The organism is Blastococcus sp. SYSU DS1021 (assembly GCF_054050995.1).
On record NZ_JBJHAL010000028.1, the window covers coordinates 1 to 57577 of the forward strand.

Annotated in this window: 50 protein-coding genes and 1 riboswitch; of the genes, 22 read left to right on the plus strand and 28 right to left on the minus strand. The window is 75.1% G+C overall.

The window, feature by feature from the left end; genetic code table 11:
- Positions 1-172: 172 nt before the first annotated feature.
- The 3 genes from ACI8AP_RS17765 (at position 173) to ACI8AP_RS17775 (ending at position 2805) form a co-directional block, all read left to right on the plus strand.
- Positions 173-1159, plus strand: coding sequence for an anti-sigma factor RsbA family regulatory protein (locus ACI8AP_RS17765; RefSeq protein ID WP_456590688.1), 987 nt, complete (start codon positions 173-175; stop codon positions 1157-1159).
- 168 nt (positions 1160-1327) lie between these two features.
- Positions 1328-2137, plus strand: a complete 810-nt coding sequence (locus ACI8AP_RS17770; RefSeq protein WP_456590689.1) for a CoA transferase subunit A — start codon at positions 1328-1330, stop codon at positions 2135-2137.
- Positions 2137-2805, plus strand: coding sequence for a CoA transferase subunit B (locus tag ACI8AP_RS17775; protein WP_456590690.1), 669 nt, complete (start codon positions 2137-2139; stop codon positions 2803-2805). The genes ACI8AP_RS17770 and ACI8AP_RS17775 overlap by 1 nt, the downstream gene beginning before the upstream one ends.
- Before the next feature lie 65 nt (positions 2806-2870).
- On the opposite strand, the gene ACI8AP_RS17780 is transcribed toward ACI8AP_RS17775, so the two are convergent.
- The 6 genes from ACI8AP_RS17780 to pcaH form a co-directional block, all read right to left on the minus strand.
- Positions 2871-3746, minus strand: a complete 876-nt coding sequence (locus tag ACI8AP_RS17780) for a hypothetical protein (protein ID WP_456590691.1) — start codon at positions 3744-3746, stop codon at positions 2871-2873.
- Between the two features lie 116 nt (positions 3747-3862).
- Positions 3863-4267 (minus strand): 4-carboxymuconolactone decarboxylase, encoded by a 405-nt coding sequence (pcaC, locus tag ACI8AP_RS17785; protein WP_456590692.1) that lies wholly within the window; start codon positions 4265-4267, stop codon positions 3863-3865.
- The gene (gene pcaD, locus ACI8AP_RS17790; protein ID WP_456590693.1) at positions 4264-5043 is read right to left on the minus strand and encodes a 3-oxoadipate enol-lactonase; all 780 of its coding nucleotides are present in this window, start codon (positions 5041-5043) and stop codon (positions 4264-4266) included. The genes pcaC and pcaD overlap by 4 nt, the downstream gene beginning before the upstream one ends.
- Entirely contained in the window at positions 5040-6365 is a 1326-nt protein-coding gene (pcaB, locus tag ACI8AP_RS17795) for a 3-carboxy-cis,cis-muconate cycloisomerase (protein WP_456590694.1), read from the minus strand. The genes pcaD and pcaB overlap by 4 nt, the downstream gene beginning before the upstream one ends.
- Before the next feature lie 37 nt (positions 6366-6402).
- Complete coding sequence (gene pcaG / locus ACI8AP_RS17800; RefSeq protein ID WP_456590695.1) at positions 6403-7056, minus strand: protocatechuate 3,4-dioxygenase subunit alpha; 654 nt, start codon at positions 7054-7056, stop codon at positions 6403-6405.
- A complete protein-coding gene (gene pcaH / locus ACI8AP_RS17805; protein WP_456590696.1) occupies positions 7053-7799 on the minus strand; it encodes a protocatechuate 3,4-dioxygenase subunit beta in 747 nt (248 codons plus the stop codon). The genes pcaG and pcaH overlap by 4 nt, the downstream gene beginning before the upstream one ends.
- A 68-nt stretch (positions 7800-7867) precedes the next feature.
- Between pcaH and ACI8AP_RS17810 the strand changes: the two genes are divergently transcribed.
- Positions 7868-8644, plus strand: coding sequence for an IclR family transcriptional regulator (locus tag ACI8AP_RS17810; protein WP_456590697.1), 777 nt, complete (start codon positions 7868-7870; stop codon positions 8642-8644).
- 50 nt (positions 8645-8694) lie between these two features.
- The gene (locus ACI8AP_RS17815) at positions 8695-9867 is read left to right on the plus strand and encodes a 4-hydroxybenzoate 3-monooxygenase (protein ID WP_456590698.1); all 1173 of its coding nucleotides are present in this window, start codon (positions 8695-8697) and stop codon (positions 9865-9867) included.
- A 41-nt stretch (positions 9868-9908) separates the two neighbouring features.
- On the opposite strand, the gene ACI8AP_RS17820 is transcribed toward ACI8AP_RS17815, so the two are convergent.
- Complete coding sequence (locus ACI8AP_RS17820; protein WP_456590699.1) at positions 9909-11375, minus strand: mannitol dehydrogenase family protein; 1467 nt, start codon at positions 11373-11375, stop codon at positions 9909-9911.
- Positions 11376-11516: 141 nt separating this feature from the next.
- Here ACI8AP_RS17820 and ACI8AP_RS17825 point away from each other — a divergent pair, with 141 nt between their 5' ends.
- The 3 genes from ACI8AP_RS17825 (at position 11517) to ACI8AP_RS17835 (ending at position 15653) form a co-directional block, all read left to right on the plus strand.
- Positions 11517-13145, plus strand: coding sequence for a carboxylesterase/lipase family protein (locus ACI8AP_RS17825; RefSeq protein ID WP_456590700.1), 1629 nt, complete (start codon positions 11517-11519; stop codon positions 13143-13145).
- A 177-nt stretch (positions 13146-13322) separates the two neighbouring features.
- Positions 13323-14498, plus strand: a complete 1176-nt coding sequence (locus ACI8AP_RS17830; protein ID WP_456590701.1) for an acyl-CoA dehydrogenase family protein — start codon at positions 13323-13325, stop codon at positions 14496-14498.
- Positions 14499-14504: 6 nt separating this feature from the next.
- Positions 14505-15653 carry an acyl-CoA dehydrogenase family protein gene (locus ACI8AP_RS17835; protein ID WP_456590702.1) on the plus strand — a complete coding sequence of 383 codons (1149 nt, stop codon included), beginning with the start codon at positions 14505-14507 and terminating at the stop codon, positions 15651-15653.
- Positions 15654-15815: 162 nt separating this feature from the next.
- Here the strand turns inward: ACI8AP_RS17835 and ACI8AP_RS17840 are convergent, their stop codons facing one another.
- Positions 15816-16652: an HDOD domain-containing protein gene (locus tag ACI8AP_RS17840; protein ID WP_456590703.1), complete on the minus strand. Its 837-nt coding sequence runs from the start codon at positions 16650-16652 to the stop codon at positions 15816-15818.
- Positions 16649-18724, minus strand: a complete 2076-nt coding sequence (locus tag ACI8AP_RS17845; RefSeq protein ID WP_456590704.1) for a putative bifunctional diguanylate cyclase/phosphodiesterase — start codon at positions 18722-18724, stop codon at positions 16649-16651. The genes ACI8AP_RS17840 and ACI8AP_RS17845 overlap by 4 nt, the downstream gene beginning before the upstream one ends.
- Before the next feature lie 294 nt (positions 18725-19018).
- Here ACI8AP_RS17845 and ACI8AP_RS17850 point away from each other — a divergent pair, with 294 nt between their 5' ends.
- The 5 genes from ACI8AP_RS17850 (at position 19019) to ACI8AP_RS17870 (ending at position 23736) form a co-directional block, all read left to right on the plus strand.
- A complete protein-coding gene (locus ACI8AP_RS17850) occupies positions 19019-20605 on the plus strand; it encodes a Re/Si-specific NAD(P)(+) transhydrogenase subunit alpha (RefSeq protein ID WP_456590705.1) in 1587 nt (528 codons plus the stop codon).
- Entirely contained in the window at positions 20602-22017 is a 1416-nt protein-coding gene (pntB, locus tag ACI8AP_RS17855) for a Re/Si-specific NAD(P)(+) transhydrogenase subunit beta (RefSeq protein ID WP_456590706.1), read from the plus strand. Before ACI8AP_RS17850 ends, pntB begins: the two co-directional genes overlap by 4 nt.
- Before the next feature lie 46 nt (positions 22018-22063).
- Positions 22064-22465, plus strand: a complete 402-nt coding sequence (locus ACI8AP_RS17860; RefSeq protein WP_456590707.1) for an STAS domain-containing protein — start codon at positions 22064-22066, stop codon at positions 22463-22465.
- 102 nt (positions 22466-22567) lie between these two features.
- A complete protein-coding gene (locus ACI8AP_RS17865; RefSeq protein WP_456590708.1) occupies positions 22568-23002 on the plus strand; it encodes a hypothetical protein in 435 nt (144 codons plus the stop codon).
- Between the two features lie 2 nt (positions 23003-23004).
- A complete protein-coding gene (locus ACI8AP_RS17870) occupies positions 23005-23736 on the plus strand; it encodes a TSUP family transporter (protein ID WP_456590709.1) in 732 nt (243 codons plus the stop codon).
- Between the two features lie 3 nt (positions 23737-23739).
- Here ACI8AP_RS17870 and ACI8AP_RS17875 read toward each other — a convergent pair whose 3' ends face one another.
- The 6 genes from ACI8AP_RS17875 to ACI8AP_RS17900 all read right to left on the minus strand — a co-directional run bounded on the left by ACI8AP_RS17875 (position 23740) and on the right by ACI8AP_RS17900 (position 29751).
- A complete protein-coding gene (locus ACI8AP_RS17875; protein ID WP_456590710.1) occupies positions 23740-24123 on the minus strand; it encodes a hypothetical protein in 384 nt (127 codons plus the stop codon).
- 241 nt (positions 24124-24364) lie between these two features.
- Positions 24365-25228, minus strand: a complete 864-nt coding sequence (locus tag ACI8AP_RS17880; RefSeq protein ID WP_456590711.1) for an aggregation-promoting factor C-terminal-like domain-containing protein — start codon at positions 25226-25228, stop codon at positions 24365-24367.
- Between the two features lie 210 nt (positions 25229-25438).
- Positions 25439-25565, minus strand: a riboswitch (cyclic di-AMP (ydaO/yuaA leader).
- Positions 25566-25682: 117 nt separating this feature from the next.
- Positions 25683-26339, minus strand: a complete 657-nt coding sequence (locus ACI8AP_RS17885) for a class I SAM-dependent methyltransferase (protein ID WP_456590712.1) — start codon at positions 26337-26339, stop codon at positions 25683-25685.
- A 46-nt stretch (positions 26340-26385) separates the two neighbouring features.
- The gene (locus ACI8AP_RS17890; RefSeq protein ID WP_456590713.1) at positions 26386-27387 is read right to left on the minus strand and encodes a GNAT family N-acetyltransferase; all 1002 of its coding nucleotides are present in this window, start codon (positions 27385-27387) and stop codon (positions 26386-26388) included.
- Positions 27388-27427: 40 nt separating this feature from the next.
- Positions 27428-28264: an SDR family NAD(P)-dependent oxidoreductase gene (locus ACI8AP_RS17895; protein WP_456590714.1), complete on the minus strand. Its 837-nt coding sequence runs from the start codon at positions 28262-28264 to the stop codon at positions 27428-27430.
- The gene (locus ACI8AP_RS17900; protein WP_456590715.1) at positions 28264-29751 is read right to left on the minus strand and encodes a flavin-containing monooxygenase; all 1488 of its coding nucleotides are present in this window, start codon (positions 29749-29751) and stop codon (positions 28264-28266) included. Before ACI8AP_RS17900 ends, ACI8AP_RS17895 begins: the two co-directional genes overlap by 1 nt.
- 138 nt (positions 29752-29889) lie before the next feature.
- On the opposite strand from ACI8AP_RS17900, the gene ACI8AP_RS17905 reads away from it, so the two are divergent.
- A complete protein-coding gene (locus ACI8AP_RS17905) occupies positions 29890-30543 on the plus strand; it encodes a TetR/AcrR family transcriptional regulator (RefSeq protein ID WP_456590716.1) in 654 nt (217 codons plus the stop codon).
- A gap of 9 nt (positions 30544-30552) precedes the next feature.
- Here ACI8AP_RS17905 and ACI8AP_RS17910 read toward each other — a convergent pair whose 3' ends face one another.
- The 3 genes from ACI8AP_RS17910 to ACI8AP_RS17920 form a co-directional block, all read right to left on the minus strand.
- The gene (locus tag ACI8AP_RS17910) at positions 30553-31473 is read right to left on the minus strand and encodes an SMP-30/gluconolactonase/LRE family protein (protein WP_456590717.1); all 921 of its coding nucleotides are present in this window, start codon (positions 31471-31473) and stop codon (positions 30553-30555) included.
- An 82-nt stretch (positions 31474-31555) separates the two neighbouring features.
- The gene (locus ACI8AP_RS17915) at positions 31556-32065 is read right to left on the minus strand and encodes a universal stress protein (protein ID WP_456590718.1); all 510 of its coding nucleotides are present in this window, start codon (positions 32063-32065) and stop codon (positions 31556-31558) included.
- A 100-nt stretch (positions 32066-32165) separates the two neighbouring features.
- Entirely contained in the window at positions 32166-33089 is a 924-nt protein-coding gene (locus ACI8AP_RS17920) for a DivIVA domain-containing protein (protein WP_456590719.1), read from the minus strand.
- Between the two features lie 216 nt (positions 33090-33305).
- Between ACI8AP_RS17920 and ACI8AP_RS17925 the strand changes: the two genes are divergently transcribed.
- On the plus strand, positions 33306-34487 hold the full coding sequence (locus ACI8AP_RS17925) for an LLM class flavin-dependent oxidoreductase (protein WP_456590720.1): 1182 nt from the start codon (positions 33306-33308) through the stop codon (positions 34485-34487).
- Positions 34484-35104: an FMN reductase gene (locus tag ACI8AP_RS17930; RefSeq protein ID WP_456590721.1), complete on the plus strand. Its 621-nt coding sequence runs from the start codon at positions 34484-34486 to the stop codon at positions 35102-35104. The genes ACI8AP_RS17925 and ACI8AP_RS17930 overlap by 4 nt, the downstream gene beginning before the upstream one ends.
- A gap of 31 nt (positions 35105-35135) precedes the next feature.
- Here ACI8AP_RS17930 and ACI8AP_RS17935 read toward each other — a convergent pair whose 3' ends face one another.
- The 6 genes from ACI8AP_RS17935 to ACI8AP_RS17960 form a co-directional block, all read right to left on the minus strand.
- Positions 35136-35321, minus strand: coding sequence for a hypothetical protein (locus ACI8AP_RS17935; RefSeq protein ID WP_456590722.1), 186 nt, complete (start codon positions 35319-35321; stop codon positions 35136-35138).
- A gap of 134 nt (positions 35322-35455) precedes the next feature.
- Positions 35456-37030, minus strand: coding sequence for an FMN-binding glutamate synthase family protein (locus ACI8AP_RS17940; protein ID WP_456590723.1), 1575 nt, complete (start codon positions 37028-37030; stop codon positions 35456-35458).
- Positions 37031-37088: 58 nt separating this feature from the next.
- Positions 37089-38549 (minus strand): GntP family permease, encoded by a 1461-nt coding sequence (locus ACI8AP_RS17945; RefSeq protein ID WP_456590724.1) that lies wholly within the window; start codon positions 38547-38549, stop codon positions 37089-37091.
- A gap of 16 nt (positions 38550-38565) precedes the next feature.
- Complete coding sequence (locus ACI8AP_RS17950) at positions 38566-40119, minus strand: gluconokinase (RefSeq protein ID WP_456590725.1); 1554 nt, start codon at positions 40117-40119, stop codon at positions 38566-38568.
- A 93-nt stretch (positions 40120-40212) separates the two neighbouring features.
- Positions 40213-40971 (minus strand): class I SAM-dependent methyltransferase, encoded by a 759-nt coding sequence (locus ACI8AP_RS17955; RefSeq protein WP_456590726.1) that lies wholly within the window; start codon positions 40969-40971, stop codon positions 40213-40215.
- A 35-nt stretch (positions 40972-41006) separates the two neighbouring features.
- Positions 41007-42386: an MFS transporter gene (locus tag ACI8AP_RS17960; protein ID WP_456590727.1), complete on the minus strand. Its 1380-nt coding sequence runs from the start codon at positions 42384-42386 to the stop codon at positions 41007-41009.
- Between the two features lie 128 nt (positions 42387-42514).
- Here ACI8AP_RS17960 and ACI8AP_RS17965 point away from each other — a divergent pair, with 128 nt between their 5' ends.
- The 3 genes from ACI8AP_RS17965 to ACI8AP_RS17975 all read left to right on the plus strand — a co-directional run bounded on the left by ACI8AP_RS17965 (position 42515) and on the right by ACI8AP_RS17975 (position 46276).
- On the plus strand, positions 42515-43111 hold the full coding sequence (locus ACI8AP_RS17965; RefSeq protein ID WP_456590728.1) for a TetR/AcrR family transcriptional regulator: 597 nt from the start codon (positions 42515-42517) through the stop codon (positions 43109-43111).
- 91 nt (positions 43112-43202) lie between these two features.
- Complete coding sequence (locus ACI8AP_RS17970; RefSeq protein ID WP_456590729.1) at positions 43203-45068, plus strand: hypothetical protein; 1866 nt, start codon at positions 43203-43205, stop codon at positions 45066-45068.
- A 2-nt stretch (positions 45069-45070) separates the two neighbouring features.
- On the plus strand, positions 45071-46276 hold the full coding sequence (locus ACI8AP_RS17975) for an acyltransferase family protein (RefSeq protein ID WP_456590730.1): 1206 nt from the start codon (positions 45071-45073) through the stop codon (positions 46274-46276).
- Between the two features lie 7 nt (positions 46277-46283).
- Here the strand turns inward: ACI8AP_RS17975 and ACI8AP_RS17980 are convergent, their stop codons facing one another.
- The 3 genes from ACI8AP_RS17980 to ACI8AP_RS17990 all read right to left on the minus strand — a co-directional run bounded on the left by ACI8AP_RS17980 (position 46284) and on the right by ACI8AP_RS17990 (position 52468).
- On the minus strand, positions 46284-50480 hold the full coding sequence (locus tag ACI8AP_RS17980; protein ID WP_456590731.1) for an alpha-(1->3)-arabinofuranosyltransferase domain-containing protein: 4197 nt from the start codon (positions 50478-50480) through the stop codon (positions 46284-46286).
- A 38-nt stretch (positions 50481-50518) separates the two neighbouring features.
- Positions 50519-51490 carry a DUF3068 domain-containing protein gene (locus tag ACI8AP_RS17985; RefSeq protein ID WP_456590732.1) on the minus strand — a complete coding sequence of 324 codons (972 nt, stop codon included), beginning with the start codon at positions 51488-51490 and terminating at the stop codon, positions 50519-50521.
- A gap of 252 nt (positions 51491-51742) precedes the next feature.
- Positions 51743-52468 carry a class I SAM-dependent methyltransferase gene (locus ACI8AP_RS17990; protein ID WP_456590733.1) on the minus strand — a complete coding sequence of 242 codons (726 nt, stop codon included), beginning with the start codon at positions 52466-52468 and terminating at the stop codon, positions 51743-51745.
- Between the two features lie 76 nt (positions 52469-52544).
- On the opposite strand from ACI8AP_RS17990, the gene ACI8AP_RS17995 reads away from it, so the two are divergent.
- Complete coding sequence (locus tag ACI8AP_RS17995; protein ID WP_456590737.1) at positions 52545-53909, plus strand: glycosyltransferase family 4 protein; 1365 nt, start codon at positions 52545-52547, stop codon at positions 53907-53909.
- On the opposite strand, the gene ACI8AP_RS18000 is transcribed toward ACI8AP_RS17995, so the two are convergent.
- Entirely contained in the window at positions 53801-55540 is a 1740-nt protein-coding gene (locus ACI8AP_RS18000) for a hypothetical protein (protein WP_456590734.1), read from the minus strand. The two genes, ACI8AP_RS17995 and ACI8AP_RS18000, sit on opposite strands and share 109 nt — an antisense overlap.
- Before the next feature lie 68 nt (positions 55541-55608).
- On the opposite strand from ACI8AP_RS18000, the gene ACI8AP_RS18005 reads away from it, so the two are divergent.
- The gene (locus ACI8AP_RS18005; RefSeq protein WP_456590735.1) at positions 55609-56898 is read left to right on the plus strand and encodes a hypothetical protein; all 1290 of its coding nucleotides are present in this window, start codon (positions 55609-55611) and stop codon (positions 56896-56898) included.
- A gap of 127 nt (positions 56899-57025) precedes the next feature.
- A complete protein-coding gene (locus ACI8AP_RS18010) occupies positions 57026-57427 on the plus strand; it encodes a cupin domain-containing protein (protein ID WP_456590736.1) in 402 nt (133 codons plus the stop codon).
- Positions 57428-57577: the final 150 nt, after the last annotated feature.

Here is a 57577-nt window from a genome sequence, read left to right on the forward strand (position 1 = left end):
CCGCCCCCCCCCCCCCCCCCCCCCCCCCGCCCCCCCCCCCCCCCCCCCCCCCGCCCCCCCCCCCCCCCCCCCCCCCCCCCCCCCCCCCCGGGGTGCGGGCGCGCCGCGACCGCGTACTGGCCTACCGTGGAGTACGGACCCGGGGCGACGGACGCGACGAGCAGGGGCACAGGTGGACTGGACGGCAGCGGGTGGCCACGGCCACCCCGCGGCGGAGGGCTTCGCCCACGACGCGCTGCTCTACGACTCCCTGGAGGAGCTCGTCGCCACGGCGGGCCCGTTCCTCCGCGCGGGCCTGGCCGCCGGCGACGCCGCGGTGGTCGCCGCCTCGCCCCCGGCCGCCGCCGCGCTGCGCGAGGCGCTGGACGACGAGCGGGTACTGGTCCTCGACCGCGGCGACGCCTACGGGCCGCGGACGCCGGCCGCCATCACCGCTTTCCGCCGGCTGGCCGAGGGCCAGCGGGCCGCCGGGGCGGCGCGGGTCCGGGTGCTCGGCGAGCTGGACTTCGGGACCACGCCGCGCCAGTGGCTCGAGTGGGAGCGCTACGACGCCGTCATCAACGAGGCGCTGCGCGGCTGGGACCTCTGGGGCGTCTGCGCGTTCGACACCCAGCGCCTCCCCGAGCCGGTGCTCGCCACCGCGACCCGCACCCACACGCACCTGGTGACGCCCGCGAGCCGCACCCTCAACCCCGCGTACACCGAGCCGGCCAGCTACCTGCGCACGCTGCCGGTGCCCGACGAGCCGCTCGAGGCGACGCCGCCGCGGTTCGCGGCCGCCGACGTCGCCGACTTCATCGGCCTGCGGCACGCCGTCGCCGCCCAGCTCGCCGGGGTCGCGGCGCCCGCCGACCTGGTCGAGGACTTCCTGCTCGCCGTGGACGAGATGACCTCCAACGCCGTCCGGCACGGGCTGCCGCCGGTGAGCCTCCGCCTCTGGACCACCGCGGACCGGATCGTGTGCACCATCGCCGACGGTGGGCCGGGCTGGGACGACCCGTTCGCCGGGTACGGGCCGGCGCACGGGTCGGACCTCTCCCGGGGAGGCATGGGGCTGTGGCTGGCCCGGCAGCTCTGCGACCACGTGGACATCTCCGGTGGCGCGCACCACCCCGGCGACGGCGGGGTGCGCGTCCGGCTCACCACCGTCCTGCGCTGAGCCGTCACACCGTTCCCCGTTTCCGTCCAGTGGGGACGGTGGCCGCGCGGCGCACCCGCGGGCCGCGATACTGGGGACCTCGACCGGGCGACGATGGGAGCAGCGTGGTGGATCGGGCGCGCACGGACCACGGACGGATCACCGTCCTCGTGGAACGGGAGGGCTGACGTGGACAAGGTGCTTCCCTCCGCCGCGGAGGCGGTGGCCGACATCCCCGCGGGTGCGACGCTCGCGGTGGGCGGGTTCGGGCTGTGCGGGGTGCCGTACGCGCTGATCGACGCGATCCTCGAGCAGGGCACGGATCAGCTGACGACCATCTCCAACAACTGCGGGGTCGACGACCAGGCCCTCGGCGTGCTGCTCTACGCGGGGCGGATCCGCAAGACGATCAGCTCCTTCGTCGGCGGCAACAAGGAGCTGGCCCGGCTGTACCTGTCCGGCGAGCTGGAGGTCGAGCTGACCCCGCAGGGCACGCTGGCCGAGCGGCTGCGCGCCGGCGGCGCCGGCATCCCCGCCTTCTACACCCCCACCGGCGTCGGCACGCTGGTCGCCGAGGGCGGCATCCCCCTCCGCTACGACGCCGAGGGCACCGTCGTGGAGGTGAGCCGGCCGAAGGAGGTGCGGGAGTTCGACGGGCGGCAGTACGTGCTGGAGACCGCCCTGACCGCCGACTTCGGGCTGGTGCACGCCGCCGTGGGCGACCGGCACGGCAACCTGGTGTTCCACGAGTCGGCGCGCAACTTCAACCCGCTCGCCGGGATGGCCGGGCGGATCACGATCGCCGAGGTCGAGGAGCTCGTCGAGCCGGGCGAGATCACGCCCGAGGACGTGCACCTGCCCGGCGTCTACGTCGACCGCGTGGTGGTCGTCGGCGGCGACCGCAAGCCGATCGAGCGGCGAACGACCCGGCCCCGCACCGACCGCGCGCAGACCCCGGCCGCCGCCGGCGAGGAAGCCACCACCGAGGGAGCACGCTGATGGCCCTGACCCGTGAGCAGCTGGCCGCCCGTGTAGCGCTGGAGCTGGAGGACGGCCAGTACGTCAACCTGGGCATCGGGATGCCCACCCTGGTGCCGAACTACGTGCCCGAGGGCGTGCACGTGGTCCTGCACTCGGAGAACGGCGTCCTCGGCGTCGGCCCCTACCCCTTCGAGGGCGAGGAGGACCCGGACCTGATCAACGCCGGCAAGGAGACCGTCACGCTCCTGCCCGGCGCCAGCTTCTTCGACTCGGCGATGTCCTTCGGCATGATCCGGGGCCAGCACCTGGACGTCGCGGTGCTGGGCGCCATGCAGGTCAACCCCCGCGGCGACCTGGCCAACTGGCTCATCCCCGGCAAGATGGTCAACGGGATGGGCGGGGCGATGGACCTCGTCCACGGCGCCCGCCGTGTGATCATCATGATGGAGCACGTGGCCCGCGACGGCTCACCGAAGATCGTGCAGGAGTGCACCCTGCCGCTGACCGGCAAGGCCTGCGTCGACCGCGTCGTCACCGACCTCGCCGTCATCGACGTCACCCCGGACGGCCTGGTCCTGCGCGAGACGGCGCCCGGGGTCTCCGCCGACGACGTGGTCGCCGCGACCGGCGCCCCGCTCACCGTCGCCGACGACGTCCGCGAGATGCCGCTGCCCGCCTCCGTCTGAGCCGCGCCGAGTGTCGGCCGGCTGTCGTCTCCCCGGCCGGGAAGCGACAGCGGGCCGACACCCGCTCAGCGGAGCAGGGCCGCGAGGCGGGTCAGGAGACGGTCGGGGTCGTGCAGGTCGGCGGCGGTCACGAACACCACCGTCCACCCGGCCGCGGTGAGCCGGTTGAGCCGGCGGCGGTCCGCGGCGACCTGCTGCCGCGTCTCCCCGTGCCAGGCGCCCTCGTACTCCACGGCCACCTTCCGGTCCGGCCAGGCGAAGTCGACGCGCGCGACGAACCCCTCGGCGTCCCGGATGCTGAACTGGGCGACGGGGCGGGGCAGGCCCGACCGGTGCAGGAGCAGCCGCAGCCGGGTCTCCTGCGGCGACGCGGCCAGCCCGTCGGCGAGTTCAGCGGCGGCTCGCGCCTCGCGGCAGCCCCTCCCGCGCGTGGCGGCCGCGGTCTCGCGCACCCACGCCAACCGGGTCACCCCGAGGTCGACGAACCGGTCGACCAGCACGACGGCCTCGTCCAGCGGGCCCCTCCCGGCCAGGTCGACGACGGTGAGCTCGGCGCTCGTCAGCGGGATGCCCGCCCGGTGCGCGACGTGTTCTGCCGCGAGGTGACGACGCCGCACCCGCACACCCGGTTCGCGGCACACGGTCGACCCCGCTGGGACGGTGAGCTCGACGTCGTCGAGGGGTCCGGCGAGGGGCAACCCCCACAGGACCGCCGCGCTCTTCCCGCTCACCACCGCGCCGGGTACCAGCAGCTGAGCCGCCGCGCCGGCTCGGAGGGCGTGCGTGACCGGAAGCGCGGCGCAGGCGTAGACGTCACGGAACAAGCGCTGCCACGCGGGACCACGCAGCTGGCCGCGGCTGAGCGTGCCGGCCGCGACCGCGCTGGAGCCACGGAAGACACGTCCGCGCAGCTCGACCGGGCGATGGGGCGGGACGGGCACGCGCAGAAGCGTGGCCGATCCGCGCGGCAGCGCGCTGACGCCGTCCACAGCCGGGCTGCGGGTGTCGGCCGGTGGTCGTGTCCGGGGCGCGGAGACCACCACCGGCCGACGGTCGATCAGGCGGACGTGCCGCGGAGCTCGGCGAGGATGGGGCCGGCGACCTTGAAGGCGTGGTTGGCCGCGGGCACCCCGGCGTAGACGGCGGCGTGCTGGATGACCTCGGCGATCTCCTCGTCGGAGAGCCCGTTGTTCACGGCCGCGCGCACGTGCAGGGCGAACTCCTCCCAGTGCCGCAGCGCGATGGTGATCGACAGCGTCATCAGGCTGCGGTCCCGGCGGGCCAGCCCGGGGCGCTGCCAGAGGTCGCCCCACGCGGTGCGGGTGATGAAGTCCTGGAAGTCCGCGGTGAACGGGGTGGTGGCGGCGACGGCGCGGTCCACGTGCGCGTCGCCCAGCACCTCGCGGCGGGTGCGCATGCCGGCCTCGCGGCGGGCGGCGTCGGTGTCGGGCAGCTCGCTCATCGGGCGCCTCCGGCGGCGTCGAAGTGGCGGAGCAGCGCGCCGGTGACCTCCGCCGCGCGCTCCAGGTTGCCCAGGTGGGCGGCCGGGCTGAGCGTGAGCAGCTCCGCCCCGGCGATGCCCGCGGTGATCGCCTCCTGGTGCGGGGGCGGCAGCGCCGGGTCCTCGGCGCCGGAGACGACGAGCGTCGGGGCGGAGATGCGCCGCAGGTCCTCGCGCAGGTCGATGCCGCCGACCACCTCGCAGCACGCGGCGTAGCCCTCGTCGTCGGCGCCGGCCACCATCGCCTCGAGCCGGGCCACGAGGTCGGGGTGCTGCGCGGCGAAGCCAGGGGTCAGCCAGCGGGAGACCACCGTCGGGGCGAAGCCGGCGGTGCCTTCGGCGCGGGCCTGCGCGGCCCGGTCGAGGAAGCCCTGGGGCTCGGTCCTCGCCGAGCTGAACAGCACGGCGAGTCCCTGCACGCGGGAGGGCTCGCGGGCCGCCATCCGCATGCCGACCATGCCGCCGAGCGAGACCCCGGCGACGTGCGCCCGCTGCGCCCCGAGCCGGTCGAGCAGCGCCAGGACGTCGTCGACCAGGTCGTCGAGGGAGTACGGCCCGGCCGGCGCGGGTGACTCGCCGTGGCCGCGGCCGTCGTAGGTGACCACCCGGAACCGCTCGGCCAGCGCGGGTACCTGCGGGTCCCACATCGCGCGGGCCGCGCCCAGGGAGTTGGACAGGACGACCACGGGCGCGTCAGCGGGTCCGGTGACGGTGTGGGCGACGGGGACGGCGCTCATCGGGCTCCCTCGGTGAGGTGGGTGTGCTCGGCCAGGACCTCGTCGACCTGTGCGCCCGCCTCGCCGACGTCCGGCCGTGCGCCGAGCAGTGCGGCGAGGTCGACGTCGTCCCGGCCGGCCACCACGTCGGCCAGCGGCCGCCCGGTGGCCTCGGCCTCCCGCACGGCGGTCGCCGCCTCGTCGTGCGCCGCGTCGCGGCCGAGCAGCGGGGTCAGGGCGTCGGCGAGCGCCCCGGCGAGCTCCGGGTCGCGGGCCGCGGCCACCGTCGCCGCCATGCGGGCGGGGTCGGGGCGCAGGCCGGCGAGGCTCTCGACCAGCCAGGCCGCGGCCGAGCCGACCGTCGACAGCAGGTCGGTCAAGGCGGGCCACTCGCTGTGCCAGGCGCCGGCGGCGCGCTCGTGCTCCTGCTCCATCGCACCCAGCAGGGTGGCCACGAGGCCGGGGGCCCGCCGGGCGCAGGCGCGGGCGGAGATGGCTGCGACAGGGTTGCGCTTGTGCGGCATGGCGGACGAGCCGCCCCGGCCGGCGCCGGTCTCAGCGACCTCGGCCACCTCGCTCTGCGCGAGCAGCACGACGTCGACGGCCACGGTGGCCAGCACGCCGGCGGTGGCGCCGAGCGCGCCGGCCAGGTCGGCGACCGGTAGCCGCACGGTGTGCCAGGGGGCGGCGGTGGCGACCAGCCCGAGCTCGGCGGCGAGCGCTGCCCGCAGCGCCGTCCCCGACCCGTCGGTGGCGGCCAGGGTGCCGACCGCCCCGCCGTACTGGACCGGCAGCGACGCCACCACCTCAGCCAGCCGCAGCCGGGCGCCGTCCAGCCCGCTGAGCCAGCCGGCGGCCTTCAGGCCGAAGGTGGTGGGCAGCGCCTGCTGCAGAAGGGTGCGTCCCATGAGGACGTCGTCGCGGTGGGCCCGGGCCAGCCCGGCCGCCGCCTCGGCCGCGAGCGCGAGATCACGGTCGATCGCGGCGATCGCCCGGCGGCTCATGAGCACCAGCGCGGTGTCGACGACGTCCTGGCTGGTGGCGCCGACGTGGACGGCCACCGCGTGGCGCTCCCCCACCGCGGCCCGCAGCACCCGCACCAGCGGCGGCACCGGGTTGCCGGCATCGGCGGCGTGCGCGACCACGGAGGCCAGGTCGAGGGCCGCGGGTTCGGCGCAGGCGCGCGTGACGGCGTCGGCGGCCGTGGCGGGCACCAGCCCCGTCGCCGCGGCGGCGCGCGCCAGGGCGGCCTCCACGTCGAGGAGCGCGTCGAACCAGGCGGAGTCGGAGACGGCGGTCGCCGCGCCGCCGCGGGCGAAGGTCGCGCTGAAGAGACCGGTCACGTCCCGTTCCTACCGCGTCGAGGGCCCTCGGGCGGGCTCATACCGCGAAGAACACCGTCTCGCGCTCGCCCTGCAGGTGGACGTCGAAGCGGTAGCCGTCACCGCCCGGGGCGGCGAGCAGCGTCTGCCGCGCGGCCTCGTCGGGCAGCGAGCGCAGCACGGCGTCCTCGGCGTTCGCCTCGGCCTCGTCGGCGAAGTAGATGCGGGTGACCACCCGGTCGAGCAGCCCACGGGCGAACACCGAGACGTCGATGTGCGGCGCCTGCAGCCCGCCCTCGCCGTCGGGCACCCGGCCCGGCTTGAGGGTGAACACCGAGAAGTCCCCGGTGATCGTCTGCGCGCGGGCGTAGCCGCGGAAGCCCGGGTAGGACGCCGCGCCGCGGGGGTCCTCGGGCGAGGGGAACCGGCCGTCGGGATCGGCCTGCCAGGTCTCGATCATGGCGTCGGGCACGACCTCACCGGCGCCGTCGAACACGCGACCGCGCAGCCAGAAGCCGCCCGGGGTGCCCTCGGCGGCGGCGAACTCGCCGTCGGGCCAGGTGAGCCCGATGGCGAGGTAGGGGCCGACGGTCGCGCTCGGCGTGGTGCCCAGCCGGAACGGGCCGGTGAGGAAGCCGCTGCCGCGCTGCCCGGAGCGCGGCTGGAAGGGGGTGGGCGGGTCCGGCGGGACGTCCAGCGGGTTCACGGTCACGCGACATCTCCGTCGTCGTCGGTCTCGAACGGCGTCTGGTCGGTCCCGCGCAGCACGATGTCCCACTCGAAGGCCAGCGCCCAGTTGTCCTGGGTGCGCTCGAGGGAGAACCGGCTGATCGCCCGGTGCCGCGCCGCCGGCGGGATGGAGTTGAAGATGGGGTCCTGGCCGAACAGCGGGTCGTCCGGGAAGTACATCTGGGTGACCAGCCGCTGGGTGAAGGCGCGGCCGAAGAGGCTGAAGTGGATGTGCGCGGGGCGCCAGGCGTTGTGGTGGTTCCCCCACGGGTAGGCGCCGGGCTTGATCGTCAGGAACTCGTACCGGCCGAGGCTGTCGGTCACGACCCGGCCGAGACCGTCGAAGTGCGGGTCCAGCGGCGCGGGCCAGTTGTCGACGACGTGCCGGTAGCGGCCGGACGTGTTGGCCTGCCACACCTCCACGAGCGCGTCGGGCACCGGGCGGCCGTCGCTGTCCAGCACGCGGCCGTGGACGAGGATCCGCTGGCCCATCGCCTCGCCCCCGTTGCGCAGGGTGAGGTCGGCGTCGTGCGGGAGCACGCGGTCCTCGCCGAGCACCGGACCGGTGACCTCGGTGAGCCGGTGCGGCAGGTCCACCGGCGTCCGCAGGGGGGCCCGCAGGGCGGTGCTCCGGTAGCCGGGGAAGCCCACGGGGGTGCGCACCGCGGCGTCCTCGCGCAGGTACCGCGGCAGGTGCAGGCCGTCGGCGGACGTAGTCCCGGTCATGGCCGGACGGTACGGCCGCCCGGCTACGCTCCCAAGTCCAGCTTTCCACTGGACGGGAGACGAGCAGCATGGCCGGTCGCAGCGCCACCCCGGGACGGTCGGTCACCTCGCGGGCGCTGGGGATCCTCGACGCCTTCGACAGCCGCACGCCGCGACTGTCCCTCTCGGAGATCGCCGACCGCTCGGGCACGCCGCTGACCACCGCCCACCGGCTGCTCGGCGAGCTGACCGACTGGGGCGCGCTGATCCGCCGCCCCGACGGCCGCTACGAGATCGGCCGCAAGCTCTGGGACCTCGGCCTGCTGGCCCCCGTCCAGCTCGAGCTCCGCCAGGTCGCCGCCCCGTTCCTCTTGGACCTGCACACCACCACCCGCGACACCGTGCACCTGGCCGTCCGGGAAGGGCTGCACGCGCTCTACGTCGACCGGGTCTCGGGCCGGGAGTCGGTGCCGGTGGTCAGCCAGGTCGGCAGCCGGCTGCCGCTGCACGCCACGGGCGTGGGCAAGGTGCTGCTGGCCGCCGCTCCCGACGACGTGGTCGACCAGGCGCTGCGCTCGCTGCGACCGCTCACCCGGCACACCGTCACCGATCCGGCGAGGCTCACCCGCGAGCTGGCCGAGATCCGGCGCCGCCGGTACGCCCGCACCTGCGAGGAGATGTCGCCGGGCACGGCCTCCGTCGCGGTGCCGGTGCAGGTGGAGCGGGAGGCCGGACCACTGGCCGTCGCAGCGCTGGGCATCGTGGTGCCCCCGCACCGGCGCGACGTCGCCCGTCTGGTCCCCGCCCTGGAGATGGCGGCCCGCGGGATCGGTCGCGAGCTCGCCCGCTCGCTCGAATTCCACTGACCGGAAGGCTCGGGTCCCGGGGAGCCCGGGAGGGAGCCACACTCGTCGGCGTGCGCACCCAGGTAGGCATCATCGGCGCCGGCCCCGCCGGCCTCCTGCTGTCCCGACTGCTGGCGCTGCAGGGCATCGACTCGGTCGTCCTGGAGAACCGCTCCCGGGAGTACGTGGAGGCACGCATCCGGGCCGGGATCCTCGAGCAGCACACGGTCGACACCCTGACCGCCGCCGGGCTGGGCGACCGGCTGCACCGGGAGGGCCTGGAGCACCGGGGCATCCACCTCCAGTACCCGGGCACCCGCCACCAGCTGGACTTTCCCTCGCTGTGCGACCGCACGGTGTGGGTCTACGGCCAGACGGAGGTCACCAAGGACCTCATCGCCGCGCAGCTGGCCGGCGGCCCGCCGCTGCTGTTCGAGGTCTCCGACGTCGCGGTCGAGGACGTCGACACCGACTCCCCGCGGATCCGGTTCACCGACTCCGACGGCGTGGCGCAGGTGCTCGAGTGCGACGTCGTGGCGGGCACCGACGGGTTCCACGGCGTCTCCCGGCCGGTCGTGCAGGCCGGCCCCGGCGCGCGCACGTGGGAGCGCACCTACCCCTACGCCTGGCTCGGCATCCTGGCCGACGCCGCACCGGCCACCGACGAGCTGATCTACGCCTGGCACCCGGAGGGGTTCGCGCTCTACTCGATGCGCTCCCCCAGGGTCTCCCGGCTCTACCTCCAGGTCGACCCCGCCGAGAAGATCGAGGACTGGTCCGACGACCGGATCTGGGACAACCTCTCCCGCCGGTTCGCCCTGGACGGCTGGGAGATCAACACCGGCACGGTGACCGAGAAGTCGATCCTGCCGATGCGCTCGTTCGTCAGCGCACCCATGCGCCGGGGCCGGCTCTTCCTGGCCGGGGACGCCGCCCACATCGTCCCGCCGACCGGCGCCAAGGGGCTCAACCTCGCCGTCGCCGACGTGACGCTGCTCGCGCAGGCGCTGGTGCGGCTGCTCGCCGAGAAGCAGACGGACCTGGTCGACAGCTACTCCGACCGGGCGCTGGCCCGCGTCTGGCGGTCCACCCACTTCTCCTGGTTCATGACCTCGATGCTGCACACCTCCGGTGACGACTTCGACGCCCAGCTGCAGCTGTCCCAGCTGCGCCGGGTCTGCTCCTCGGAGGCCGCGGCCCGCGAGCTCGCCGAGAACTACACCGGGCTGCCGATCGAGCACTGACCCCGCCCCCGGGAGCCGGCCGCCGGCCCGGGCGCCGACCCTCAGGCGAGGTCGGCGAGGGCCGCCCGGACACCGTGGCCACGCAGCGCGAGGCGCGCGGCGCGGTAGGCAGCGGCGAAGCGGGCGTCGTCCACGAGATCCCCGAACAGGGTGCGGTCGGCGACGAAGGCGAGCGGGTCCGCCGCCTTCGCCGCGGCGACCAACCCGTCACGGCGGGAGTCCACGACCTCCAGCGGGCGCCCCTCCTCGTCCGGGCCCTCCAGGGAGCGGGCCCAGGCGGCCAGCACGAGGACGCAGCGGCGGATCTCGCCGCCCGAGGCGAGGTTCGCCCGCAGCACCGGCAGCAGGAACTGCGGGATCCGGTCAGAGGCCTGGGCGCGGATGCGGTCGAGCGTGTCGGCGATCGCCGGGCTGGCGAACCGCTCCAGCAGCGACTGCCGGTACCGCTCCAGGTCGATGCCGGGAACAGGGCGCAGGGTCGGCGCGGCTTCCTCGCGCAGGTAGCCCTCCAGCAGCCGGCGGAACAGCGGATCGGCGCAGGCCTCGTGGACGTACCGCAGGCCCGCCAGCCGACCGGTCTGCGCGAGCACCTGGTGCCCGGCGTTGAGCAGCCGCAGCTTCATGAGTTCGTACGGCGCGACGTCGTCCACGAGCTGGACGCCGACCTCCTCCAGCGGCGGGCGGCCGCAGGCGAAGGAGTCCTCCTGCACCCACTGCGTCCACGGCTCGCACACCACCGGCCACCGGTCCTCGATGCCGAACCGGTCGGCCAGCCGGGCCCGGTCGGCATCCGTGGTGACCGGCGTGATCCGGTCGACCATCGAGTCCGGGAAGGGCACCTCCCGGGCCACCCACTCCCCCAGCTCCGGGTCCCGCAGCCGGGCGAAGGCCGCGAAGCTCGCCCGCGCCAGCCGACCGTTGCCCGGGATGTTGTCGCAGGAGACGACCGTGAACGGCGGGAGCCCGCGGGCGCGCCGGCGCACCAGCGCCTCGACGACCAGGCCGAACGAGGTCCGCAGCGCGGCACCCGGCCGCAGGTCGTGGACCACGCCGGGGTCGGTCCCGTCGAACTCCCCGGTCACCGCCGAGGCGTTGTAGCCGCCCTCGGTGACGGTCAGGGTGACGACGCGGACGGCAGGGTCGGCCATCCGCGCCACCACCGCGTCGGGGTCGTCGGGGGCGAACAGGTACTCGACGAGCGAGCCGACCACCCGCGCCTCCTCGGTGCCGTCGGGATGCCGCACCACCAGCGTGTAGAGGCAGTCCTGGGCGGCCATCGCCTCGGCCATGCGCCGGTCGGCCGGGAGGACGCCGACGCCGCAGATCCCCCAGTCGAGCGCCCGCCCCTGCTCCATGAGGCGGTCCAGGTACATCGCCTGGTGGGAGCGGTGGAAGCCGCCCACCCCGAGGTGCACGATCCCGACGCGCAGCCGGCCCCGGTCGTAGGACGGCGTGGAGACCGGTGGGCCCAGCGTGCCGCGGGTGCGCTCGGTCAGGGGAACGGCCACGCACTGCCCATTCCCCGGGAGCGATCCGGGTAACGGCACCCGGCCGATCACCTCGGCGCCCCGCTCGCGGGACCTCGCGCTACCGTGCGCGCATGGTGGCGTACCTCACACCGGGTGGGCTCGCCGACCGCAGGAGGTCCAGTGCGCACCCACGTCCCCCGATCCTTCCGCCGTTCGCTGCTCGCCGTCGCCGCGGGCGCGGCTCTCACCGCCGGCGCCCTCGCCGCCGCTGGGCCGGCCGGCGCCGCACCCGATCCCGCGCCCCTGGTCGTGCCGACCACGGAGGGCGCCGTCGAGGGCACCTCGACCGGGAACTACCGGCTGTTCCAGGGCATCCCGTTCGCCGCCCCGCCGGTGGGCGAGCTCCGATTCCGCCCGCCGGCACCGGCACAGCCCTGGCAGGGCGTCCGGGACGCCACGGCACCCGGCAGCCCCTGCCCACAGGAACCGAGCGCCACCAACCCCTGGTCGTCGGTCGACGAGGACTGCCTCTACCTGAACGTCACGACCCCCTCGGGGCTGGACACCCAGCGGCGGAACCTGCCGGTCATGGTCTGGATCCACGGCGGGTCCTGGCGGACCGGCACGGGCGCGGCCTACGACGCCGCGAAGCTCGCCGTCGAGGGCGACGTCGTCGTGGTGACGATCAACTACCGGCTCGGCCCGCTGGGCTTCATGGCCCAGGAGGACCTCTCGCGGGAGAACGGGGACGTCGCCTCCGGGAGCGCCGGGCTGCTCGACCAGCAGGCGGCGCTGCGCTGGGTGGAGCGCAACATCCGCGCCTTCGGCGGCAACCCGGGGCGGGTCACCATCTTCGGCGAGTCCGCCGGCGGCTCGGCGGTCTGCGCCCAGCTCACCTCGCCGACCGCGCGGGGTCTGTTCGACCGGGCCATCGCGCAGAGCTACAGCTGCACGACCCCGTACGACACCCTGGAGACGGCCGAGGCCACGGGCGCCTCGGTCGCGGAGGCCGTCGGCTGCGCCAGTGCGGCGGACGTCGCCGCGTGCCTGCGGGCCACGCCGGTGCAGGAGCTGCTCACCGCCTGGCCGGGCGGCTCCTTCGTCGTCGGCGGATCGGCGCTGCCGGTGCAGCCGGCCGAGGCGATCGCGGCCGGCGACCACGCGCGCGTGCCGGTCATGCACGGCAACCTCAGCGACGAGAACACCTTGTTCACGCCGCTGAACCCGGCCGTGGCAGCGCTGGCGAACGACGCCGACGGCTTCACCGAGGCCGATTACCGGGTCGTCCTCGGCAGCGTCTTCGGCGAGGGCGCCGGAGCCGTCCTGGCGCAGTACCCGGCGAGCGCCTACCCCTCACCGCTGCGCGCCCTGGCCGCCGTCAACAGCGACGCCGGCAGCGCGCTGTCGACGTGCGAGCACGTCGACGCCTACGACACGCTGGCCCGTCCCCCGGTGCCGGCCCCGGTGTTCGCCTACCAGTTCCGCGACGAGACGGCCGACCCGCTGCTGGACTTCCCGTACCCGGCGTACCCGGAGGACGCGCAGCACGCGACCGAGCTGCCGTACCTGTTCCCGGGGCTGTTCGGCGACGGGCTGGACGCCGAACAGGAGCAGCTTTCCACGGCGATGGTGCGCTACTGGACGAACTTCGCGGCCCACGGCAACCCCAACGGCCCCGGCGTCCCGACGTGGACCCGGTACCGGGCCCCGGCCGACGTCCAGGGCCTCGACATCGCCTCCGACGGGGGGATCGGCCCGGTCGACGTCGCCGCCGAGGCCAACTGCGCGTTCTGGTCGACCCTGTCCTAGAGCGCGGGCAGCGGCACCGGTTCCCGGGGGGAGTCCTCTCCGGGAACCGGTGCCGCCCGCTTTTCGCCCCGCCGGGGGTGCCGCATCTACTGGCCGGTACCGCATGTGGGATCGTCCGAGGCACACGTCGAGACGGCGGGCGCGACGACGAGTGCCGCCGTCAGGAAATGAGGACCGATGCGGTTGCAGCTGTCCCCGGAGCTCGAGGCCTTCCGGGAGGAGATGCGGACCTTCTTCACCACCCAGGTGCCGCAGGAGATCCGCGACAAGGTCACGTCCCACCGGCACGTGACCAAGGAGGAGTACGTCGAGGCCCAGCGCGCGCTCAACGCCGCGGGCCTGGCCGTGCCCCACTGGCCGGTCGAGTGGGGCGGCCGGGACTGGACGCCCCTGCAGCGCCACATCTGGCGCGAGGAGATGCAGCTGGCCGGCGTCCCCGAGCCGCTGGCCTTCAACACCAGCATGATCGGCCCGGTCATCGCCGCCTTCGGCAACCAGGAGCAGAAGGAGCGCTTCCTCGCCAAGACGGCGAACCTCGACATCTGGTGGTGCCAGGGCTTCTCCGAGCCCGACGCCGGCTCCGACCTCGCCTCGCTGCGCACCACCGCCGTCCGCGACGGCGACGACTGGGTGGTCAACGGGCAGAAGACCTGGACGACCCTGGGCCAGCACGCCGACTGGATCTTCTGCCTGGTCCGCACCGACCCGACCGCGGAGAAGAAGCAGCGCGGCATCTCGATGCTGGTCTTCCCGATGGACACCCCCGGCGTCACGCTCCGCCCCATCGAGCTCATCGACGGCGGCTTCGAGGTCAACGAGGTGTTCTTCGAGGACGTGCGCGTCCCCGCCGAGAACCTCATCGGCGAGGAGAACCGCGGCTGGGACTACGCCAAGTTCCTCCTCGGCAACGAGCGCGTCGGCATCGCCCGCGTGGGCGCGACCAAGAAGATGCTCGCCCAGGCGAAGGACTACGCCCGCGAGATCACCGTCGACGGCCGCCCGCTGCTGGAGGACCCGTTCATGGCCCGGCGGATCGCCGAGATCGAGAACGAGGTGGTGGCCCTGGAGCTCACCGCGCTGCGCGTCGTCGCCAACTCCGCCGACGGCAAGCCGCACCCGGCCTCGTCGGTGCTCAAGCTCAAGGGGTCGGAGCTGCAGCAGGCCGCCACCGAACTGCTGGTCGACATCGCCGGCCCGCTCTCGGTCGCCTCGTTCGCCGAGGAGGGCTCCGACGTGCCGGACTGGGCGCGCGTCGCGACGCCGCACTACCTGAACTACCGGAAGGTCTCCATCTACGGAGGCTCCAACGAGGTTCAGCGCACCATCATCGCCGGCACGATCCTGGGGCTGTGATCTGACGTGAACTTCGACTTCGACAGCGAGCAGAACGACCTGCGGGAGGCCGTGCGCGGCCTGCTGGCGCGCACGTACGCCGACAGCGAGCAGCGTCGCAAGGTGGTCGCGAACGACCCGGGCTTCGACGAGAAGACCTGGTCGCGGCTGGCCGAGATGGGGCTGCTCGGTCTGCCCTTCGCCGAGGAGCACGGCGGCATGGGCGCCGGGCCGATCGAGGTGGCGATCGTCGCCGAGGAGATGGGCCGGGTCATCGCCCCGGAGCCGTTCATCGAGGCGGTCGTGCTGGCCGGTGGGCTGATCGCCGCCGTCGGCACCGACGAGCAGAAGGGCGAGCTCCTCGCGGCCATCGCCGAGGGCACCTGCGTGCCGGCCTTCGCCCACGCGGAGATCGGCACGCGGTGGAGCGCGTCGGCGTCGGCGGTCACCGCCGCGCAGTCCGGCGACGGGTGGACCCTGACCGGCGTCAAGGAGCCGGTGCCCACCGGCGCCCGCGCCGACGTCCTCGTCGTCTCCGCCGCGGTGGACGGCGGCACGGGGCTGTTCGTGGTGCAGGGCGACGCCGCGGGTCTGACCCGCACCGGCTACCGCACCCACGACGGCACCCGCGCCGCCAACGTCCGCTTCGACGGCACCCCGGCGGCCCTGCTCGGTACCGGCGGAGACCAGACGGCCGCGATCGAGCGGGCGCTGGCCGAGGCGCGCATCGCCTACAGCCACGAGGCGATCGGGGCGATGGACACCGCGCTGCGGATCACCGCGGAGTACCTCAAGACCCGCAAGCAGTTCGGGGTCACGCTCAACAAGTTCCAGGCGCTCACCTTCCGCGCGGCGGACATGTACGTGTCCCTGGAGCTGGCCCGGAGCACCGCGCTGTGGGCGTCGATGGTCACGGATGCCGGCGGCGACGTCGTCTCCGCCGCCGACCGGGCCCGGCTGCAGACCAGCCGCGCCGGCCGGCACGTCGGCAAGGAGGCCATCCAGCTGCACGGTGGCATCGGCGTGACGGCGGAGTACTCCGTCGGGCACTACACCAGCCGGCTCACCGCCATCGACCACCTGCTCGGCGACGGCGACTTCGCCGCCGCCCGGCTGGCCCGCACCGTGGGCGAGCGGGAGACCGTCGACCCGCTGGGCGCGCCCTACGCGGTCTGAAGAAACACCCCCTGCCCCCCACCGCTCGCACGCTCGCAGCGGGGCCCTGCAGGGGGCCGACGGAGCCCCGTCCCCCATCCCGGGGGGGCGGGGCTCCGTCGCGTGGCCCCCTCCCGGGTCCCGCCCTGAGCCTGCGAAGGGTGGGGAGGAGGGGGTCCTCTTTCAGTCGCCGAGCATCGCCCGGCGAAGCTCGTCGGCATCGGCCCGGACGGAGTCGAGCACCGGCACCAGGTCGTCCTCGCGCACCTGCCCGCAGGTGAGCCGCACGATCGGCACCGCCTCGTAGTCCTCGGTGGTCAGGCGCGCGGCGACCTCGAAGGCGGCGCGCAGCAGGCCACCCTCGACCGATGTGAGGTCGTCGACCTGGTTGAGCCGGTTGGTCATGCTGTGCGGGAAGCCCCACTGCTCGAGGGCGACGGCGGTCAACCGCACGCTGTTGATGCCGTAGCGGTGCAGCTCGGCGGTGCGCCGCGCGGCGAAGGCCGGGTGCTCGGCCACCAGCGCCCCGTAGCCCTCGGGGTCGTTGTGGTGCAGGAGCGCCGCACCCATCTGGGCGAGCAGGCCCACGCAGAGCGCCTCCTGCGAGCGTTCACCGAACCGCTGGGCCAAGGTCGAGGCCGCCAGCGCCAGGCAGGTCGTGACGTCCCAGAAGTTCTCCGGGAGCCGCGACTCGTCGTCCAGCTCCGTGAGCGCGACGGTCGCCATCGTCCGGACGGTGGTGAAGCCGACCACCGTCACGGCGAACTGCAGCGAGGTGACCCGTCCGCGCATGCCGAAGTAGGCGGAGTTGGCCAGCTTCATCACCCGGCCGGCCAGGGCGACGTCGGACGCCAGGATGTGGGAGAGCGCCTTCGCGCTGGTGTCGTCGGAGTTGGCGACCGACACGATCTGCGCCGCCACGGGGCGCTGGGCCGCCATCGTGTCGATGCCCGCGAGCACCTTCTCCAGGTCGAAGACGGGGGGCACCTCCGCCCGGGCCGGCAGCGGGGTCACGGTCATCGGGCGCACGCTCCGTGGGTCGCGAACCAGGCGGCGGTGTCCGCTCCGGTCATGGGTGGGCAGAGGCTGAAGCCCTGCAGGTAGGTGGCACCCAGCCGGCCGAGCTCGGTCGCCTGCTCCGGGGTCTCGACGCCCTCGGCCACGGTGCTCAGGTTGAGGCTGCGGGCCAGTGCGATGACCGCGGAGGCGATCTCGGTGTGGCCGTGCGCCAGCTCCGCCACGAAGGAGCGGTCCACCTTCAGGCAGTCCACCGGCAGGTGCCGGAGGTAGGCCAGCGACGAGTAGCCGGTGCCGAAGTCGTCGATCGCCAGCTCGACGCCCTGGTCGCGCAGCTGGTGCAGGGTCTCCCGGGCCGAGTCGGGGTCCTGCATCAGCGCCGACTCGGTGATCTCCACGGAGATCCGGGACGCGTCCAGCCCGTGCCGCCGGAGAGCGTCGGCCACCTGCGGAGGGAGGTTGGCATCCAGCTGCAGGGCCGAGACGTTGACGTTCGCCCGGGGCGGCGCGGCGCCCCCCATGCGGCGGTCCCACTCCGCCAGCTGCCGGCAGGTCTCGTCGAGCACCAGCAGCCCCAGGCCGGCGATCAACCCGCTCTCCTCCGCCAGCGGCACGAACACCGCCGGGCTGATCGGGCCGCGCTCGGGGTGCGTCCACCGCGCCAGGGATTCGACGGCGACCGGGTGGCCGTCCTCGGTGCTGAAGATCGGCTGGTAGAGCAGCGTGATGTCGCGCCGCTCGATGGCGTCCCGCAGCTCGGCGACCAGGCGCAGTTTGTCGCGGGCCTCCTCGCGCGCCCGCTGGTCCAGCACGGTGATCCGCCCCTTGCCCCCGGCCTTGGCCTGGTACATGGCGATGTCGCAGTCCCGGATCAGCTCCTCGGCGCCGGTGTGCTCCTCGGTCTGGACGGTGACCCCGACGCTCGCATAGGGGCGGACGTCGACGCCCCCGAGCCGCACCGGCCGGGCCAGCTCGGCCGTGATCCGCTCGGCGAGCGCGACCGCGGCCGTCTGGTCGACCTCCTCGCAGACGACCACGAACTCGTCGCCACCGAACCGCGCCACCAGGTCCCCCGGGCGGACCACCGACCGCAGCCGGCTGGCGACCTCGGTGAGCAGCTCGTCGCCGGCGGTGTGCCCGAGCGAGTCGTTGACGACCTTGAAGTTGTCCAGGTCGAGGAACAGGCAGGCCAGGGTTCCGGCGCCCGGCACGAACCGCTCGGCGACGTACTGCGCCAGCAGCGTCCGGTTCGGCAGCCCGGTCAGCGGGTCGTGGTTGGCCTGGTGGGCCAGCGTGGCCTCGAACGCGAGCCGGTCGGTGATGTCCTCGATCGTGCCGACGAATCCCGCGCCCACGCCCGGGGTGAACAGGTGGGCGAATCGGATGACGGTCGTGCGCACGGTGCCGTCGTCGCGGAGCAGGCGGGCCTGCGCCTCGACCTCCTCGCCGTCCAGCGCCGCCGAGACCTGCTCGATCACCGTGTCGAGGTCGTCCTCGTGCACCGTGGCCATCCAGCCGGTGCCCAGCAACTCCTCGGCGCGACGGCCGACGAGGCTGCAGAACGCGTCGTTGACGTGGGCCAGCCGCATGCCCTGCTCGGAGAGCAGCGTCGGCACCGGCGACCGTTCGGTGAGCGTGGAGAAGCGGCGCTCGTGGGCGTCCGCGGTCGCCCGCAGCGCGCGCTCCTGCTCGTTGGCCGTGTCGACGATGCGCACGGTCCACATCCCGCCCCGGGGCGAGGGCGTCGTGGTCACCTGGGCCTCGATGGCGGCGCCGCTCGCCGTGCGGACGGGCAGCGTCATCCGGGCCGTCCGCTCCCGCCGCAGCAGCAGCTTGAGCTCCCCGCCCCCGAGGCTGGGGAACAGGTGCTCGACGGGGAGCGCGCGGAGATCGTCCAGGCCGTAGCCCAGCAGTTCCACGGCGCCGACGTTGCCCCAGCTGACCCTGGGGCGCCCGGCCACCATCTCGGCGACCACGATGGCGAGGGTGTCGCTGACGGTGGCGCTGTAGAAGACCGAGGTCACGATCTCCGGTGGGACGCGGTCGTCGCCGGGCCGGTTCATGCTGACGGACACGGTCCTCCCCTCCCGCGGCGCGGACGTCCATGTCCGCTCCGACAGGAGACCTTCGGCGGGTCGGGGGGGTGGTCTGCACCCGGCAACGGGGCGTAGCCCCCCGTCGGGGGGAGGGACACACGGTCGGTCACCGCGCGGCCGGGCTGCGGACGTGCCGTGCCTCACACTCACGGAGCCGGGCACCGCGACCCTGCGTCAGCAGGCAAGATCCGTCCAACCAACCGAGCACCGCGCACGACCCCAGCACTGGCGAGCAGGCGACGAGGCCTGCCCACCGAGGAATGGAGCGCCACGATGCAGATCGGAGTCCCGCGCGAGACGCGGCCCCGCGAGACCCGGGTGGCGGCGACCCCGGCGACGGTCACGCAGCTGGTGCGGCTGGGCTACGAGGTCGTGGTCGAGACCGGCGCCGGGGCGGCCGCCAGCTTCCCGGACGAGGCGTACGCGGAGGCCGGTGCGCGGGTCGGCTCGGGAACCGAGGCCTGGGGTGCGGAGGTCGTGCTGCGCGTGAACGCCCCCTCGCTGAGCGAGATCGGGCGGCTGGCCGACGGCGCGACGCTGATCAGCCTGCTGGCCCCCGCGCTGAACCCCGACCTGGTGGACGCGCTCGCCGCCCGCCCGATCACGGCGCTGGCCATGGACGCCGTGCCCCGGATCTCCCGGGCCCAGTCGATGGACGTGCTGTCCTCGATGGCCAACATCGCCGGGTACCGGGCGGTCGTCGAGGCGGCCAACGTGTTCGGCCGGTTCTTCACCGGCCAGGTGACCGCGGCGGGCAAGGTCCCCCCGGCCAAGGTGCTGGTCGCCGGCGCGGGTGTGGCCGGGCTGGCCGCGATCGGCACCGCGTCCAGCCTGGGCGCGATCGTGCGGGCCACCGACGTCCGCCCGGAGGTGGCCGAGCAGGTGCGCTCCCTGGGTGGTGAGTACGTCGCCGTCCCCGCGGGGGAGCAGGAGGTCAGCGCCGACGGCTACGCCCGGGAGATGGGGGAGGACTTCAACCGGCGGGCGGCGCAGATGTACGCCGAGCAGGCGAAGGACGTCGACATCGTCATCACCACCGCCCTGATCCCCGGCCGGCCCGCCCCGCGGCTGATCACCGAGGAGATGGTCGCCGCCATGCGCTCGGGCTCGGTGATCGTGGACATGGCCGCGGCACAGGGCGGCAACGTGGCCGGCTCCGTGCCCGACGAGGTGGTCGTGACCGAGAACGGGGTCACGATCATCGGGTACACCGACCTGCCCGCCCGGCTCCCCGCGCAGGCCTCCCAGCTGTACGGCACCAACCTGGTCAACCTGCTGAAGCTGCTGACCCCGGCCAAGGACGGGCACCTCGTCCTGGACTTCGACGACGTCGTGCAGCGGGCGATCACCGTCGTGCGCGCGGGCGAGAAGACCTGGCCCCCGCCACCGGTACAGGTCTCCGCGGCACCACCACCTCCGCCCGCTCCCCCGGCCGGCGCCACCGCAGGGGCGCCGAGCGTGCCGCAGAAGACGCCCGCGCCGGCGCGGCGGTTCACCCTCGTGGGACTGGCCGCGGCGCTGCTGTTCCTGGTGGCCGCCTACTCCCCCGACGAGCTGGTGGGGCACTTCACGGTGTTCGCGCTCTCCGTCGTCGTCGGCTTCTACGTCATCGGGGCCGTGCACCACGCCCTGCACACCCCGCTGATGTCGGTGACCAACGCGATCTCGGGGATCATCGTGGTCGGCGCACTGCTGCAGCTGAGCAGCGGCGACGGCGTCGTCCTGGCGCTCGCCTTCATCGCCACCCTGGTGGCCAGCATCAACGTCTTCGGCGGCTTCGCCGTCACCCGCCGGATGCTGGGGATGTTCTCCCGCGGCACGGGCGCTCCGGCCCGCACCACCCTCCCGGCCGCGCGATGACCGCCACCAGCGCCGCGGCCGCGGCCTACATCGTCGCCGCCCTGCTGTTCATCCTGAGCCTGGCCGGGCTGTCGCGGCACGAGACCGCCAAGGCGGGCAACGCCTACGGCATCGCCGGCATGGCGATCGCCCTGGCGGCCACCATCGGCGTGGCCACGCAGGACATCTCGGCCGTCGGGCTCACCCTGCTCGTCGTCGCCGTGGCGATCGGTGCCGCGATCGGTCTGTGGCGGGCCCGCAAGGTCGAGATGACCGGCATGCCGGAGCTCATCGCGCTGCTGCACAGCTTCGTCGGCCTGGCCGCAGTCCTCGTCGGCTGGAACGGCTACCTGTCGGTCGAGGGCGTCGAGCCGCAGGACGGTGGCCCCCTGCTCACCGGGGCCGAGGCCGGCATCCACTCCGGCGAGGTCGTGGTCGGGGTCTTCATCGGCGCGGTGACCTTCACCGGCTCGATCGTCGCCTTCCTCAAGCTCTCCGCGCGCATGAAGAGCAACCCGCTGATGCTCCCGGGGCGCAACTGGCTGAACCTCGGCGCACTGGCGCTGTTCGCCGTCCTGACCGTCGTCTTCGTGGTCGAGCCGAACCTGCTCGTGCTGTCGGTCGTGACGGTCCTCGCCCTGGCGCTGGGCTGGCATCTGGTGGCCTCGATCGGCGGCGGTGACATGCCCGTCGTCGTCTCGATGCTCAACAGCTACTCCGGCTGGGCCGCTGCCGCATCGGGCTTCCTGCTGGGCAACGACCTGCTGATCATCACCGGCGCCCTGGTCGGCTCCTCCGGCGCCTACCTCTCCTACATCATGTGCAAGGCGATGAACCGCTCGTTCCTCTCGGTCATCGCGGGCGGGTTCGGCAACGAGGGCGCGGCGGCCGCCTCCGACGTGGACTACGGCGAGCACACCGAGATCTCGGCCGAGGAGACCGCAGAGCTCCTGCGGAACGCGAAGTCGGTGGTCATCACCCCGGGCTACGGCATGGCGGTCGCCCAGGCGCAGAGCGCCGTCGCCGAGCTGACCCGCAAGCTGCGTGCGCAGGACGTCGACGTGCGCTTCGGCATCCACCCGGTGGCCGGGCGCCTGCCCGGGCACATGAACGTGCTCCTGGCCGAGGCCAAGGTGCCCTACGACGTCGTCCTGGAGATGGACGAGATCAACGACGACCTCGCCGACACCTCGGTGGTGCTGGTCATCGGCGCCAACGACACCGTCAACCCGGCCGCCACCGACGACCCCACCAGCCCGATCGCCGGCATGCCCGTGCTGCGGGTGTGGGAGGCCGAGCACGTGGTCGTGTTCAAGCGGTCCATGAACACGGGCTACGCCGGCGTGCAGAACCCGCTGTTCTTCCGGGACAACAGCCGGATGCTCTTCGGCGACGCCCGGGAGCAGGTGGAGGCGATCCTCAAGGCGCTGTGAGCCGTTCGGCCTGGCCCGCCGCCCCCGAAGCGCCTACGCTGTGCACATGCACGCGCACGTTCCGCTGAGCGAGGGCGCGTCGCCGCGGGGGTGCGACCACGTGCGCCCGGCGGCGCAGCTCAGCGCACCGTCCGCGCCGCCGGCCTTCCGCGCCTACGTCGACCGGTACGGGATTGCGCTGGTCGGGGACCTCGACGTCGCCTGCGCGGAGCGGCTGGCGGGGATCCTGGGGGCCGTCCCGATCGAGGGCGACGCCTGCACCCTGGATCTTTCCGGGCTCCGGTTCGCCGACGTGGCCGGCTGCCGGGCGATCGCCCGCTGGGCCCGGTCCCTGGCCGACGCCGGAGTCCGGGTGGAGCTGCGCGACGCGCCTCCGCTCGTCCAGCGGGCCTGGCAGCTGCTGGCGCTCGACCGGTGGGCGCGCGTCGCGTTCACGGACGCCGCCTGATCGACCGCGCGCAAGGGTCCCCACCGCCCGGCGCGGCCGGTCGCCGGCGCTACGCCCGGTCGCCGGGTTGCGCCCGCGGCACCGGTCGCCGACGGTTGCCAGGTGGATCCCTTCCGCGGTCTCGGCATGCCCCGCATCCCCGGGTTCGGCGAGCTGCTCGCGCTGCTGCAGGCCCAGACCGAGGCGCTCTCCCAGCTCCCCCGGACGCTGGCCGACCTCAACGGCACGGTCCGCGAGCTGACCGCCGCCACCACGTCCGCCCGGGAGACGATCGCCTCCGCGCAGCGGATCACCGAACGCCTGGAGAGCCTGCTCGAGGAGTTGGAGGAGCCGGTGCGGGCGCTGCGCCCCGGCATCGAGCGGGTCGGTCGCGTGCTCGACGACCCCGCCGTCGACACCGTGCCCGAGACGCTGCGCCGGATCCACGACGACCTCATGCCCCTGGTCCACGGGCTGCGCCAGGCGCAGAGCCGGGTGGGTTCGGTCACCGGCCTGCTCCGTCGTCGTCCGCCGGAGGACGAGGACGACGGCTACTGAGCGTGGAGCTGGCCACCGACCCGCTCGCACTCCTGGCGTGCGGCCTGGCGGTGCTGGTGGCGTCCGTCGTCCAGACGGCGACCGGCATGGGCTTCGGCCTCCTCGCCGGACCGCTGGTGCTGCTGGTGCAGCCCGCTCTCGTGCCCGGCCCGCTGCTGGTGGGCACGCTGACCGCGCTGCTGCCGGTGGTGTGGCGCGAACGGTCCGCACTGGAGTTCGACAACCTCCGCGGTGCGATGCTCGCCTCGGCCCCCGGCGTTGTCGTCGGCTTGGTGCTGGTGCAGGTCATCGACGGCCGCTTGTTGGGGATAACGGTTGCTGTCGTCGTGCTGCTCGCCTGTGGCGCGTCGCTCGCCGGGGTGCGGTTGCCGGGCGGGCGGCGCGCGCTCACCGTCGCCGGCTTCGCCTCCGGGACGCTCTCGACTGTCGCGGCGACGCCCGGACCGCCCCTGGTGGTCACCTACCGCGCGCCCACCCCGGCCGCCCAGCGGGCGAACCTGTCGGTGTTCTTCGTCGGGACGACGCTGCTGTCCCTCGGCGTGCTGGTCGCCGGCGGCGAGCTCGACGGGGGCGGGCTGCTCACCGGTGCGGGGCTGGTGCCGTTCGTGCTGACCGGCTTCCTCCTCGCCGGACCCCTGCGCCGGCGGCTGGCCCTGCCGGCCATGCGCCGCGCCGCCCTGGTGCTGTGCCTGCTCTCCGGCGCGGTGCTGCTCGTCAGGTCGCTGGCGGGCTGACCGTCACTGCTCGACGGGCGGCTCCCGGCGCACGATGTCGCCGACGGCCTCCTCCAGCCGCGCCCAGGTCGTGCTCCACTCGACCAGGGGGTCGAGGATCCGCTCGAAGACGGCGAGCTGCTGGTCGAACGCGTCGAGCTGAGCGCGCATGGCGGCGATCGAGGTGCGCTGCGCGGTCACCATCTCCTTGACGGCGCGCAGCTGGGCCGCCGACATCGCCCCGGGCGGGCTGGGCAGGGCCGGCAGCGGGAGGCGGGACGTCGCATTCCCGGCGAGGTTGCGGGCGCGGTCGGAGAAGAACCGCAACTGGTTCACGAACTCGTCGATCGACCGCCCGACGATCCCGCTCTGCGGGGTGGTCCGGTCGGCGTCGTCGGCCTCGGTCATCGCTCCCCCTCCGTGCACGCTGCACCGACCTTAGGCCTGGAGCCGAGGCTCGGCTGCGCTGAGCCGACCCCGGGCATTGGAAGCTCCACCTGCGTCCTCGGGGCCGACGACGCAGGTAAAGCCTCCAATGCCTCAGCGGGGACGCCCCCGTCCGAAGACCACCCGAGCGTGGTGACGTGCTGGAACGGCCTCGCCGCAGGGTCCCGCCCCGCGCGGGCGAGGGGCGGGGGCAGAGGCCCGCTCAGTACCAGCCGGTGGCCTGGGAGTGCGACCACGCGCCGCACGGGGAGCCGTAGCGGTTGTTGATGTAGATCAGGCCGGCGTCGATCTGCCGGTAGCCGTCGGAGGTCTTGGCGATGCCGGTCCCGGCCCAGGTGGAGTCGAGGAACTGCGCGATGCCGTAGGCGGTGCTCCGCGGGTTCTGGGCGTTCGGGTTCCACCCGCTCTCCTTGCCCCACAGGCTCTCCAGGCAGCTGAACTCGCTGCCCGAGCCGCCGAGCTTGCCCATCGCGTACTCCTGGAAGGAGCCGGCCGGGGCCGCGGCGGCCGGCGCGGGAGCGCTCCGGGCAGGAGCCGGAGCCGGGGCCGGGGCCGGGGCTGGTGCGGCCGGCGCCGGGGTGCGGGCGGCCTGCTCCCGGGCCGCCTGCACGCGGGCGGCCTCCTCGGCAGCTGCCTTGCGGGCGGCCTCCTCGGCAGCGGCCTTGCGCGCGGCCTCCTCCTCGGCGGCGCGGCGGGCGGCCTCCTCGGCGGCACGGCGGTCCAGCTCGGCCTGCTCGGCCGCGGCCCGCGCCTCCGCTGCGGCGGCCTGCTCGGCCGCGCGCTCGCTGCGGCTCGCGGCCAGCTGGCCGAGGGTGTCGGCCGCGGCCACCGTCACGTCGGGCGCGGGGGTCTCGTCGGTGATGCCGAGCTGCTCGGCGACGCTGACGGAGGCCAGCTCCGGCTCGGCCTGGGCGACCGGCTCGTCGGCGACGACGCCGTTGGCCAGCAGGCCGCCTGCCGCGGCGACCGCCAGGAGCAGCAGCGCGGAACGGCGGACCGTCTTCGTCGAACGGCGCCCGGTCGTGGGGCGGAGAGCACGGGTGATCGAGGTGGCGCGAAGGTTCATGGGGAGGAACTGCTCCAGGGGCAGGGGGCGGCAGGGCCGGCGACGGCGGCGGGAACTGCTGCGGGGATGGTCGAGGGGCAGCGGTGTCGGGCGTACGCCCGGGCGCTCAGCGCGGGGAAGGCGCGCGCGAGGCTCCGTACCGGCTGCGGTTCCGTGCAAGGTGGGCCCGCAGGCTCGCCATGCGGCGGCTCTCCGTTTCTTCCGTCGTGCCGCCTACCGGGTTAGCTGACGGATTCGGGCGGGAAGCGGCCCTACCCGCGCCAGGACGTGCCCCGGCGCGCGATTCACCCCAGTACTTCGGTGGGTCCCCGGCTCGCCCTCGGCGGGCGACTCGGCGGCGCCCGGCGGACCTCCCCCGGATGGGGAGAGAACGACCGGCCGGGCGGGACCCACGGTAACCAGCGTTATCCGTTCGTGACAATCCCCTGGCGGGAAAAGGAACGGGAGGTGACCGTCAGGGGAGCCGCCAGACCGTGGTCCGGCGCACCGGCACCGGCCCGGTGGGCGACGGCTCGGTGTCGGGCACGTCGTAGACCGCCAGCGCTTCCAGCCGGTCCTCGGGGAGGTACACCCGCCCGGGATCACCGATCAGCACCTCGGCACCGCCGGCCCGGGCCGCCTCGAGGAAGGGCAGCACCCGGTCGGTCATCTCCCGGTCGTAGCAGACGTCGCCGGCGAGGACGACCGCGACGTCGGGCGGCTCGCCCCCGAGCACGTCGCCGGCGGGCGTGATGCCCGGGGTGCCGTTCCGCTCGGCGTTGACGGCGATCGCGGTCAGCGCGAACGGGTCGACGTCGCTGGCGAGCACCGCGGTCGCGCCGGCCAGGACCGCCGCGACCGCGACCAGGCCGCTGCCCGCCCCCAGGTCCAGCACGGTGCGCCCGGCCACCAGGCCGGGGTGGTCGAGCACGTGGCGGGCCAGCGCCTGGCCGCCCGGCCAGGCCGCGGCCCAGAACGGCGGGTCCGTGGAGGTGCGCCCGTGCTCGGCCTCCATCGCCTCCCACAGGGCGACGACGTCGGCGGCGACCAGCAGCTCCACCTCGGGCACCAGGTCCGGCCGGACCGGCCGGGTGTGGGCGCGGACGAACTCCGCAGGGATGGAACGGTCCACCCCGGCAGTCAACCGCACGCGGCCGGCGGCGGTGGGACCGCCCGGCTCAGAGACGGGTCGACCAGGACGACAGCGCGCCGGCGGGGCGGAAACCCAGCGCCTCGTTGACCGCGACCATGGGCGTGTTGCCCTCGGAGTTGTAGGTGCTGATCCGCCGGACGCCGGGGAACCCCGCTGCCAGCTCCCGCAGCACGGCCGCCTTCATCCGGGCGCCGAGCCGGTGCCCCCGGTGCTCACGGAGCACCAGCGTGCCGCCCTGTTGGGCGAGCGCCGGCTGGGCGAGCGGGATCTGCAGGTCGGTGAAGCCGACCAGCCGGCCGCCGATCACCGCGCCCGCGCTGAGCACCGTCCGGCCCCGGGCGACGTGGGTCCGCTCGTACTCGCGGATCCGGTCCCCGTCCCACTCCTCCTCCCCCACCGGCAGATCGCCGTGGGGTGCGTCGGTGGTCATGCGCCGCTCCAGCAGCGCCCGGTCGGCCAGCAGCGCGTCCGGGGTGCGGTCCCGCCAGGTGACGATCTCGTACCCGGCGCCGGCCGCGGCCTCGAGCGCCCCCAGCCGGTCCTCGTCGACCGGCAGCACCAGTTCCCGGCGGGTCTCCACCAGGTCGCAGGACCAGCCGTGCCGCTCGGCGAAGGCGCGGCCCGGCGCCCCGGGGCCGGGCTCGTCCACCTCGCTCACCAGCGAGTTGCGGCCGTGCGCGGCGGCGAGTACCCGGGCCTCGGCCAGCAGCGCTCTCCCGAGGCCACGGCGCCGGGAGGCCGGGTGCACCGCGAGGTCCACCACCGCCAGCGTCGGGTTGTCCTTGCGCGGGAGGATCAGCCGGAGCGCGCCGGCGACCGCGCCGTCCACCAGGGCGGCCCGGTGGGTGCCGTCCCGGGAGCCACCGGGCGCGACGAGCTCCCGCCCCAGCGCGACGTCCTCCTGCGCCGGCCGGGGCGGGTCCTGCGGCCGGGCGGCCCGGCCGGAGGCGGCCCACACCTCGCACCAGGAGGGGAAGAGGTCGTCGTCGGGGCCGAGCTCGACGATCCGGCAGGAGGGGTCGGTCACGTCCCCGTTCTACTGGCACCGGCAATACCTTTTCCGGCGCTCAGCCCCTCGGCCGCGCGGTCGCCCGGCGAGCGATCAGCCGCCAGTAGGTGCCGGGCAGCAGGCGGACCAGCACGTCGGGCACCGTGGCGCTCCAGCCGATCAGCAGCCGGGGGCGGCGGCGCTCGACGGCCGCCACGATGCGGGCGGCGGCGTCCTCCGGCGGCATCCGCAGCAGCTTGGTGAACTGCGCCCGCCCCTTCTCGTACTCCTCCACCGAGACGCCCGCGCCGGTGCGGGCGCTCTCGGCGATCCGCGTCCGGATCCCACCCGGGTGGACGACCGTGACGCCGATGCCGTCGTCGGCGAGCTCGTGGCGGAGCGCCTCGCTGAACCCGCGGACGGCGAACTTGCTCGTCGCGTACGCGACCTGCCCGGCCGGGGCGAAGATGCCGAAGACGCTGGAGACGTTGACGACGTGGGCGCCGGGGTGGGTCTTCAGCACGGGCAGCAGCATGTGGGTGAGGCGGACGACGGCGCGCAGGTTCACCGCCAGGACCCACTCGAAGTCCGCCAGCCCGATCTGGTCGAAGCGACCGCCCAGGGCGACCCCCGCGTTGTTGACCAGCAGCGTGGTCTCGGGGTGCTCGGCCACCAGCGTCCGGGCCACCCGCGCTGTCGCCTCGTCGTCGGCCAGGTCGACCACGTGCGTCGCCACCCGCAGGGCCGGGTGGTCGGCGGCGATCCGCCCGGCCACCGCCGCCAGCCGGTCGGCGTCGCGGTCCAGCAGCACCAGGTGGCTGCCCCGGTCGGCCAGCTGCGCGGCCAGCGCCTCGCCGATCCCGCTGGCGGCGCCCGTGACGACCGCCGTCCCGCCCGCGAAGGCGTAGGGCCCCATCAGGCCACGACCCGATCCGCGTGGGCGGCTGCAGGCACGCGCGGCTGGAAGGTCATGCCCTCGTCCTCCAGCGAGCCCCGGCGCATCATGGCGACGTCCCGCAGGTAGTTCTGGTGCAGCCGCCAGGGTGTGCGGCGCCCCTGCTGCGGCAGGCCGGCGAGGCTGCGCTGGACGTAGCCCGCCGCGAGGTCGAGGAAGGGCGCTCCCCCGCCCTCCGGCGGGGCGACCGGCGTGGCCGACGCGTAGCCGTGCTCGTCGAGGTGGTCCAGCAGGCGGCAGACGTAGCGGTTGACCAGGTCGGCCTTGAGGGTCCACGAGGCGTTCGTGTACCCGATGACCATGGCGAAGTTGGGCACGCCGGAGAGCATCATGCCCTTGTAGGACACCCGCTCGGGCAGCTCGACCGGCTCCCCGTCGACCACGATCCGCATCCCGCCGACCGGCAGCAGGTTCAGGCCGGTCGCGGTGACGACGACGTCGGCCGCCAGGTGCTCGCCCGACGTCAGCTCGATCCCCTCCTCGGTGAAGGTCGCGATCCGGTCGGTGACGATGGACGCCGTGCCCCGGCGGAGGGCGCGGAACAGGTCTCCGTCGGGCACCAGGCACAGCCGCTGGTCCCAGGGGTCGTAGGGCGGGTTGAAGTGCGTGTCGACGTCGACCCCCGGCAGCTGCTTCTGCGTCATGCGACGGATCAGCGAGCGGACCAGGGCCGGCCGGCGCCGGCTGAGCTGGTAGAGCGCGGTGCTGGTGAGCACGTTCTTCCACCGCACGACCGAGTAGGCCACCCGCTCCGGCAGCCGCGCCCGCAGCTTCTGCGCGATCGGGTCACGGCCGGGCAGCGACATGACGTAGCTGGGCGTGCGCTGCAGCATGGTCACGTGCTCGGCCTGCTCCGCCAGGTTGGGCACCAGCGTGACCGCGGTGGCGCCGCTACCGACGACGACGACCCGCTTGCCGGTCAGGTCGATGCCCTCGGGCCAGTGCTGCGGGTGGAGAAGCTGCCCCCGGAAGCGCTGCTCGCCCGGGAACTCCGGCCGGAACCCCTGGTCGTAGCGGTAGTAGCCGGAGCAGACCGACAGCCACGTGCACGTGAGGGTGACCGTCTCGCCGGTGTCGGCGCGCTCGGCGGTGACCGCCCAGCGGGCCTCGGCGCTCGACCACTCCGCCGACACGACGCGATGGTGGTAGCGGATCCTCTCCGTGACGCCGTACTCGCGGGCGGTCTCCTCGATGTACCGGCGGATGGTCGGCCCGTCGGCGATCGACTCGGGCTCCCGCCACGGGCGGAAGGAGTAGCCCAGGGTGAACATGTCCGAGTCCGACCGGATGCCCGGGTAGCGGAACAGGTCCCAGGTCCCGCCCAGCGCCGCCCGCGACTCCAGCACCGCGTAGCTGGTCCCCGGCCGCTCCCGTTCCAGGTGGCAGGCGGCCCCGACGCCGGAGAGCCCGGCGCCGACGATCAGGACGTCCACGTGCTCGGTGGTCATGCCAGCACTCTCCGGTTCGCTCCGCCGGGCCGTTCGGCCGCACCCCGCGCCGCGGGTGGCCCGCCGACGCTATCGACGCAGTGTCGAGCGAGTCAACGGGGTGTCGAGCCGGGGCCGCGTGCGGCTATCCTCCGCTCCGTGCCGGCTGCCGCGAGTCATGTGCCCGCCGCTGGGCGGGGACGGCGTCCAGTCCGGCCCTCCGGCGACGACCGGGAGCTCGCGATCCTCGCCACCGCCGAGCGCCTCCTCGCCGAACGGCCGTTGGCGGCCATCTCGGTCGACGACCTCGCGCGCGGCGCCGGCATCTCCCGCCCGACGTTCTACTTCTACTTCTCGTCGAAGGACGCGGTACTGCTCTCGCTGCTCGATCGCGTCGTGGCCGAGGCCGACACGGCGATGCGCCGGGCGTTCGACACCCCGGCGGCCGGGGCGCGGGACGGCTGGGCACGCGCGATCGGCGCCTACTACGACACCTTCCGGACCCACCGTTCGCTCACCGTCGCCTGGGCGCAGGCCCGCTCCACCAACGACGAGGTGCGCGCGCTGTGGTCGGCGGTGCTCGAGCGCTGGGTGCAGCGTTCGGCGGCGGCGATCGACGCCGAGCGCGCGCGGGGCGCCGCGCCGCCGGGGCCGGCTGCGCGCGACCTCGCCGTCGCCCTGACCTCGATGAACGAGCGGGTGCTCTACGCCACCTTCAGCGGGGACGGCCCCGCTGTCGCCGAGCACGATGTCGTCGAGGTCCTGCTCGGCATCTGGCTCCCCGCCGTCTACGGCACGACGGCGCCGGACTGATCCCGGCCGTCAGACGGCGACCGTGGCCACCGTGCTGCCGGTGAGGCTGCCGAACCACAGGGTGCCGCCGGACTCGCGCACCCCGGTGAGCATCTCGAACCCGGGGATCTCCCCGCTGAACCGGTGCACCGTCGCCCCGTGGTCGTCGACGGCGAGCACCCCCAGCGTCCGGCCGGGGCTGGGCTGCAGAGCCGGCGGCAGCGCGCTCAGCAGCGCCCGCAGCGGTGCGGGCAGCCGGTGGATGGCGGCCAGCGCCGCGACGCGCGGGCTGGGGAGGGTGATCCACACCAGCCCGTCGGATCCCAGCGCGATGTTGTCGGGGTGGCCGGGGAGGTCGTCGACGAACACCTCGCTCGCGCCGGCCCGGGCGCCGGTCAGCCACACTCGCCGGAGCCGCGCCGCGCCGGTCTCGGCGACCGCCACCCAGGACTCGTCCGCGGCGAGCGCGACCCCGTTCGCGAACTCCAGCCCGCCGAGCAGCTCGGTCACGGTGCCGTCGGGGGTGCGGCGGAACAGCCGGCCGCTGGCGGTCCGCCGGACCAGGTCCGCCCGCCACTGCGGGATGCGGAACCGCTGGGAGGAGTCGGTGAAGTAGATCGTGCCATCCGCGGCGACGGCTGCGTTGTTCACCGCCTCCAGCCGGCGGCCGGCCACCCGGTCGACCAGCGTCCGCACCGCCCCGTCGGCCAGCGAGACCGCCAGCAGCCCGGCGTCGGACGCGCACACCAGCAGCTCGTCCGCCCCGAGGAACTCCAGGCCCAGCGGACGGCCCGGCACGCGGGCGACCGTCTCGACCGGGGCGCCCGGTCCTGCCGTGCGCACGACCCGGCCGTCGGCCAGACCGGTGTAGACCCGCCCAGCCGCGTCGACGAGCACGTCCTCCGGCCCCTCGCCGACCGGTACCACCGTCGTGCCCGCGAAGTCGCGCACGCGCGTCTCCTCCCGCCGCCTGCCCGCGGTGGGTCCGCAGGTCAGCGGCAGTCTGCCCGACGCCCGCCCCGGGCCGCCGGGGTCACTCCCCGACGGCGGCGCCGACCTCGTCGGCGGTGAAGTCCCGCCCCTGGGCCCCGGTGCGCACCACCGTGACCGGGCAGGCGGCGTGGTGGACCAGCTGGTCGCTGACCGAGCCGAGCAGGAGCCCGGAGAAGCCACCGCGGCCACGCGCACCGACCACCAGCAGGGCCGCCCCCTCGGCGGCGGCGAGCAGGCCGGGCACCGGCGCGCGGTGGACGACGTGGCCGGTGACCCGCACCGCGGGGTCCAGACCGGCCGCGGCCACGTGCGCGGTGAGCTCGTCGTGCACCGCCTGCTCCCAGTCGGGCAGCGGCGGCACGTAGCCCGGCTCCCAGGTCGCGGGCCGCGGTGCGGTCGTCATCGACCAGGCGCGCACCACGTGCAGGTCGACGTCGGCGCGGTGGGCCAGCCGACCGGCCCACCGCAGCGCTTCCTGCGCACACTTGGAACCGTCGTGCCCGACGACGACGCCACCCTCGACCTGAACGACCTCACGGACCTCGTCCACCGCTGACCTCCCTGTTGGCGCGCGCCGGTGCGATCACCGTGAGGGTCAGCCTCTCATCACGCGGGGCCGGTCACGTCACCGGCGCCGCCGCGCCGCGCCGTCAGCCCGCGACGGGCTCGCGCCGCGCGCCCAGCAGCGCCAGCTCCTCGGCCGGCGGGACGCCGACCGCCTGCAGGGCCGCGCCGATCCGGTCCGTCAGGCACCGCAGCGACTCCCGGGCCTGGTCGCGCTGCCGGCACAGGTCCTCGAACTCCACGCGCACCGCGGCCAGGCGGGCGCCGGCCGCCTCCTCGGCAGCGGCCCGGTCGCGCCGGGCCTGCTCCGCGACGCGCTCCCGCTCCGCCGCGGCCTCGGCGGCCAGCCGGTCCCGCTCCGCCGCGGCCTCGGCGGCCAGCCGGTCCCGCTCCGCCGCGGCCTCGGCGGCCAGCCGGTCCCGCTCGGCCGCCGCGGCGCGCAGCAGCTCCTCGGCGTCGGCGCGGGCCTTCTCCAGGACGGCTGCACCCTCGGCCCGGTCCCGCTGCGCGTTCACGCGGAGCTGGTCGGCGACGTCGATGGCCAGCTCCTTGATCTCGTGCGCCTTGCGCAGCCGGGCGTCGGCCTCCAGGCGGGCATCGGCCCGCAGCTGCGCCGCCTCGGCCTCGGCGGCGTCCAGCACCTGCGCCGCCTGGTCCTCGGCCAGCCGCAGCACCTCCCCCACCCGTGCGCTGACCACCGGACGGTCCCGACCGACCGGCTGCTCGGCGAGCAGCCGCCGGGAGATCTCCAGCTCGGTGCCGCAGGCGACGACCCGGTCCAGCAGGTGCTCGCGCTCGCGGTGCGCGGCGGCGAGCTCGCCCTCGGCCCAGGCGACGTAGTTGTCGACCTGGAGCCGGTCGTAGCCACGCACGGAGCCCCGGAAGGTGGGCCGGTGGTCCAGCAAGGCCTCCAGATCGCTCGCCGGCTGCGAGGGCCGCGGAGCGCTCCCGTCCGGCGGCACCCCCTCGTCCTGGGCACGGTTGGCGACGAACTCGACACGCCGGAGCATCCGGATGGCCCCCCTGGGAAGTAGGTGAAGCGGAATCTGCCAGAGGGCCACACGGCGCGCGGGCGGCCGTGATTGCTCCGTGACCCGTGTCGCGGGCACCCCGGTGGCGCCACGGCAGGGCGTGCCGGATCGGTTACAGATCGCTTTCACCGGCGCTGGCCACCCGGAGGGGCGACCGGGCATAGAGCCGCGGTACGCCGCGTTGACCCGGCTGAGATGATTGCACTCTCAACCAGTTTGGAGATCGAGATGCAGTTCGGCGTCTTCACCGTCAGCGACATCACCACCGACCCCACGACCGGCCGCACCCCCACCGAGGCGGAGCGGCTGAAGGCGGTGCTGACCATCGCCCAGAAGGCCGAGGAGGTCGGGCTCGACGTCTTCGCCCTCGGCGAGCACCACAACCCGCCGTTCTTCTCCTCCTCCCCCACGACCACGCTGGCGTGGATCGCGGCGCGGACGCAGAGGCTGCAGCTGTCGACGTCGACGACGCTGATCACCACGAACGACCCGGTGAAGATCGCCGAGGACTACGCGATGCTGCAGCACCTGGCCGACGGCCGGGTCGACCTCATGATGGGCCGCGGCAACACCGGACCGGTCTACCCGTGGTTCGGGCAGGACATCCGCAACGGGATCGAGCTGGCGGTGGAGAACTACGCGCTGCTGCGCCGGCTCTGGACCGAAGACGTCGTCGACTGGCAGGGGCGGTTCCGCACCCCGCTCCAGGGCTTCACCTCCACGCCCCGGCCCCTGGACGGCGTCCCGCCGTTCGTGTGGCACGGCTCGATCCGCTCCCCGCAGATCGCCGAGCAGGCCGCGTACTACGGCGACGGCTTCTTCCACAACCACATCTTCTGGCCGGCGGAGCACACCCAGCGGATGGTGGAGTTCTACCGCCGCCGCTTCGAGCACTACGGCCACGGCAGCGCCGACCAGGCGATCGTGGGCCTGGGCGGGCAGGTGTTCATGCGCAAGAACAGCCAGGACGCGGTGGACGAGTTCCGCCCCTACTTCGACAACGCCCCGGTCTACGGCCACGGCCCGTCGCTCGAGGAGTTCAGCACCCAGACGCCGCTGACCGTGGGCAGCCCGCAGCAGGTGATCGAGCGCACGCTGGGCTTCCGCGACTACGTCGGGGACTACCAGCGGCAGCTGTTCCTCATCGACCACGCCGGCCTGCCCCTGAAGACGGTGCTGGAGCAGCTGGACATCCTCGGCGAGGAGGTCGTGCCGGTGCTGCGCCGCGAGTTCGCCGCTCTCAAGCCGGCGCACGTGCCGGACGCCCCCACCCACGCCTCCCGCGTCGCCGCGGCCGGCGGGGCGAAGGACGCCACCGTGCACGCCGATGGCGACAGCGTCACGGGCCAGGCCCGTGAGGAGATCGAGGTCCGATGAGCACGCGCACCCTCGCCGTCGTCAGCGCCGGGCTGAGCAACCCGTCGTCGACCCGGCTGCTGGCCGACCGGCTGACCGCGGCCACGCAAGCCGCGCTGGCCGACCGCGGCATCACCGCGACCGTCGAGGTCGTCGAGCTGCGCGAGCACGCCCGCGACCTCGCCGACAACCTGCTGACCGGCTTCGCGAACGAGGGGCTCCGCCGCGCGGTCGACACGGTGACCGGGGCCGACGGGCTCATCGCCGTGACCCCGATCTTCTCGGCTTCCTACAGCGGGCTGTTCAAGACCTTCGTCGACGTGCTGGACAAGGACGCCCTCACCGGCAGGCCCGTGCTGCTGGGGGCGACGGCGGGCACGGCCCGGCACTCGCTGGCGCTCGAGCACGCGATGCGCCCGCTCTTCGCCTACCTGCGCGCGACGGTGGTCCCGACCGCGGTCTTCGCCGCGCCCGAGGACTGGGCGGGCGGCACCGACGCCGGCCCCGGCCTCTCCGGCCGGGTGCGCCGCGCGGCAGGCGAGCTCGCCGACCTGGTCGCCGGCCGCCCCCCGGCCGTTCCGGCGGATCCCTTCGCCGACCCGACGACCTCGTTCGAGGACCTGCTCCGCGGCAGCTGAGGCCCGCCGGCGGGGCGGCCGGCCCGCCGGGTCAGTCGTCCTCCTCCTCGCCCTCCTCCTGCTCGCCCTCGCCGCCGCCTTCCTCCTGCTCGACGATGCCGCCCTCCTCGGCGGGCTCCTCGGCGCCGCAGGCGGTCGTGGTGAACGCCGCGGCCGCGAGGGCGATCCCCGCCGCGGCCGAACGCCAGCGACGGTTGGGCAGGGACGTGCGGTTCATGGGCTCTCCTCCGGACGGCCGACCGGTGTCGGGTGCGGGTGCTCCCTGGTCTTCCCCGGCCGGGGCCGGCCCACTCCTCGACCTCGGCGCCATCGGCGTCGGGCCGGCGACGCGTCGGAGCGCGGGGCCCTCACTCAGCCGACGGCGTCCTCGGACGGCGGTGCGGTGCCGCCCTGCTCGCCATGCCCGCACATGATCGCCGTGATCGCCGCGCGGTCGGCGGCCGAGGGCAGCCCCCAGCCCGGCTCGTACCCGTAGACCGACGCGAGCGGGCTCGAGGCGGTGCGCCCGGTGAGGATCTCGACCGAGTCGGTCTCGATGAGCCCCGGGTGGGGTACGCCGCACGCCTCGGCGACCTTGAGCAGGTCGCGGCGCAGGGTGCGCACGTAGTTGCCGGCCCGGACGGACTTCAGCTCCGGGTCCAGGCCGCGCACCAGCCAGGCGTTCTGCGTGGCGACGCCGGTGGGGCACGTGTCGGTGTGGCACTTCTGCGCCTGGATGCAGCCGATGGCCAGCATCGCCTCCCGGCCGACGTTCACCATGTCGCAGCCCAGCGCGAAGGCGACGGTCGCGTTGTCCGGGAGGCCGAGCTTGCCGGCCCCGATGAAGACGACCGAGTCGTGCAGCCCCTTGCGCGCGAAGACCGAGTAGACCCGGGCGAAGCCCACCTGGAACGGCAGCGAGACCGTGTCGGTGAAGATGAGCGGCGCGGCGCCCGTACCGCCCTCGCCACCGTCGATGGTCACGAAGTCGACGCCCCGGCCGGTGGACGCCATCAGGTCGGTCAGCTCCTCCCAGAAGGAGAGGTCCCCGACCGCGGACTTGATGCCGACCGGCAGGCCGGTCTCGGCGGCCAGCAGCTCCACCCAGTCCAGCAGGCTGTCGGGATCGGAGAACTCCGCGTGCCGGGACGGGCTGATGCAGTCGACGCCCTCCCGGACGCCGCGCGCCTCCGCGATCTCGGCCGACACCTTCGCCGCCGGCAGCACTCCCCCGAGGCCCGGTTTGGCGCCCTGGCTGAGCTTGATCTCCAGCGCCCGCACCGGCGCGGAGGCCACGAGGGCCTTGAGCCGGTCCAGGTCGAACCGCCCGTGCTCGTCGCGGCAGCCGAAGTACGCCGTCCCGATCTGGAAGACCAGGTCGCCGCCGTGCCGGTGGTGCCGCGAGATGCCGCCCTCGCCGGTGTTGTGCAGGCAACCGGCCAGCGCGGCACCGCGGTTGAGCGCCTCGATCGCCGGACCCGACAGCGAGCCGAAGCTCATCGCGGAGATGTTGACCACCGATTCGGGCCGGAACGCCCCCGCCCGGCCCCGCGCGGCACCCAGCACCTTGGCGCAGGGGAGGGCGACGCCCTGCCCGGTGTGCACGTCGGTGGCCGGCACGGAGACCCCGAAGGTGGCGTGCTTGATCACCGGGTAGCCGGCGGTGAACTCGAGGTCGTTGTCGGTGCCGAAGCCGAAGTAGTTGTTCTCCTGCTTGCTGGAGGCGTAGACCCAGCGCCGCTGGTCGCGGGTGAAGGGCCGCTCCTCGTTGTTGCCGGCCACGAGGTACTGGCGCAGCTCCGGCCCGATCGACTCGATCAGGTAGCGCGCATGGCCGATCACCGGGAAGTTGCGCAGCAGCGAGTGCTCGCGCTGCATCAGGTCACGGGCGGCGACGGCTGCCAGGGCGGAGAGGCCGGCCGCGGCGGCGCGCGAGGCGAGCGTCATTCCTCCACCCTGCCACGGTCGGCCCGGCCCGACAGCTCGTCCGTCGGAGGCGCCACGGTCAGAGGAAGATGCTGAGCACCAGCGCCAGCACGAAACCGATCGTGCCCAGCAGCGTCTCCATCACCGTCCAGGTCTTCAGGGTGGTCTTCTCGTCCATCTGGAAGAACCGGCTGACCAGCCAGAAGCCCGAGTCGTTGACGTGCGAGAGCACCGTCGCACCACCGGCGATAGCGATGACGATCAGCGCGAGGTCCACGGAGCTGAGCCCGTCGGTGGCCGCCACCACGGGGGCGATCAGGCCGGCCGCGGTCGTCAGCGCGACCGTGGCCGAGCCCTGCGCCACCCGGATCAGAGCGGAGACGACGAACGCCGCCACGATGACCGGCAGGCCGATGTCGCCGAGGACGTCGGCCAGCGCGGTGCCGATGCCGCTGGCGCGCAGCACGCCGCCGAACATGCCGCCGGCGCCGGTGATCAGGATGATCGCGCAGACCGGCCCGAGCGCGCTGTTGAGCACCGACTCGACCTCTGCGCCGCTGTCGCCGCGGCGCCGACCCAGCACCCACATGGCCAGCAGCACGGTGATCAGCAGCGCGATCGGCGTCGCCCCGATCAGCTGACCCCAGCGGACCACCGCCGACTCCTCGTCCACGATCCCCTCGGCGGCGAGCGTGGTCAGGCCGGTGTTGAGGAAGATCAGCAGCATCGGGAGGAGCAGCACCGAGATCACGGTGGCGAACCGCGGCGGTGCGGGCCGGGTCGCCGTCCCGGTGGCGGCCCGCCCGCCGGTGGCGATCCCGGGCGAGCTGCCCTCGACCGACGGGTCCGGGGCGTCGTCCGCCGTCTTCGGCTCCCCGGCCAGGATGGTCGGGACGGGGAGCTCGAACCGGCGCCCGGCCCAGAGCCCGAACAGGTAGCTGCCCAGGAACCACGTCGGGACGCCGATGAGCAGGCCGAAGACGAGCACCAGGCCGATGTCGGCACCGATCAGCCCGGCCGCGGCGACCGGGCCCGGGTGCGGCGGCACGAAGGCGTGCATGACGGCGAACGCACCGGCCACCGGCAGCCCGTAGGTGAGCAGCGAACCCCCCAGCCGGCGGGCCACGGTGAACACGATGGGCAGGAAGACGACGAGCCCGGCGTCGAAGAAGATCGGGAAGCCGAACAGCAGCGCGGCGATGCCGAGGGCCAGCGGTGCCCGCTGCTCGCCGAAGCGCTTGATCAGGCTGTCGGCGAGCACCTGGGCGCCGCCGCTGTGCTCGAAGAGCCGGCCCAGCATCGCCCCGATCCCCACGAGCAGCGCGACGCTGGCCAGCGTGGAGCCGAAACCGGCGGTCATGGTGGTGACCACGTCCTCCAGCGGCACCTGTGCCGCCAGCGCCACCGCCAGGCTGACCAGGATCAGGGCCAGGAAGGCGTGCAGCTTCACCTTCATGATCAGGAAGAGCAGGACGCCGACCGCGATCGCGGCGATCAGCAGCAGCACTCCGGCGCTCAGCGCCGGTTCTGCGTCGGGCATGGCTCCTCCACGAGGCTCAGGTCGGGGGGTTCGGGGCTTCGTCCAGGGCGTCGAGCGTGGTCAGGACGTCGGCCAGGGCCGTGGTGGACCGGTCGACGAGGGGGCGCAGCCGCCGGTACACGGCGACGGCGTCGGGGTCCGGCAGCACCGGCTCGTGCACGGCGACCAGCGCGGTGGCGGCACCGAGGTCGGGCAGCTCCCCGAGCGCGTGCCACCCCAGCAGGCAGGCGCCCAGGCCGGTGCCCTCCGGGGAGTCGGCCACCCGCACCGGCAGGTCGAGGGCCGCCGCGAGCGTCCGGATCCAGAGCGGGGAGGCCACCGCGCCGCCGGTCGCCCGGACCTCCCGCACCGGCACGTCCGTCGCGGCGAAGGCGTCCCGCACCAGCGCCAGCTGCTGGCAGACGCCCTCGACGGCGGCGCGCACCAGGTGCGCCCGGCGGTGCTCGCGCCGCAGCCCCAGGTAGGCCCCCCGCATCCCCGACCGCCACCAGGGCGCCCGCTCGCCGAGGAAGTAGGGCAGGCACAGCAGGCCCGAACTGCCGACCGCAACCGCGGCAGCCTCCTCGAGCAGCTGCGCGTCGAGGTCGTCGGCGGCCTCGCCCGCGGGGCCCTCGGCGTCCTCGGGGCCGGCGGCCAGCGCCTGGGCGGCCCAGCGCACCACCGACCCGCCGTTGTTGATGGCGCCGCCGACCACCCAGGCGTCGTCGGTGAGGGCGTAGCAGAACAACCGGCGCCCCGGGTCGACCGTCGGGCGGGGGACGACGACGCGCATGGCCCCGCTCGTGCCCAGCGAGACCGCGGCGACATCCGGGCTCACCGCGCCGACACCCAGGTTGGCCAGCACCCCGTCGGAGGCGCCGATCACCACGGGCAGACCGGGCGGCAGCCCCGTGGCGGCGGCCACCTCCGGGCGCAGGCCGGGCAGCACCGCCGTCGTCGGCAGCACCTCGCCGAGCTGGCGGGGGCGGACGCCGGCGATGCTCAGCGCCTCCTCGTCCCACCGCCCGGCGCGGAGGTCGTAGAGCCCGGTGGCCGACGCACAGGACCGGTCGACCACGTGCCCCCCGCCGCACAGGGCGGCCACCACCAGCTCCTTCACCCCGCCCCAGCGGGGCACCCCGGCCACCCGGTCGGCGTCCTCGGCCCGTTCCCACGACAGCTTGACCAGCGGGGACATCGCGTGCACGGGGGTGCCGGTGCGGGCGTGCAGGTCCGGGGCGCGGCCGTCGGCGACCAGCGCCTGGGCCCACTGCGCCGCGCGGTCGTCGGCCCAGGTCACCACCGGGCCGAGCGGGCTCCCCTCGTCGTCCATGGGCACCAGGCCGTGCATCGCCGCGCTGAGCGAGACGGCGACGACCGAGTCCCCCCGGTCCCGGGCCAGGGCGGCGACCTCGCCCAGCGCCTCGACGGCCGCCGCGGCCAGGCGCACGGCGTCGAGCTCGGCCCGGCCGGGGGCCGGCACGAGGAGCGGGTAGGCCACGCTGGCGACGTCGCGGATGCGGCCGTCGGTGCCCGCGGTGACCGCCTTCGTCGCGGTGGTGCCCGAGTCCAGCCCGACCACGACGTCCACGAACACCCCCCTGACCGGCCCCTCCGTTGGCCGCATCGTGCCCGCACCGCGCACGGCGTGGCAACCGCTCGCGGCTCCGGGCGGCCGCCGATCTCAGCCGGCGGGCGCACCTCCGGCGGGGCGGCGCCGGACGACGTAGCGCCGTGCCCGCCAGTGCGTCGCGGGCTCGTCGACCGGGGCGGCGTCCAGAACCTCCGCCCCGTGCACCGCGACCAGGTCGGCCACCCGCCGCTCGGGCACCCCGGTCATCCGCATCGGTGCGGGGTAGCCGAGCAGGCGCCGCTGCGCCCACCGCACCAGCGGCGCCGGCGCCACCCGCCACACGACACCACGCAGGGTCCACATCGGCCGGGTGGTGCAGTGCACCACGGCCACACCTCCGGGGCGCAGCACGCGGGCGAACTCCGCCAGGTACGTCTCGAGGACCGGGCGCGGCAGGTGCTGGAGGACCCGCTCGGTGTAGACGAGGTCGAACGATTCGTCCGGGAAGGCCCGCAGGTCGGGGTCCTCCCCGAGCACGAAGCGGACGCGTCCGCCGCTGCGGTCCAGGCGGCGAGCGGTCTCCAGCATCGGCACGGAGACGTCGAGGCCCACCACCTCGCGCGCGTGCTCCGCGAGCGCCTGGCTCAGCCGGCCGGCACCGCAGCCGAAGTCCAGGACGCGGTCCCACGTGGTGGGTAGCCCGAGCCCGGCCAGCTGCTCGCGCGCGACCCCGACGTCCCGGCGGCCGAGCTCGAGGAAGGCGTCGGCGTCCCACCGCCCACCACGCTTGTCCGCGGCCACGTGGACGGCCCAGAGCGGGTCCTCCGCCCCCAGGGTCGTCCAGTCCCTGCGCACCTGGTCGAAGCTCATCGCACCCACCGATCTCATGACCCGGACGGCGGACGCTACCGGTTCCCGGGCCGCCGGCTCCGGTCCCGCCCCGCCCCCGGCCGCTGCGCGGAGCGCCCGGCCGAGCGCAGCCGGACGCGGACGGCGGCGTGCAGCGGTACCAGGACCACGCCGTCCCGGGCCAGCCGCGAGCGGAGCTCCCGACGGTGCCGGACCACCCCGGCCAGGCCGATCGCCCAGAACAGGTACTGCACGGCGAACGCCGCCCGGAAGGCGTCCAGGTCGTAGTCGGTGGACGCGCCGGGGGTGAGCAGGTCCAGCACCGCCCCGACGGCCAGGATCGTCAGGAGCGAGGCGACGAACCCGCCGACGTTGACCACACCGCTGGCGCTGCCCTGCCGCTCGACCGGGTTCTCCGTGCGGGCGTAGTCGAACCCGATCATCGAGCCGGGACCGTTGGTGCCGAGCACCGCCACGAGCACGACCAGCAGCCACAGCGGGGCACGCCCGGGCCACAGCAGGACGACGGTCCAGATCGTGGCGGTGGCGGTCAGGATGCCGAAGACGAGCACCGAGCGGCGCAGCGGCCAGCGGGCGCACAGCTTGCCCAGCACCGGCCCGACGCCCATCCCGACCAGCACCAGGAGGGTGAGCAGGCCGGCCGCCGTGCCGGGCGCGAGCCCTTGCCCGACCACCAGGAACGGATAGCCCCAGAGCAGTGCGAACACGGTGCCGGAGAACTGGGTGACCAGGTGCGTGTAGAGGCCGATCCGGGTTCCAGGCTCCCGCCAGGTGTCGACCAGCCCGCGGCGGAGCTCCGCCACCGGTGGCGCCACCGGGCGGACCGTGCCGGGCGGGGCGTCCCGCAGCGCTGCTGCCACGAGCACGACGACGAGCGCGCCGGTCGCTGCGGCACCGAGGAACGTCGCCGTCCACGAGGTGGCGTGCAGCAGCGTCACGAGCGGGTACGCCGCGGCGACCGATCCGATCTGCCCGAGGATGCCGGTGAGCTGGGTGATCAGCGGCGCCGACGTCCCGGGGAACCACAGGGCGACGATGCGCAGCACGCTGATGAAGGTCATCGCGTCCCCCGCGCCCACCAGCACCCGGGCGGCGACGGCCGTCGGCACGTCGGTGGCCAGCGCGAGCAGGAGCTGGCCTCCGGCCATCGTCACGGCCCCGGCCAGGATCATCCGGCGGGATCCGAACCGGTCCAGCGCCACGCCCACCGGCACCTGCAGCGCCGCGTAGACGGCCAGCTGCAGCACGAGGAACAGCGACACCGCCGACGCCCCGGCCGAGAACCGTTCCTGCGCCTCCACCGCCGCCACGCCGAGCGAGGACCGGTGGAAGACGGCGACGGCGTACGCCAGCAGCCCGACCAGCCACATCGCGTAGGCGCGGGCCGACGGGCGGGCGGCCGGGACGGAGGTCACCTGGACAGGACACCGCAACGCGGTCGGCCATTCCACGCCGGGCCGGTGAGTTCCCTCACCGGACCCTCCCGGCGCACTACTCTTGCGAGCCGATGGACCCCTTGGTCGACCCCACCGACGATCCCTCCGTGGACGACGGTCACCGCCGCGGACGGATCCTCTGGGCCCTGGCCACCTGCATGGCGGAGAAGGGGTACCAGGCCACCACGATCTCCGACATCGCGCGCGAGGGCCGGGTGTCGAAGACGATCGTCTACGCCCACTTCCGCGACAAGGAGGAGTGCCTCCTCGAGCTCTACAGCCGGGCCAACGAGAAGGTGCTCGACACGGTGCGCCGGGCGCAGGAGCAGGCGCACGCGGCCGGGCTCCCCTGGCGCGGCCGGCTGCGCGCGGGCATCGGCGCCTACCTGGAGACGCTCGCCGCCGGGCCGGCCGTCGCCTGGGCGGCGCTGGTCGAGGTGCAGGCGGCCGGCCCGCGGGCCCGGGCGCTGCGCCGGCAGGTGTTCGACCAGTACGTCGACCTCATCTGCGAGGTGGCCGGCGGGCTGGCGCAGGACCATCCCGACGAGGTGCGCCCGGTCGGTCGGGAACTGGTGCTCGCCGCAGTGGGCGGCGTCAACGAGCTGATGCTGGCACGGGTGGAACGCGGGGAGGCCGCGCAGCTGTCCGAGGACGTCGACGCCGCCACGGCGACGGTGGTCGGGCTGCTCGAGCGCCGTCCCTAGCGGTGTCCGAGGTGGTACCGGCGGGTACTACCGCTCGGTAGCCGCGCTGTCTACGCTGCCCCGGAACCCGGGTCACAGTGGACGGAGCCCCATGAGCGCACCCCCGCGCGTCGACGCCGGCGCGCCTGCGGAGGCACCGTCGCGTCCGGGGACCGCCGTCGTGCAGCTGCGCATCGACCGGGCGACCGTCGTCCCGGTGGTCGCGGCCGTGCTCATCGCCGGGCACCTCGCCCTCCGGGGCTGGGCCGCGGCGAGCGGCTGGCTCACCGGGCCGGACTTCCTCGCGGCCGCGGTGGCCGCCGGCCTGCCGGTCGACGTCCCCGGACCTCCCGGCGCCGTGGGCCTGGCCCGGGGCGTCGCGGCCATCGCCCCGCTGTCCTGGCCGGCGCTGGTGGGGCTCGAGCTCCTCGGGCAGCTGCTCGTGGACCTCCTCCTGTACCGGCTGCTGGTCGAGCTGTTCGGCCGCCGGCCGACGGTGCTGCTCCCGCTGACGGTCTACCTGACCAGCTCGCTCACGCTCGTGGGCGGGACGTGGTGGAGCGCGGCCGTGGTGCAGCTCCCGCTCCAGCTGGCCCTCCTCGTCGCCGTCCGCGGGCACGTGCACTTCCTGCGCTCGGGCTCGCCCGCACGGGCCCTCACCAGCGCGCTGGCCGTCGCGGCCGGGGTGTTGTTCGCCGTGGAGGCCGCGCTGGTGCCGCTGCTGCTCCTGGCCGGCACCGTGCTCTGGGCGACCACCGGCCCGCTGCGGGCCAGGCTGCGCACCCTCGCCCGGTGGCGGATCGCCTGGGCGGCCCACGCCGCCGCCGTGGCCGTCGGCCTCGGCGCGCGCCTGCTCCTCTCCGATGACCCGCTCGTCGACGGGGCCGCCCTGAGCGAAGGCCTCCGCACGCTGCCCGGCGTCCTCGCGCACACGGTGCTCCCCGGTCTCGTCGGCGGCCCCTGGCGCTGGGAGACCGTGCTGGCGCCGCTGGCCACGCCCGACCCGCCGGTCGGCCTCGTCTGGGGCGCCCCCGTGGCCCTGGCCGTGGTGGTCTTCGCGTCCGTGCTGGTCCGCCGGGGGGCGCTGCGCGCCTGGCTGCTCGCCGCGGTGGTCGTCGTCACCGCCGTGATCGGCGCCGCGTCCTCCGGCGCCACGGCGGGTGCGGTGGCGGCCGACCTGGTTCCGCCGGCCACCACGGCCCTCGTGGCGGCGCTGGCGGTCGGGCTCGCCTTCCTGCCGGTCCGGGAGGCACCCACCGTCCTGATCCGACGGGCCTGGACCACCCGCGGCCGGACGGCCGAGGCAACGGCTCGGCTCACGCGCACCGGAGTCGCACTGGGGGTCGCCTCGGCCCTCCTCGCCGGGGCCGTGCTCTCGACCGCCGGCTTCGCCCGGCACTGGTCGACCAACGCCGGCCGCGACTTCGTCGACAACGCCAAGGGGGCGCTGACCGGGCGCGTCGACCTCGTCCTCGCCGATGCCCCGGTGCCCGAGCACGTCGTCCCCGAGCGGCTGGCGCCGGCCAACCGCGCGTCGGTCGTCCTGGCCGGCCTCCCCCGGCTCCCACCCTTCCTGGCCGAGGGGCAGGTCGTCGACGAGGTGGTGGCCCTGGACGACCAGGGCCACGGCCAGCTGGCCGTCGTCGACCCCGTGAGCACGTCCGGCTCCGGGCCCACCCCGGACTGCGGCTGGCCCGCCGGGGAGGAACCGGCCGAGGTACAGCTGCCGCGGGGGACGCCCGACGGCCGGTGGCTGGTGCAGATCGCCTACTTCGCCGGGGTGGGGAACCTGGTGACCGTGCGGGCCGGGGACACCGTGGGTGCCGGCCTCGCGGAGGCGGGGGTCCACAACCTGTTCGTGCAGGTGAGCGGCCCCGTCGACAGCGTCGTCATCGAGGTGGCCGACCCCCAGGCCCCGCTGTGCGTCGCGTCGGTGGCCGTCGGACAGCCCCTGGCCCTCACCCCCGGCGGGAACTGACCGTGCGCTATCCGGCGCTCAACGGCCTCCGCGCGCTCGCGGCCACCGCCGTGGTCACCACGCACGCGGCCTTCTGGACCGGCTCGTACACCGCCGACACCGGTGGCTACGCCCTGGCCCGGCTGGACGTCGGCGTCGCGGTGTTCTTCGCGCTCTCGGGCTTCCTGCTCTCCCAGCCGCTCTTCCGCGCCGCGGCGGAGGGGCGTCCGGCGCCACGCACCGCCGCCTTCCTGTGGCGACGGGCGCTGCGCATCCTGCCGGCGTACTGGGTGTGCGTCGTCCTGGCCATGCTGTTCCTCCCCGGGAACCGGGAGATGGGCGGCGGTGACTGGTTGCGCTTCCTCACCCTCACCCAGATCTACTCGCGCAGCTGGCACGCCGACGGCCTGGACCACGCCTGGAGCCTGTGCACCGAGGTCTCCTTCTACGTCCTGCTCCCCCTGATCGTCGCCGGGCTGCTCCGGCTCAGCGGCGGTCGGTGGCGACCCGGGCTCCTGCTGGCCGCGCTGGCCGTGGCCTCCCTCCTGGGTTTCGCCTGGTTCGCCTGGGCGGCCTCGGACCCGTACCTGCTCGGTTCGCTGACGCTGTGGCTGCCGGCCTACGCGTCGTGGTTCGGGGCGGGCATGGCGATCGCGGTGCTCTCCGTGGCCTCGCCCGACTGGGCGCCGGTCCGCTGGGCGCACGAGCTGGGCGGCAGCCCGTGGACGTGCTGGGGCGCGGCCGCGGCGCTGTTCTGGGTGGCGGCCGGGCCGTTCACCGGACCCGTCGACCTCTCCTCGGCGCTGACCGCCGGACAGGGGATCACCAAGCACGTGCTCTACACGGGCGTCGCCGCGCTGGCGGTCTGGCCGCTGGTGTTCGGCGACCAGACGGCGGGCCGGGGACGCCGCTTCCTCGCCAGCCGCCCGCTGGACTGGCTGGGTGAGCGCTCCTACGGGCTGTTCCTCTTCCACATGCCGCTGCTGATCGTCCTGTGGGACGTCTTCACCCACCCGCTCGTGGTCGTGCTTCCGGTGACGTGGCTCGTCGCCGTCGCGGTCGCCGCGGTGGTCTACCGCGTGATCGAGCGACCGCTCGTGCTGCGCGGGCGCAACCTCGTCCCCGACCGCCCGGGCGCCCGGGCGGACGGCGCCGGCACGGGCGCGGGCGGCCACGCGGCCGGCATCCCCGCCGGACCGACCCCGCCGGCGGGGGCGACGCGCGGCTGACCTGGGCTCACCCCTCCCGGTGGCGGCCGCCGACCGGCGCCGTACGGATCCACCGCGGCGGGTCGGGCAGCACCCCGGCGACGACGGCGGCAACGGCGACCAGCGCGCACACCTGGCGCACCGTCGACGTGCTGCCGGGGGCGAGCAGCAGGAGCGCACCCGACACGGCCAGCGCGCCGGCGGCCGCCCCGCCGAGGACCAGGTGCCGGTGCCGTCCGGCGCAGCGACCGGCGACGTAGGCGACCGCCAGCGCACCGATCCCCACCGGCCCACCGACCAGCGCGATGCCCGCCACCGCCGCGAGCACGAGCACGGCTGCCGCAGCCCGGCTCCCGCCGCGCTCGGTGCGGGCCCTGCGGGGGCGCGCGGGCAGAGCCGCGAGCGCACCGAGCAGGAGCACGGCACTCGCCCCGACCCCGAGCGCCGTCCGGTAGGCGGAACCGGGACCGAAATCGAGGGCGACCGTCCCGGCCGGGCCCGGTGGCAGCACGTACCCCTGCTGCCACCCGTCCACCGCCACCTTCTCCAGGGGCCGCCCGTCGAGGGTCGCGCTCCAGCCCGGGTTGGTGTTCTCCGGCACCACGAGGAGCGTGCTCTCGCCACGGGCGCCGACCTCGACCCGGCGGTGCTCGGCGTCCCAGCGGACCACATCGGCCGGCCGCCGGTCGATCCCGTCCGCGGGGGCGCCGGACCTCGTCAGCGTCGCCGTGTCGACGGTCAGCAGGTCGGTGCCGGGAGCGACCAGCCGGTGCTCGCCGCCGGGGAGGCTCACGGTCCCCTCGTCCCCGCAGACCGAGAGCTGCAGCGGCTGCAACGAGGCGAGCGCGCCGACGGTGGTGCGGGCGGAGGTGCGGAACGTCGTCCCGTCCACGGTGACCACGGGCCCCTCCGCGCACGGGACCACGACCGGCGCCTCGAGTTCCGGCGCAGGATTCGGCTCGCCCACCTGCAGTTCGCTGACGCCGATGCCGAGCCGCTCGGTCGTGCGGCTGTAGGGGTCGAACGACGACAGTTCGAGCGGCCGCCGGAGGCCGACCAGCAGCCGGTCGGTGGTGATCGGGGCGAACCGGACGCTGCCGTCGTCGTCGAGGGCGAGGAGCGCGGGCAGGCCGCCGCCGGCGTCGATCGTCACCGCGGTCGGGACCGCAGCCGCCAGACCGGCACGCGTGACGATCCGCACCGAGTCGACCGTGCGGGGTTCGCTCCACCGGAGCTCGAGCGAGGGGGTCCCGTCAGCGCGATCGGCGAGCCACGCGGTGCCCGGATCGCCGTCCACGGCGGCCGCGGCGCTGCCTCGGGGATCCTCGACGGCGCTGCTGCTCGCCGTCACCGCCACGTCGGTCCCCCGGATCCGGGCGAGGAGCGCGTCGAGCGCGGGGCCCGGCCGCGGCACCGCCGTCACGGACAGCTCGTAGGCGGCCGGCCGGGTCACGGTGAAGGCCCGGTCCAGCCCCTGCGGCTCCTCCGCCCCGGTGGGCAGCGCGGCCGCGCAGCGGGGGCCGTCCGCGGCCACGAGGCAGCCGGCGCGGCCCGGACCGGAGGTGTCGAACGCGTACACGTCGACCTGCCCGGCCGGTTCCGGCGTGACGACGGTGCGGCTCACCGCGACGCCGGGCAGCTCGACTTCGGCCAGCGCGAGGACCCCGGCCGCTCCCCCGGAGGGAGCGATGGTCAGCGAGGTCGTGCGCCCCGGTGGCAGGGGCAGCTGCTGCGGCTGGTCGGTGTCCTGCACTGCCACGTCGAAGGCGCCGGCGTCGGTGGTGAGCCGGATCCGGTGCGGCAGCTCCGCGGCCGACGGATCCAGCGTGACGGTGACGGTGCCGGCGAGGAACTCCGCATCGGTCTCCAGCCGCCACCACAGGGCCCCCGGCTCCGTCGCGTCGTCGGCAGGGCGCCACGCCGTCCGCGGATCGCCGTCCACCGCCGCCCACGGCGAGGCGTCGGGTCGGGCGCCGCCGCTGGTGCCGGGGTCCGAGGCGGAGCTCCCCGCGCTCGGTGTACCCCCGCTGTACCGGACGGTGCTGAGGGCCGGCCCTGCCACCGGGTAGTCGGTCGCCACGCCGGCCAGCCGGAGCGGATCGTCCGGGGAGAGCCCCGCCGACTCGGCGCCGGTCAGCCGACCGAAGGTGCGTTCCCGCCGGACCAGTGCGTCACTGACCATGGTCGCGCCGGTTGCCCCCGCGACGTCGGCGCCCGCGAGCACCGCCGGCCGGCCCTCGATCAGCTCCTGCTCCTCCAGCGCCAGCACCGCATCCGGACCGCCGTGCACGGTGACCGCGTCGGACAGCGGCGCGGTCCAGGCCGTCGGCGCCGGGTCGCTCACGGTGAAGATCTGCACCGCCGGGCTGGGCTCCTGGAGTCCGGCGTCGAAGCGCGTGCCCGCGACCGGCATCTCCGCGGGGTGGTCCGGTCCGAACTCGGCGACCAGCTCGATGCCCGGGGAGTCGCGCAGCGCCTGGCGCACGAGCGCAGGACGGGTGGCACCGGCCGGGCCGGCGTCGAGGTCGTTGCGCAGCACCAGGTGCGAGATGCCGGCGCGGGCGAGGAACCGGGTCAGCCCCGCGGACCCCGCGCCGCGGGCCAGCCGCTCCTCCACCGCGTCGAGGAGGCGGATGTGCGCGGGCGGGGTCAGCGGGATCGCGCTGCGCACCTCCCAGGGGGACTCCGCCAGGGCCTGCAGGGGCTCGTCGCCGGTGGACCCCCACGCGTAGGTGGCGAACGACGACCCCGGCACCAGCAGTGCCCGCCCGCTGGGCTGCGCGTCCGCGAGGTAGTCGGCGGTCTCCTGCCAGTAGGAGGGGATCGCCACGAAGGCCCCCTGCGCGGGGATTCGGTCGGCCAGCGCGGGCGAGGTGGTGGCGAGGAGCGCCAGGGCGAGCAGCGCGAGGGCGGCGCGCGCCCCTTCGCGGCCCGCCCGCCCCCACCAGGCCGGGCGCCCGGACAGGGCCGTCCGGTGCTCGCGCGCCCGACGGAGCAGCACGGCGAGCAGGTGGGCCAGCCCGAGGACCAGCGGCAACCGGAGGACGGGTTCGAACTTGTGCACGTTGCGGAGCGGGGCCAGCACGCCGTCCAGGGCATCGTGCAGCCGGCCGGCGAGCAGCCCGTCGACGGCCGCGAGATGACCGAGCGAGACGAGGGCGACCCCGGCGAGCAGCCCGAGCACCAGCCAGGTCCGCTCCGGCAGGCCCCTGCGGGCCAGCGCGAACAGCCCGGCGGCGGCCAGGACCACCGTGGCGGCGACGGGTAGCGCGTCCCGCGCCAGCGCCCAGCCCGACGGCCAGTAGGGACCGGTGGGCGTGGCGAGGTAGGGGACCCAGTGGGAGGCCCCGCGCAGGATCGTCGTCAGATCCGTCGGGGCCGTGGTGGTCGCGGCCGTCTCGATGTAGTCGAGGAACGGCGGGCTGTACCGACCCAGGAGCAGCAGGGGGACGGCCCACCAGCTGGACGCGAGCGCCACGGCGGCCACCCACCAGGCCGCCAGCCGCCGGCGGAAGGGGCCCGGCTGGCGGGTGAGGAGGTAGAGCACCGGCAGCGGCAGGACGGCAGCGGTGGCCACCGCGTTGACCCCGCCGACGCAGAACACCGCGAGGCCCGAGAGCGCTGCCGCGCGGCGTGCCGAGCCGTGCCCGGCGGCCCCGACGAGGGGCAGCAGCACCCACGGCGCGAGCGCCATCGGGAGCACCTCGATGCTGACCGAGCCCACGAGGGAGACCATCCGGGGCGCGAGCGCATAGGCCAGCCCGGCCAGCAGCGCGGTGGCCGGCGTGCCGATCCCCAGCCGGCGGGCCAGGAACACCACGCCCAGGAAGGCGGTGCACAGGAGCACCGCCCACCAGAGCCGCTGGACCAACCACAGGGGGATGCCGGCGCCCTGGCCGAGGACGAAGAACGGCCCCATGGGGAACAGGTAGCCGTAGGCCTGGTTCTGCACCTGGCCCGCGATCCCTTCGGGCTCCCACAGCTGCAGCGCCCGGGACAGGAAACCCGCGGGGTCGACGTAGAGGTCGACCTTGGTGTCGGGGACCAGGCGGCCGGACGACTGCGTCAGCGCGAGCGCGGTCAGGGCAGCGCACACGGCGGCCAGCCGGACGCGCCACACGAGGCTGCTGCCACCGCTGCGGACGGCCGGCGGCACGGGCACCGGGGAACGCGCGGAGCCCGCCGGACGGGATCCGGCGGGCTCGCGCGCGAGGGTCGTGGCCATGGGTGCACCTCCGGAGGGGGCACCCCCTCCCCGGCCGGTCAGTGGCCGGTGGCCGCCCGCGAACCGCCGTCGACGTACGCCGGCCGGCCGGTGCGCCGGTCCCGGGCCACGAGGACGGCCCCGCCCACGAGCAGGACGAGACCCACCCCTCCGAGCACCAGGGGAACGGTCTGCTGGATGAGGGTGATCTGGCTGCGGTTGTCCTCGGCGCGCTGCACCCCGTCGGCGATGGTCTCCTCCGTGCCGCTGAAGGTGCCGGCCAGCATCGTCACGCCGGTGGTGCCGTCGGGCCCGCGCAGCACCGTGTTCGGCGACTCGGACGCCGTCACGACGACGCCGCTGGTCGGCTCGACCCAGACGGTCCGCTCGTTGCTGTAGACCACCTGGGCCTCGACGGTGCCCGCGTCGGGGTCACCCACGAGCGTGCCGGGGACCTCGGTCTCCCGGATCACGGTCTCGGGCACCGTCGTGACGAACTTGTAGACGTCGAGCCCCTCCAGCTCCTCGACGCCCTCGAAGCGGGCGGGGAACGCCTTGCCCGTGGTGGGGTTGAACAACTCGTAGTCGCGCTGCTCGGTGCCGAAGGGGAACGTGAGGGTGAGCCCTTCGACGTCCTTGCTGCGGTCGTCGTCGACGTGGTCGGAGTCGCAGTCGACGGCCACGGCCTCGGTGCGGTCCAGGCAGACCCGGTAGGTGGAGGCGTTGAGCAGCGTCCCGTCGGTACCGTTCACCGTCGACCCGAAGCTCCAGACGGCGACGCCGTCGCCGGCATCCGCGGAGTCCGGTTCGCCCTGCACGCGCTGCTGGACCTCCGCCTCCAGACCCCGCAGCTGCCGCATCTCGCCCAGGTCGAAGAAGCTCACGCCGCTACCGGAGGCGGTGGGCTCCGCCGTCTGGTCCAGCGGCAGCTTCACCATGGTGGGCGCCAGGATCAGCCGCACGGAGAGCGCCGCGGCGATCAGGAACGCCCCCGCACCCAGCAAGATCAGCCCGATGACGCGTCCTCGCATGCGGTTGGCTCCTCTGCATCGGCGCGACAGCTCCACTGGCATCGCGGCGCGGCAACACTACTGGCGGGTAGCCAAAAGGCAAAGACCAGCCGATACGAGGCAGTACCACGCCCAACCGGCTGGCGGATACCGCGCCGTACCAGGCCCACCCCCTCCTCACCCGGTCGGGCGACTCGGACGCAGGTAACCCCGGGTACCGGGGCGGCGGATCGCACTGGTGCGGTTCGGGGAACCGCTCCGCGGCGGCGTGGCTCACCGGCGGCGCATCACCACGACGAGGTTCCAGCAGACGACCTCCCGCAGCAGTGGCACCGCCACGACCCAGCGCGCCCACCACGGGTGGTACCGCGGGTAGGTCGTGACGACGTCGACGTCCGGGCAGCGCCGCGCCCACCGCAGTGCGGCCCCCACGGACACCGGGAACAGCGACTCGCCGAACCGGTTCTTCGGCTCCCGGCCCTCGCGGCGCCGGTACCGGCGTCGCGCCCGGTGCCCGCCCAGGTAGTGCCAGGGCCCGGTCTCGTGGCCGCCGTGCGGGGACCACCAGGGGGTGAAGGAGAGGAAGATCGTTCCCCCGGGCCTCGTCACGCGGACCATCTCGGCCGTCATGGTCCAGGGGTGCGCGACGTGCTCCAGCACGTTCGACGAGTAGCAGACGTCCACGCTGCCGGTGCGGATCGGCAGCGCCTCGCCGCTCCCGCGGACCGTGCCGGGCTCCGGCTCCCCCCGGGCGACGAGCTCGCCGGCGTCGGGCTCCAGCCCCGTGTAACGGGCCCCGGCCGCCCGGAACTCCCGGGCGAAGTACCCCGGGCCGCCGCCGACGTCGAGCACGGCCCTCCCCCGCAGGTCGACGTGCTCCGCGAGCTGCCGCACGGAGTCCCGGGCCAGCGTTCCGTAGAACAGGTCCGGGTCGGACTGCTCCCGGAGAAATGCCCGGAAAAGTGTGATCGACCGGGCGAACGTGGCGGTGCGCGCCATTCCTGTAGCACCCCATCCTCTCGGTGAAGGGACTGGCCGAAAGCCTGGTACCGGCGGGTACTCTCCCGCGGTGCCCATGCGATCAACGGCGATCGACGTCCTCTTCGTCAACTGGCGGGACCTGAGCCACCCCGAGGGCGGGGGCTCCGAACGGTACGTCCACCGCATGGCGGAGGGGCTCGCGGCCACGGGCCTGCGCGTCACGCTGTTCTGCGCGGCCCACGAGCGGGCCCCGGCCGAGGAGACGCTCAACGGCGTCCGGGTGGTGCGCCGCGGCGGACGGTTCTCGGTGTACCCCCACGCCCTCGCGTTCGTCCGGCGGCACCGGCCCCGACTGGTGGTCGACGTGCAGAACGGCCTGCCGTTCGCCAGCACGCTGGTGACCCGGGCCCCGGTGCTCAACCTCGTGCACCACGTGCACCGCGAGCAGTGGCCCATCGTGTTCGGGCGGTTCGGCGGTGCGCTCGGCTGGTGGCTGGAGTCCCGGGTGGCCCCGGCGGTGTACCGCCGGTCCCCGTACATCGCCGTCTCCCGGGCCACGGCCGCCGAGCTCGTCGGGCTGGGCGTGGCGGCCGACCGGATCGCCGTCGTGCCCAACGGTGTCGAGGAGCCGCCGCCGGTGACGTCCCGGCCCTCCCCCACGCCCAGGCTGGTGGTGCTGTGCCGCCTCGTCCCGCACAAGCGGGTGGAGCACGCCCTCGAGGTGGTGGCCAGGCTGCGTCCGCGGTGGCCGGACCTGCGGCTGTCCGTCATCGGTGAGGGATGGTGGGGCGACGAGCTGCGGGCCGCGGCGGAGCGGCTCGGTGTCCGCGAGCTCGTGGACTTCCACGGCTACCTCGACGAGCAGGTCAAGCACGAGGAGCTGGCCCGGGCCTGGGTGCACCTGTGCCCGTCGGTCAAGGAGGGCTGGGGCCTGGTGGTGACCGAGGCCGGGGCGCACCGGGTGCCGACGGTGGGGTACCGGTCGGCCGGTGGCCTGCGGGAGTCGGTGGTCGACGGTCGGACGGGGGTGCTCGTCGACGACCTCGACGAGATGGTCGAGGCCGTGGAGCGACTGCTCGCGGGCGAGGCGACCCGCCGCCGGATGGGCGAGGCCGCCGCCCGACACGCAGCGGGGTACAGCTGGGACGCGAGCGTGAAGGGCTTCGCCGACGTGCTGTCGGCAGCTGTCGCTGTCAGGCGGTCAGCGCGCGCCGTAGTCGAGGACGTCGACCTGCTGGCCGGCCTGCTCGAGGGAGTTGTCGGGGTCGACCGCGGCGGAGACACCGGCAACGGCGGCGACGGCGAGACCGGCCCCGCCACCGAGGGCGATCACGACGGCGATGAGGGTCTTCATCGGGGGGCTCGCTTCCGCAGGAGTCGACGACGGCCCGTCACGCTAGATGTCCCGGCGAAGATCCACAACAGCGAGCCCACGCAGACCCCGAGCGCCACCGCGTGAGCGGCCACCACCGCCGTCACCCGGACGGAGGACGGCTCGGGCGCCGGCCGGGCGCCGGGCACCCGGTGCAGCCGGAGATCGGGACCGTCCACCACCAGCGGCAACCCGATCACGGCGGCGGGCACGGGGCGGCCGGGGGTGCCCCGTTCGACGAGCACCCAACCGATGCCGAGGTCGGCGAGCGCCCGCGGGTCGTCGACGGCCGCGGCCACCGCGCGCGCCCGCTGGTCCTCCCCCGCCACCGCCCGGCCACCGACCACGAGCTCGTCGTCGGTGACGGTCGGGCGAGGCAGCCAGCGAGGCGCCGGATCCAGCAGCGGCCGGCCCGCGTTCCACTCGAACGCCCGGTAGCTGCCGAAGGGCAGCACGAGGACGTCGCCGGTGGCGTCCTCGGCCGACAACCGCTCGCGGACCCGTTCCCAGTCGGCCGGGTAGCTGACCGGCTGCAGCCGGCCCCCGGCGCCCCAGGCCAGGTCCGGCAGGGCGACCAGCGGGAGCGCCAGCACGGCCGCGACGGCGACCCCGCCCAGGCCCGGCGAACCGCTCCGCGCCGTGACCGCCGCGGCGAGGCGGCGGGCGCCGAGCCCGGTACCGACGGCCAGGGCCAGCGCCCACCACGCCGCCCACTTCTGCCCGTCCCGCAGCAACCCGGCGCCCGGCACCGTCCGCACCACCCACTCGAACAGGTCGGCGAGGCCGGGGACGGCGCCGGCACAGGCCAGCACCACGCCGGCTGCGGCGAGCAGCAGCAGCCGGCGCGCGGGCCCGGTCAGCGCCTCCCGGGTGGTCCAGCCGACCGCGGCCACGGCCAGCAGCACCAGGGTGAGCAGCGGGACGAGCACCGAGGTGCGGCTGCCGGGGACCGCGCCGGCGTTCCAGATGCCGCCGGTCCCGAGCACCGACAGCAGCGTTCCGCCCCAGCCCTCCGGGCGCGCGGCGAAGGCGCCCACGCCCGCGGGATCGGAGGCGCCGCCCGCGGGGTGCAGCGCGCCGGCCACGATCCACGGCAGGGAGAGCACCAGGACCCCGCTCCCGGCCACGAGCAGCCGCTCGCGACCGACCAGCACGAGCACGAGGCCGGCGGCCAGCAGGGCGCCCGTCGGGGTGAGCGCCGCCGGCGCGCAGACCAGCAGCAGCCGGGGCAGGGCGCCCGGCAGGCGCTCGCGCACCCGCAGCGACGCCCGGGCGATCCAGGGCAGCGCGGCGTAGGCGAGCAGCAGCGCCCAGTGCCCCATGAGCAGCCGCTCGGCGAGGTAGGGGCTCCACCCGTACACCAGCCCCGCGACGGCGGCCGCGACTCCGCGCCGGCCGTCGGCACCCGGCGGAACCAGCCGCGCGGCGCCGAGGACGGCGGCGAAGACCGTGCCCAGGAGGACCGCCTTCTGCACCACGTCCCCGGGCACGACGGCCGTCAGCAGACCCATGACGGCGTCCACCGGCACGGCGCGCGGCAGGGAACCACCGAGGCCCAGGGCGTCCAGGTCGAGATCCTGCCTCGGTACGAACACCATGTCACGGAGGAGGACGAAGCCGGGGGCGAGCGCCGGACCGGTCACGAGCAGGGCCACGGCCAGCGCGAGCACCCGCGCGGGCCACGGCGATGCGTCGGGCCGGGCCCATCGCTGGTCCACGTGCGCTCGCACCTCCGTCCCGACAGCCGGCACGCCGGGCTCCCGGCGGACGAGCGCAGAGTATGGGGGTGAGCGCACTGGGATCGAGCAATCGCCGGCGGGACGTCGGCCCGGCGGCGCGGTCACCCCGTGCGCTCGGCTCGGCGGCCCTGGTGACCGTGGCATTCCTGGGCGCCAACGCGCTCGCCTACGTGTTCACCGTGCTCGCCGCCCGGCTGCTCGCCCCCGCCGCCTACGGGGAGCTCGCCGCGCTGCTGGGCGTCGTGCTCGTCGGCGCGGTGCCGGGCACCGGGGTCCAGACCACCGCCGCGCTGGTCCTCGGCGGACGCGCGGGCGACCCGCGGACGACCGGCCGGTTGCACAGCACCGCCCTGGCCGTGGGCCTGGGCGTCAGCGCCGGAGCGCTGGCGCTCGCACCCCTGCTGGTGGCCCTCCTGCACCTCCCCACCGCCGGCGCCGCGGTGTGGCTGGCGCTGCTGCTCCTCCCGCAGACCATGGTCGTGGGGTACCAGGGGCTGCTGCAGGGCGCGGGGCGGTTCCGCCGGCTGGCCGTCCTGACGGTGGCCTTCGGCGCGGGCAAGCTGAGCGGTGGGCTCGCCGGGTTGCTCATCGGCGGCAGCTCGTCGGGCGCGCTCGCCGGCATGACCGCCGGGGCGGCCCTCGCCGCGCTCGGCGGCTGGGTGGCCGCGGGCCGACCGGGGCTGGTGCGCGGCCTGGGCCGGCCCCTCGCCGCGTCGCTGCGGGCGGCCGGCGCGTTGCTCGGCCTGGTGGTGCTGCTCAACCTCGACGTGCTGCTGGCCCGCCACCACCTGCCCGGCGCGACGACGGGTGAGTACGCCGTCGCCTCGATCATCGCCAAGGTCGCGTTCTGGCTGCCGCAGGGCGTCGGCGTGGTCCTGCTCCCCCGGCTGGGCGACGCCGCCGGCCGGCACGCGGTGCTGCCTTCGGCGCTGGCCGCCGTAGCGGCCGTCGGCGCGCTGCTGACGGCCGGCACCGCCGCCCTGGGCGGAGCTGCCCTCCCGCTGATCGGGGGTGCGGCGTACGGCGACGAGCTCGGGAGCGCCACATGGCTCTTCGCGGCGCTGGGCACGCTGCTGGCGCTCGCCCAGCTGCTGCTGTTCTCCGGGATCGCCGCGGCCGACCGGCTCGCCGGCGTCGCGGTGTGGTCGGCCGCCGTCCTCGAGACGGTCGTGGTCTCGGCCCTCGCCGCCGCCGGCCGGTTGACGCTGCTCTCCCTGGTCTCCACGGCCCTGCTGACCGCCCTGCTGCTCGTGGGGGTGGGGCTGACCCGGCTGCACCGCGCCCGCGCGGTCCCCGCGATGACCGCCGACGGCGTGGTGCCGGCCCCGCGGGCGTGATCCACACCGCCGGGACGGGACGACTACTCGCGGGCCGGACAGGGCAGGAGGACCACGTCGTCGGTCGGCGGCCTCCGCGGGCGGCCGACCGCAGCCGTCCGTCCCCGAGACGAGAGGAGCGCCGCCCGTGGCGTCCGTCATCCATTACACGATCGCGACCGAGGCCGAGAAGAGCCCCGACTTCCGCCGGGTCCTGTGGACCGGCAAGAACACCCAGCTGGTCATCATGACCATCCCGCCGGGTGGGGAGATCGGCGAGGAGACGCACGAGGACATCGACCAGATCCTCACCTTCGTCAGCGGCATCGGTAAGGCCGTCATCTCGGGCAACGAGAAGAACGTCGCGCAGGGCGACCTGGTCGTCGTCCCCGCCGGCACGAAGCACAACTTCCTGAACACCGGCGAGAACCCGCTGGTGCTCTACACGGTCTACGGCCCGCCCGAGCATGCCGACGGCGCGGTGCACAAGACCAAGGAGGAGGCCGACGCCGCCGAGGAGTCGGGCGAGGACGAGCCGCCGACGTCCTGACCCCTCCGCAGGACCACCGGCCGGGGGGGGGGGGGGGGGGGGGGGGGGGGGGGGGGGGGGGGGGGGGGGGGGGGGGGGGGGGGGGGGGGGGGGGGGGGGGGGGGGGGGGGGGGGGGGGGGGGGGGGGGGGGGGGGGGGGGGGCCCGCGCG

Coding starts and splice junctions, on each gene's coding strand:
- ACI8AP_RS17925 (WP_456590720.1), top strand. CDS start 33,306: ATGATTGCACTCTCAACCAGTTTGGAGATCGAGATGCAGTTCGGCGTC.
- ACI8AP_RS17880 (WP_456590711.1), bottom strand. CDS start 25,228: ATGAACCTTCGCGCCACCTCGATCACCCGTGCTCTCCGCCCCACGACC.
- ACI8AP_RS17940 (WP_456590723.1), bottom strand. CDS start 37,030: ATGACGCTCGCCTCGCGCGCCGCCGCGGCCGGCCTCTCCGCCCTGGCA.
- ACI8AP_RS17875 (WP_456590710.1), bottom strand. CDS start 24,123: ATGACCGAGGCCGACGACGCCGACCGGACCACCCCGCAGAGCGGGATC.
- ACI8AP_RS17895 (WP_456590714.1), bottom strand. CDS start 28,264: ATGGGGCCCTACGCCTTCGCGGGCGGGACGGCGGTCGTCACGGGCGCC.
- ACI8AP_RS17840 (WP_456590703.1), bottom strand. CDS start 16,652: ATGACCGTGACCCCGCTGCCGGCCCGGGCGGAGGTGCCCCCCGTCTTC.
- ACI8AP_RS17980 (WP_456590731.1), bottom strand. CDS start 50,480: ATGGCCACGACCCTCGCGCGCGAGCCCGCCGGATCCCGTCCGGCGGGC.
- pcaD (WP_456590693.1), bottom strand. CDS start 5,043: ATGAGCGCCGTCCCCGTCGCCCACACCGTCACCGGACCCGCTGACGCG.
- ACI8AP_RS17930 (WP_456590721.1), top strand. CDS start 34,484: ATGAGCACGCGCACCCTCGCCGTCGTCAGCGCCGGGCTGAGCAACCCG.
- pntB (WP_456590706.1), top strand. CDS start 20,602: ATGACCGCCACCAGCGCCGCGGCCGCGGCCTACATCGTCGCCGCCCTG.
- ACI8AP_RS17995 (WP_456590737.1), top strand. CDS start 52,545: ATGCGATCAACGGCGATCGACGTCCTCTTCGTCAACTGGCGGGACCTG.
- ACI8AP_RS17935 (WP_456590722.1), bottom strand. CDS start 35,321: ATGAACCGCACGTCCCTGCCCAACCGTCGCTGGCGTTCGGCCGCGGCG.
- ACI8AP_RS17990 (WP_456590733.1), bottom strand. CDS start 52,468: ATGGCGCGCACCGCCACGTTCGCCCGGTCGATCACACTTTTCCGGGCA.
- ACI8AP_RS17970 (WP_456590729.1), top strand. CDS start 43,203: ATGAGCGCACCCCCGCGCGTCGACGCCGGCGCGCCTGCGGAGGCACCG.
- ACI8AP_RS17945 (WP_456590724.1), bottom strand. CDS start 38,549: ATGCCCGACGCAGAACCGGCGCTGAGCGCCGGAGTGCTGCTGCTGATC.
- pcaH (WP_456590696.1), bottom strand. CDS start 7,799: ATGACCGGGACTACGTCCGCCGACGGCCTGCACCTGCCGCGGTACCTG.
- ACI8AP_RS17955 (WP_456590726.1), bottom strand. CDS start 40,971: ATGAGCTTCGACCAGGTGCGCAGGGACTGGACGACCCTGGGGGCGGAG.
- ACI8AP_RS17850 (WP_456590705.1), top strand. CDS start 19,019: ATGCAGATCGGAGTCCCGCGCGAGACGCGGCCCCGCGAGACCCGGGTG.
- pcaC (WP_456590692.1), bottom strand. CDS start 4,267: ATGAGCGAGCTGCCCGACACCGACGCCGCCCGCCGCGAGGCCGGCATG.
- ACI8AP_RS17830 (WP_456590701.1), top strand. CDS start 13,323: ATGCGGTTGCAGCTGTCCCCGGAGCTCGAGGCCTTCCGGGAGGAGATG.
- ACI8AP_RS17810 (WP_456590697.1), top strand. CDS start 7,868: ATGGCCGGTCGCAGCGCCACCCCGGGACGGTCGGTCACCTCGCGGGCG.
- ACI8AP_RS17900 (WP_456590715.1), bottom strand. CDS start 29,751: ATGACCACCGAGCACGTGGACGTCCTGATCGTCGGCGCCGGGCTCTCC.
- ACI8AP_RS17860 (WP_456590707.1), top strand. CDS start 22,064: ATGCACGCGCACGTTCCGCTGAGCGAGGGCGCGTCGCCGCGGGGGTGC.
- ACI8AP_RS17775 (WP_456590690.1), top strand. CDS start 2,137: ATGGCCCTGACCCGTGAGCAGCTGGCCGCCCGTGTAGCGCTGGAGCTG.
- ACI8AP_RS17985 (WP_456590732.1), bottom strand. CDS start 51,490: ATGCGAGGACGCGTCATCGGGCTGATCTTGCTGGGTGCGGGGGCGTTC.
- ACI8AP_RS17920 (WP_456590719.1), bottom strand. CDS start 33,089: ATGCTCCGGCGTGTCGAGTTCGTCGCCAACCGTGCCCAGGACGAGGGG.